The sequence below is a fragment of the Klebsiella sp. K-3 genome (assembly GCF_051207495.1).
In the GTDB taxonomy this organism is placed as follows: Bacteria; Pseudomonadota; Gammaproteobacteria; order Enterobacterales; family Enterobacteriaceae; genus Klebsiella; species Klebsiella aerogenes.
Genome location: NZ_JBPNXF010000008.1, coordinates 112,227 through 167,240 on the forward strand (window position 1 = coordinate 112,227; position 55,014 = coordinate 167,240).

Below are 55,014 nucleotides of genomic sequence, written 5' to 3' on the forward strand. Positions count from 1 at the left end.
TGCCCGCATGTTGTCGGCGCCGGTGTGGGAGATCCGTCCCGACGAGCTTAAATTTACCGACAACACGCTGGGTTTTGGCAAAAAGCTATACTGGCTGCGCGACTCAAGCGCCGAGCAGGCGTAGCGCCTCGCGATTGAACGCCGGCAGGTCGTCTGGCGTTCGGCTGGTGACTAACTGATCGTTATCAAGCACCACTTCCTGATCGTAAAACTCACCGCCGGCATTTTTCACGTCGACCACGATGGGTTTAACCGCTGTGAGTTTACGCCCGCGAATGACGCCTGCGCTGATAAGCAGCTGCGGGCCATGGCAGATGGCAAAGACCGGCTTACCGCTATTCACGAAGTCGCGAGTAAAAGTGACGAAGCGCTCATCCCCCCGCAACTGGTCCGGTGAATAGCCGCCTGGCAGCAACAACGCGTCAAACTGTGCCGGCGTCACGTCATCTATTGCTTTGTCGATCGCCACTTCAGCCTCGCCTTGTTTCCCTTTTACCGTTTTTCCTGCCTGTTTCTCAATCGTCACGACCTGATGCCCGGCAAGTTTAAAGGCCTCGGCAGGTGAGGTGAATTCAGAATCTTCGAAGTCGTCGGTGATTAGTACGGCAATCTTTTTACTCATTCTTCCTCCGATCTTTTGGCAGTGAATGAGGCATTTCCATGATGATGGTGGATACTTACCTCGTAAGCTATTAAGCCTGGAACATGTGGGGCAAAGTGCAAGGCAGACAATTCTGCAAAGGAGATTCGATGAGTCAGGTATTATTAACCGGCGCGACTGGTTTGGTTGGTGGGCACTTACTTCGTTTGCTGCAGAGTGAGCCGAGCATTAGCGCGATTACTGCGCCGACTCGCCGCCCACTCCCGCCCGCGGAAGGGGTCTTTAATCCTTACGATCCGCAGTTGACCGATGCACTGGCGCAGGTGGTTGATCCTGTCGATATCGTTTTCTGCTGCCTGGGCACCACGCGACGGGAAGCGGGGAGTAAAGAAGCGTTTGTGCATGCTGACTATACGCTGGTGGTGGATACGGCACTGGTCGGGAAGCGCCTTGGGGCGCAACATATGCTGGTGGTCAGCGCGATGGGCGCCAATGCGCATTCGCCCTTCTTCTATAACCGCGTGAAAGGGGAAATGGAAGAGGTGCTGATGGCGCAGGAGTGGCCGCGGCTGACCATTGCCCGTCCTTCAATGTTGCTGGGGGATCGGGAGCACAAACGCGCCAATGAAACGCTCTTTGCACCGCTATTTCGTTTTCTGCCTGGAGACTGGAAAGCTATTCAGGCTCGCGATGTAGCGACTGCCCTGCTCGCGGAGGCGCTGGCGCCGAGCCATGAAGGCGTCCAGATCCTTACCTCGTCTCAGCTACGGGAGCGCGCTGCCCGGCAGGCGGATTAACCATTTTCAAATTTGGACGGCAGGCGTAGTATTCACCTCCTTATTTGTTATCACTTCTCCCTGGGGAATGCTATGGCTGGTCAGTCTTCATCTCAGGCGGCATCACCATTTCAATGGTGGAAACCCGCGCTGTTCTTTCTCGTCGTTATCGTTGGTCTGTGGTACGTCAAATGGCAGCCGTATTACGGTAAAGCCTTTACGGCCGCGGAAACCCACAGTATCGGTAAATCTATTCTCGCGCAGTCTGATGTAAACCCGCTGCAGGCGGCATGGGATTACGCGATGGTTTACTTCCTCGCGGTCTGGAAAGCGGCGGTGCTCGGCGTGCTGCTCGGGTCGCTTATTCAGGTGCTGATCCCCCGCGACTGGCTGCTGCGCACGCTTGGGCAATCACGTTTTCAGGGCACGCTGCTGGGAGCGATTTTTTCGCTACCGGGGATGATGTGTACCTGCTGCGCCGCGCCGGTCGCCGCCGGTATGCGTAAACAGCAGGTGTCGATGGGCGGAGCGCTGGCATTCTGGATGGGCAACCCGCTGCTGAACCCGGCAACGCTGGTCTTTATGGGCTTCGTGCTAGGTTGGCAGTTTGCTCTGATCAGACTAGTGGCCGGGCTGGCGACAGTGCTAGTGGTGGCGACGCTCGTGCAAAAATGGGTAAAAGAGGCGGCGACGCAGCCGGTGGCGACAGAAGACATTAGCCAACTGCAGCGCGATGAGGGCAGTTTTATCAGCCGTTGGCTACGCGCGCTGTGGTCGCTGTTCTGGAGTACGATCCCGGTTTACATCCTCGCGGTGCTGGTACTGGGCGCGGCGCGGGTCTGGCTGTTCCCGCACGCTGAGGGCGCGGTCGATAACACGCTGTTCTGGGTGATCGCAATGGCGATAGCCGGTTGCCTGTTCGTTATCCCGACGGCGGCGGAAATCCCGATTGTGCAGACGATGATGCTGGCCGGAATGGGCACCGCGCCGGCGCTGGCGCTGCTGATTACCTTGCCGGCGGTGAGCGTGCCGTCGCTGATTATGTTGCGTAAGGCGTTCCCGGCTAAAGCGCTGTGGCTAACCGGCGGGCTGGTGGCGTTGTGCGGGGCGATCGTTGGCGCGCTGGCGCTGGTGTAATTTTCCGGGGCGGGGCTGTAGCCCCGGCGCCGGATTTTGTGCCGGGTGGCGGCTACGCCTTACCCGGCCTACAGCGTAGTGCTATTTGGTAGCCCGGCTTAGCGAAGCGCCAGCCGGGTTAGATAACGTTTATTTAATATAGGTAAAGGCGGTGGTGACGCGGCTCACGCCGCTTACCCGGCTGGCGATATCCGCCGCTGCGCGGCCTTCACGGTCGGTGACCAGGCCCATCAGGAACACTTCGCTATTTTCGGTCGTCACTTTCACATTCGAAGACTTCACCTGATCGCTACCCAGCAGCTGGGAACGAACTTTGGTGGTTATCCAGGTATCCGACGACGCGGTGCCTAAGCCAATCGGCTGGCCTTGACGTACTTCATTGAAGACTTCGGTAGTTCCTTCAACCCCCATCGCAATTTGTTTGGCGCGAGAGGAGAGATCGGCGGTCGGCGACTGGCCGGTCAGCAGGACTTTGCCCTGATAAGCGGTGACGTTAATACGCGCTTCTTTCTTAATCTGTTCATCTTTCCCTAAGGCGCTGTTAACGCGCAGCTCCAGGGTGCTGTCATCAACCTGCGTACCCACCGTACGCGGGTCCGTTGCCGCTTTAGTGCCGACGGCTGCCGTACCGACTACCGCTGCGGCGACGCAGCCCTGTAGCAGTAGCGCAGAAAGCAGGATGGCGAGGGGCGAGAGAGCCTTCATGTGTTCTCCTTATTCGTCCTGGTGTGGAAAAAGCGTGTTATCAATCAAATCGCACAGACAATTGACGGTAAGCATGTGCATTTCCTGGATCCGCGCGCTGCGGTGTGAAGGAATGCGGATTTCAACGTCCTGCTGACCTAACAGGCCAGCCAGTTCGCCGCCGTCGTAACCGGTTAGCGCCACGATAGTCATATCGCGGGTGACCGCCGCTTCCACGGCTTTCACGATATCCCGGCTATTGCCGCGCGTAGAAATCGCCAGCAGTACGTCGCCGGCGTGTCCCAGCGCGCGCACCTGCTTAGCATAGATTTCATCATGCAGGCGATCGTTGGCGATTGCGGTTAAGACCACATTATCGGTATTTAGTGCAATGGCGGGTAAACCAGGGCGCTCTGTTTCGAAACGATTGATCATGCTGGCAGCAAAATGCTGTGCGTTGGCGGCGGAGGTGCCATTACCACAACAGAGGATTTTGTTGCCGTTAAGCAGCGACTGAACGAGCGTCATTGCCGCGCGCGAGATGGCGTCCGGGAGCGCTTCCGCGGCGGCGATTTGGGTTTGAATGCTTTCGGTAAAGCAGGCTTTAATTCTGTCGAGCACGGGATCCCTTAAATCTGATAATACGCTATTCGCCAAAGGCGTTTTTCAGCCATTGGATGTCGTTGCCGGTGAAGGCTACCACATCGAAACGGCAATCCACAGTATCAAAACTCCCATTCTGTCGGGAGAGCCACAGACGAGCGGCCTTGAGAAGGCGTTGTTGCTTTTGCGGCGTGACGCTGGCGGCGGCATCGCCGTAGCTGGCGCTGCGCAGGTAGCGCACTTCGACGAACACGATAACCGCGCCGTCGCGCATAATAAGGTCGATCTCGCCGCCGCGCTCGCGGGCGTTGGCGGCAATAAAACGCAGTCCATGCCGTTCTAACCACCGACGCGCCTGGCTTTCCCAGGCGTCGCCGGTCTGTTTACTTAGTTGGCTGCGACGATTTGTCCCTGTTGGTACTTGAGCCATGATAACTTCCTGTTTATCACGCAGTCCGGCGTGGCCGTCAGATCGCCCGTATTGCCGTTCAGCTGGTAACCTGGGCTCTGGCGCATTTGCGCGAAATGATTCGCCAGCGACCAGGCATCGGCGCCCATTGCATATAGCCGCGCCAGCGAGTAGTCGTTACGCACGGTGGAGAGCGCCTGCTGCATCAGCGCCGGGTTACTGCCGGCCAGCATCGGGATTTCGCTATATTGCAGGCCTTCCATCTCCAGACGGAAATCCGGGCCAGAGGTGCCTTGCGCGCTACGGGAGCTGGCGTACAGGGTGACGTTGCTCTGGCTGCCGTTGCGCATCGCGATCAGCGGCTTGATATAGCCAATTTGTTCCGGGGTGGCGACGATATAGGCGGCATCGATGCTGCCGCCGCTGCTGACCGGAACGTCGCTTGGGCTGCCGAGCGAGCTATCTACAGATGACGGCAGCGTCGATACCGGGCTGCCGGTCAGTGAGATCCCGCCGCCGTTGACGCCGGATTTCAGCTCCGCCGTCGATCCCAGACGCTGCTGCAGCACCGTACCGCCGCCCAGCTTCAGCCACTCGTCGGCGAAAGCGCTGACCACGCGGTCGCCAAGCGCGCCGCGCGGCACCAGCAGTAACGGCGTTTGTTTGCCCTGATCGTGAATATGACGCGCCGCGTCGCGGGCTTCATCTTCCGGGGAGAGCGCGAAGTAGCACAGGTTCGGGCGGTTCTCGACTTTACCCGGCTGGTTAAGGGCCAGCACGTTCAGCGAGGTGTTGCTTTTCATCACCTCTTCGACGTTTTCTTTCAATAGCGGGCCGACAACGATGGTCGCGCCGTCCTGCTGTACCTGCGCCAGAAGCTGGCTCATCGGCTGGCTGGTGGTGTCGTAAATTTTCAGCTCAGCGGCAGGATTGGCGGTTGCCGCCACCGCGGGCTGCGGCTGCGCGGCTGGCGCGCTCACCGGTTGTGCTGCCGGCGTTGCGGCAATCGGGGCGGGTAGCGGAGCGGCTGCTGGTTTTGCGGCAGGCGCGGCCTGCGTTTCCGCTGGCGCCTGCACCGGTGCGGCCTGGCTGCCGGTGGCGGTGAGATCGCCGACTTCCGCCTGCGAAGGGCTCACCACATCATTATTGCCGGCAACATTCGCCGCCTGGGCGACCTGCGCCGGCACTGCGTTGCCCTGGACCGCTGGGGCGCCATTCTTCGCCGCTTCAAAACCCTGTTGGATAGTGCGGCCGAAAATCGCCGCCTGGCCGTTCAGAGGCAGCAGCAGGGCGATTTTATTGGTCGAGGCCGGTTTATAGTTTTGCATGTTCACCAGCGCGGTGGGCAGCATCTGCGCCCCCGGGTTCTGCGGATAACGGATTTGCCAGTCTTTGACGCCCGCTTTCAGCATCGCCGGATCGTTGCGGTTATCGAACCACATCCGCTGCAGATCCAGCCAGCCCTGCAGCACGTTTTCGTCGGCATTGATCACCAGCGCGTTGGCCTGCTGTGGGGTCATCGCCGTCAGCGCTTTCCACGTGGCGTCGATGTTTTGTTGTTTTTGTTTCGCCTGGCTTAGCAGGGGCTGCTGGGCAATCAGCGCGCGCAGCAGCGCCAGAGAGGGCTGCCCCTGGCTGGCGTCAATTTGCGCCTGCCAGTAGCGCGGCTGCTGATTTTTCTCAAAACTGAGAGGGTCGAGTTTGCTCAGTAATGCCTTCGCGCCCTGGTAATCGCCTTGCGCCAGTTTGACTTCCACCGCCAGCAGCGACTGTTCGCGGGCCTGCGTGCTGTTCAGGTTCGACGGCAGTTGGTTGTACAGGTCGATAGCCTGCTGCTTCTTACCTTCCTGCAGCAGTGCACGAATGGCGAGTAATTGCCAGTTGGTCTTGCTATCATTCGTGCTTTGCTGCATCTGCTGTAGGTAGAAACTGGAGTTGGCCTGCGACGTACCCTGCATAAACGCCGTGCTTTGATCCTGCGTGTGGGTGCCGCAGCCAGCAAAAAGAAGAGTAGCCAGCAATACGGGCAGACAGCGCGCGGGCTTAGAACGAAGAAATGTTGACGGTACCATATGTATCCAGTGATATTTTTTTGGCTCAATGCTCAATATTAAATCGGCAATACGGACGAGACAATGAAACAACACGAATCAGCGGATAATTCTCAGGGGCAACTGTATATTGTGCCCACTCCGATAGGGAATCTGTCTGATATCACGCAGCGCGCACTGGAAGTGTTGCAAGCTGTTGATTTAATTGCTGCGGAGGATACCCGCCACACCGGTTTGCTGCTGCAGCATTTTGCGATTAACGCCCGTTTATTTGCCCTTCACGACCATAACGAGCAGCAAAAGGCCGAAACACTTTTAGCGAAATTAAAAGAAGGACAAAACATCGCGCTGGTGTCCGATGCCGGCACGCCGCTGATTAACGATCCCGGCTACCATCTGGTGCGCACCTGCCGTGAAGCCAATATCCGCGTGGTGCCGCTGCCGGGCCCTTGTGCAGCGATTGCCGCTCTGAGCGCCGCCGGTTTGCCGTCCGATCGTTTCTGCTATGAAGGTTTTCTGCCGGCGAAATCGAAAGGCCGCCGCGATACCCTGAAGGCGCTGGAAGAAGAGCCGCGCACCATTATCTTCTATGAGTCAACGCACCGCCTGGTGGAGAGCCTGGAAGATATCTGCGCGGTTCTGGGCGAATCCCGTTACGTAGTGTTGGCGCGCGAGCTGACCAAAACCTGGGAGTCTATCCACGGCGCGCCGATTGGCGAGCTGGTGGCGTGGGTGAAGGAAGACGAAAATCGCCGCAAAGGCGAGATGGTGCTGATCGTCGAAGGTTTTAAGGCCCAGGAAGAGGCGCTGCCGGCAGCCGCGCTGCGGACTCTGGCGCTGCTACAGGCGGAACTGCCGTTGAAGAAAGCCGCCGCGCTGGCCGCGGAAATCCACGGCGTGAAGAAGAACGCGCTGTATAAATACGCGCTGGAGCAGCAGGGGGAGTAAGCCTGTCAGGTGTAGCTGAGGACAGCAAGGTGCCCTTCTGATGTTGAAGGGCACCTTGGATTTCATCCTACATGTCGGAATAAATGTCGGAATAAATGTCGGAATAAAATCGCCGATTTGCGCGCAATTACACGATATTCAATTCCACCTTTTTGCTATTTAACGCCGCGCGGTCGGCGTCACTGATGCCGTCGTCGGTAATCACGCAGTCAATTTTGTCCATCGGCAGGACCTGGTTAAAGCCCCGGCGATTGAATTTGCTGGCATCGAGCACGGCGATCACCTGATGCGCGGCGGCGGCCATCACGCTGCTGATCGAATAGCCTTCATTAAAGGTGGTGATGCCGTTGGTCGCGTCGATACCATCGGCGCCAACGAACATCAGGTCAGCGCAAATCCCCTGCAGCGAACGTTCAGCGATGGTTCCGTGCATTGAATGCGTTTTGTGCCGAACCGTACCGCCGCATACCACCAGCGTAATATCTTTATTTTCCGACAGCGTAAACGCGGCGGGTAGGCTATTGGTGATGACGGTGATATTGGTCATTCGTACCAGCGCCTCGGCTATCAGTAGCGTGGTGCTGCCGCTATCGAGGATCACCGTCATGCCTTCATGGATCATTGCCGCGGCGGCCTGGGCGATGCGCTTTTTCGGATCGCTGGCGAGCTGGTAACGATCTTCCAGTACCACTTCCAGGTTATCACTCTCGGTCAGATCGCTACCCGGGCGGGCGGCGCCGCCGTGAAAACGGGTCACCAGGCCTTTCTCTTCCAGCATACGGAGGTCGGCGCGAATGGTGACTTCAGAGATGCCAAAGAGATTCGAAAGGTCTAAAACCAATACGCTGCCCTGCGTATTCACCATATCGACGATTTTGTTCCTTCGTTCAAATGAGTTCATCTTGATATGCCTGATAATTAACTCAACTTAGTTTAATCGAAGGATAACGAAAGTTGAACGATAATTTTCGAAAGGTAATGTGAGCCAGCGCAGATTGCTGGCTCAAGCGATCAGGAAAGTTTAAGTAGGATTTTACCCTGCATCGGCGCGCCGTTTAGCGCCTGAACTTCGCGAGCAAAACTCTCGGCATCGCCGCGATGGGCTATCAACGGCGCCAACTGCAGGCGTTTTTCCGTCAGCAGGCGGGTTGCTGTTTGCCACTCTTCTCCCGGCCACGGGCCTGAGTAGTTCATCCAACTGCCGACGATATTCAGCTCTTTACGCAGAATTTGCCCGAAGGTGACGGCAGGCAGCGTTAGGTCGTGATGCAGGGTACCGACCAGCGCCAGCTGCGCCCGCGGCCCGGCGGCTTCAATTGCTAATGCGACGGTCTGCGGCGTACCGGCGGTCTCGAGGACAAGCTGATCGAACTGGATTTCCTCCAGCGCCTGTTGAATCGCCTGGCCGCTCATCTCGCGGCTGTTGAACACCCGGCTCGCGCCAAGGGTTTTGGCCAGCTCCAGCTTCTGTGGATTAATGTCGATAGCCGTGACGCTATTGGCTCCTAGCTCGCGGGCGCACTGCAGCGCCAGCAGGCCGATGGTGCCGGCGCCGATAATAATGACGTTTTTACCCTCGCAGCCCTGCGCCAGATGAAAAGCGTGCAGGCCAACGGTTATCGGCTCGATAAACGCGCCGTCATCAATGGGCATCTGATCCGGCAGGCGGAACAGGTTGGCGCGCTTCACCACCACGTATTCGGCGTTGCCGCCCTCGCTGCGGGAGCCGACGAACTGATACTGCTTACATAAAGAAAAATATTCGCGCTGGCACTGCGGACACTGGAAGCAGGGCAGCAGCGGCACGCAGGCAACAGCGTCACCGGGCTGTAGATCGGTCACCGCCGCGCCGTAGGACTCGACATAGCCGCTGAATTCATGCCCAAGCGTAATAGGGTAGTAGTGCGCGCCTTTGGCGAAAATGCGCGGGATATCGGAGCCGCACAGCCCGGAGCTGACCACTTTGACCAGGACATCGTCTTCCGTTTGCAGCGTGGGGATGGGACGTTCTTCAACGCAGACGTTCCCCTCAGCATGGATTACCACTGATTTCATACCATTCTCCAGAAATGTTCAGGGGAGCGGCGCTCCCCTAATGCTTAAGATGCGGTTGGATGCTGTTGCGCGGCGGCGCTTTTCTCTGCTTTCTCTACCGCCATGAAGCGGCGGGCGCGACGCCAGGTCAGCAGGACGCCAGCCAGATAGATGATGCCGATAATTGCGAAGCCGACCACGTTCTGCCAGGTGAAGAGCTGGATTAGCAGCCAGGTAATCGGCGAGCCGCCCTGGTCCATCGAAGCCACCATACCGCCCGCTTTTAACGCCCCGGCGTTTGCCGCCAGCTGCGTGTGTAAGCCGATGGTCTGGGTTGCGATCCATAGGGTGATACCCATAATGATGACCCCGGAAATCAGGGTGCGGAACAGGTTGCCCTGATGCACCGCTACCGCCATCGCCACGAAGAAACCAATGGTCGCCAGGTCGCCGAACGGCAGGACCTGGTTGCCTGGAACCACGACGGCGATCAGAATGCTCAGCGGGATGAAAATCAGGCTGGCGGATACCACCGAGGTATGGCCAAGCAGCAGCGCCGGGTCGAGACCAATCAGGAACTCCTGGCCGCCGAATTTAGCCTGCAGACGTTTACGCGCCTGTTTGGCTATCGGGTTGAGGCCATCCATAATGGGTTTGATCACCCGCGGCATCAGCAGCATCACCGCCGCGGTTTTCACCGCCAACTGCAGAATGCCTTTCAGGTCATAACCCGCCAGCGCGCCAATCACCAGCCCCATCACGAAGCCCACGGTGACCGGTTCGCCGAAGGGGCCGAAGCGTTTCTGGATATCATCGGCGCTAAAGTGTATCCGGTTAAGGCCGGGGACTTTTTCGATGATGGTATCGACGAGCACCGCAATCGGCCCTAAGTACGCCGAACTGCCGTGCGGTATCGCGATGCCATCAAGGCCGAAGAAATCGCGGGTATCCCTGGCAAACCAGTCACCCAGTTTGTAAACGAAGGCGGCATGAACCACGACGCCGAGAATCCCTATCCAGTAGGAACCGGTCGCGATATGCAGCATCGCGCCGGTAAAGGTCATATGCCAGATGTTCCAGATATCGACGTTCACCACGCGGGTCATGCGGGTGACCAGCATGACGATATTGACCACGATGGCGACCGGAATGGCTACCAGCGCGATTTGCGACGCCCAGGTCATCGGCGATGACCCCGGCCAGCCGATATCAATCACGTGAAGGTTAATCTGGAAATGCTCCGCCATCGCCTTTGCCGCCGGGCCGATGGAGTCGAGCATCAGGCCAATAACCAGGCCGATGCCGACAAAACCGATCCCGATGTGCAGACCGGATTTGAAACAGTCCCCGAGCTTCATCCCCAGCAGTTTGGAGAAGATAATGATCACGATCGGCAGCATCACCGTCGGACCAAGATCGAGGATATAACGCATGATTTCGCTGAACATGGCGTTTACTCCGCGAGGATGCCGAGGATTTTCTGCTGTAAGGCTTCAATGCCGACGCCGGAGACAAACGGCATGCCGTGAACCACTGGAATATCGCCGAAGGCGCGGTCCACGCGGGCGGTGGTGCAGATAAGGTCCGCGCCGTCCATGTAGGTTTCGATTTCATTGACCCGGCACTGCACCAGATCCAACTCAATGTTGTGGTCTGCGCACAGCTCTTTAATCTCTTCTGCGGCCATCGTGGAGGTGGCGACGGCGCCGCCGCAGGCGACGATTACTTTGCGTTTCATAGGGTACCCCTTTTATTATCAGTATGTTATGAAGCCTGGGCGCTAAGCTCGGGCTCAAGGATAAATTGCTGGAACAGCACCGGTAACTGCTCGTCGGAAGCGGAGAGCAGAACCTCCAGCGTGTTTGGATTTTGTAGCTCACTAAATAACCGGCGCAGCAGCTTCAGCTGTGCCGCCGGGTTTTCAACAATCAGCGCGATGATAAGCGAAACGTCGATATCGCCATCGTCATCAGCGCGCTGAAAAGGGACCGGCGCGTCCGGGCGAATCAGGTAAATCGCCGGTGACTTCGCGTGCATGGCTTCGCAATGGGGAATGGCCACGGCGTGTTGCTCCAGCGCGATGCCGGTCGGAAAAGTTGCTTCGCGTTCGAGCAGGGCTGCCGGATAGCTATCATGCACAACACCTCGCGCCAGCATCTCCGCGCCAATATGCTCCAGCGCCTGCTGGCTGGAGCTGAAATGAATGCCGGTACGAACAAACAATTGACTCATAGATCCTCTTTATTTCACGCGGTTTCAGAAGAACAGCCGTAGCGGTAGGCGCGCAGAACATCCTGGATTTTGTCGAGGATGAGCTCGTGCGGCACGGCGTTCAGTTCATTCAGCGACAGTCGTTCAAACTGCACCGGCATATATTGGCTGATAAGCCCCAGCGGCAGCTTAGCGTCGGTCAGGTTCGCGATAAGTTTCTCAACGCTCTGCCGAATACGCGGATGCGGCCAGTAGTAACGGATACGGTCGGAAAGGCTAAAGTGGATATCGACCATCGCCTGACTCCAGGTCGGGCGATAGTATTTTTTCCAGTAGCCCGGTTCGTTGAGCATCACTTCGTCGATCACTTCCATCACCCGGCTACGGGACTCGGGCGCGATGAGCTCATTTTCCATCTGTGCGAGAGCGAAAATGGCTTCGCGCAGGGCAAAGGTGAGCGCCGGGCCGACTTTCAGAATGGCGAAGTGGTCGCGGACCAGCGCGCGGTAGGCCTGGCGGGATTGGTAGTCGGTGGAGTGGGCTTCGTACACCATCGGGGTATTTTCGATCCACGCGGACAGCGCTTTCGCTTCCTGCGGTTGGTAATGGATGATTTGCGTGTGGTCGAACTCCACGCCCGGCTGCACGACGATGGCGATGACGCGCTTCAGCGCGGCGTCGAGCCCCAGCTTGCGGAACGCCGCTTCATGGGTTTCGAGGGTGGCGGCGGCATCCTGCGCCCGGGTGACATGTACGCTGCCGATGGTGCTGGCTTCGCCGCCGGGAACCGGTACTTCTGTTCCGATAACGTAGGTCAACTGGCGCTTTTGTTCATCGCTGGCGGTCTCTTCAGCAGCCTGACAGAGGCGGGCGGCGCGCTCTGCCACCACGCTTGGGTTCAACGGTATCGGGTCATCGGCGCAGGACATTGATGCATCCAGGTGGATCTTACTAAAACCTGCGGCGACATAGGCTTTGATAAGGTCGATGGATTTTTTCATCGCATCGGCAGAAGGTTCGTCTTGCCAGCAGTTTGGGCCCAAATGGTCGCCGCCAAGAATAATGCGTTCTGCCGGGAAACCGACGGTGTGGGCGATGTTGTAGACGAAGTCGCGGAAATCGGCCGGCTGCATACCGGTATAGCCGCCAAACTGGTTGACCTGGTTTGATGTTGCTTCAATCAGCACTTTGTTGTTGGTCGGCAGATCGAAACGTAACGCCGCTTCGATAACCAGCGGATGGGCTGAACAAACTGAGCAGATGCCGATGTGTTCGCCGGATTTATGGCGAGAGATAATATCTTTCATTTACAACCTCCGTTTTCTTTCGAATATATTCGTTATGTTTTGTTTTGGTCGCAAATGTCTTTGTTTTGAATTGTGATCTGTATCGATAAATTGCTGTGCAAGCGTTGAACAGGGTGTCTTACTGGCAAAAAAAACGCCCTGACCAACACGGCAGAGCGTTTTTAATTAATTGAAAATTAACTGAATAACCGGGACAGCCAGCTGCGTTTGCTTTTTTCTGCCGCCTGAGAGACCTGCTGCGGTTGGGCGGCGATCTCGCCGAGCCCGGCGTTAAAGGCGTCGCCAATTGCTTTCAGCGCCTGATGCGCATCGCTGCCGCTGGCCATAAAGTGCAGACGATGACCCTGTTTGGCGCCAAGCGATACGACGCGCATCAGATTTTTGGCATCGACAATTGACGATCGAGTATCCAGGTTTTCGACCTGGATTTGCGACTGCCACTGCTTGACGGCTTTCACCAGTACCGCGCTGGGCCGGGCATGCAGGCCGTGCGGATTGCGCAGCGTAAAGATTGCCTCTTCATCAAAGCGCGGCGGCGGTTCCGGTTCTTCGCCTTGCGCCGGCGCGATATCGCCGGCAAGTATCTCCAGCACCGCCTGCGGAGTATCGGCCCGTGACAGCGCGGCGGGCACCCGATCGTCGCCTAGCGCATGAGTGAGCTGGCGTAAGATATCGAGATGTTCGTTGTCCTGTGCGGCGATACCAACAATCAAATAGGCGGTTTGCCCTTCGCCCCAGTCCACCCCCTGCGGACAGGCTAGCACCTTCACGCCGGTTCTTAGCACCGCATCGCGGCTTTGCGGCGTGCCGTGAGGAATGGCGATGCCGTTGCCCAGATAGGTACTGATTTGCCCCTCGCGTTCGCGCATTCCCTCCAGATAGGCCATCTGTGTATGCCCGGCTGCGGTCAGGGAACCGACGACGCGCTGTAGCGCTTCATCTTTCGTTTTGACCTGATGGTCGAAATGAATGTCTGCGGAAGTCAGCTGCATAGTTCGCTCCTTATTTAATGGCGCCGGCAAGCGCCGTCGCTTCCTGAGTGCGTTTTTGCCACAACCGCCAGCATCCCAGCATGAGCGCGCCGCAGGCGGAGCCGGTAAGAATGCACAGCACCCACACCAGCGGTTTGCTGACCAGCGGTAGGATCAAGAAGCCGCCGTGCGGCGCCGGGACCTGAATATGTAGGCTGTAGCTGAGGACGGCCGAGATTGAAGAGGCGATCATCATCATCGGGATCACCCGTAGCGGATCCTTAGCGGCAAAGGGAATCGCGCCTTCGGTGATGTGCGTGCAGCCGAGGATATAGTTCACCATCCCGGCGGCGCGTTCTTCTTCGCTAAAGCCTTTCGGGAAGAACGTGGTTGCCAGCGCAATCACCAGCGGCGGGGTAATGCAGGCAGCGGAGACGCCGGCCATAAAGAAATAGTTTCCCTGTCCTAGCAAGAGCGTTCCGGTGACGTAGGCCGCTTTATTGACCGGGCCGCCGAAGTCGAATGAACACATTGCCCCGACCACAATCCCCAGCAGAATGGGATTGGCTTCTTGCAGAGAGCTAAGCCAGTTCATCATGCCGTTGTTGATCGCCGCCACCGGTTGGCCAAGTAGCACCATCATCACGCCAATGACCAGTACGCCAATCAGCGGCATAATAAAGATCGACTTTAGTCCTTCGTACTGACGCGGCAGGCCGTCGAGCAGGCGGCGGATAAGCAGCATAAAGTAACCGGCGGCGAAACCGGCGATGATCCCGCCGAGGAACCCGGCGCCGGTGGCGTTTGCCAGCAGGCCGCCGACAAACCCGGCGACCATCCCCGGACGGCCGGAAATGGACCAGGCAATGTAGGCCGTGAACACCGGTACCATGATCGAGAACGCCTGCTGGCCGACTTTCATCAGGGTGGCGGCAATCACGTTGTACTGCGCTGAATTTGGATCGGCGGAGTAGATACCCCACAGGAAAGAAATGGCGATTAAGATCCCGCCGGCCACCACGAAGGGCAGCATATTGGAAACACCGCTCATCAGATGTTTATAAATCTGTCGGCCGAATGATTCCTGCTCATATTTCTCCGCAGGATCCGCTGTGGCGGAGATCCCCTGACGGCGTTGCGCCTGGCCGCTGACGACTTTATTAATTAATTCTGCCGGATGATGAATGGCCTCTTTAACCGGCACTTCGATGACAGGCAAACCATTAAAACGTTCGGCATTAACATCTTTATCGGCAGCGATAATAACACCATAAATATCTTTCAGATCTTCCGGTGTAATGACATTCTCTACCCCGGAAGCGCCGTTGGTTTCAACTTTGATCTCAACGTTTAATTTTTTTGCTGCGGTCTTTAAGGCTTCTTCAGCCATAAATGTATGGGCAATACCTGTAGGGCAGCCGGTAACGGCAATAATCTTTTTCATAATCGGACCTTTATAATTGGACGATCTGAAGTTGTTGTAATAATTCTTGTGTACGGTTTAATTTGCCAAGCCCGGCGGAGGCGGCAACATCGGCGCCGGTGGCGCTGGCCAGCGCCAGAGCGGGAACGACATCATCTTCGTTAAGCCATTTACTCAGGAATGCTCCCAGCGCGGCATCGCCGGCGCAGGCCGAGCTAACCAGTTTGATTTTCGGCGCCGAGCAGAACCACAGTTGCTCGCCGTTTGAAAAGTAGAGCCCCTGCGCGCCCAGGGTGAGCAGCACGTTTCGGGCCCCGAGCTGGTGGAGCGTGCGCATTGCGTCATGTACCTGCTGCGGGCTGCCGACGTCGAGATCGAAGATCTCTTTGAGTTCGTCGTCATTGGGTTTAATCAATAGCGGGCGTAGCTCGAGCAACTGCCGCAGCGCCGGGTGGCTGATATCTAAAATAACTTCACAACCTTTTTGCTGACACAAGGCCATTATTTCGCTATAGAACCGGCTTTCAATTCCCGGCGGCAAACTGCCGCTGATTACCAAATAATCACCGGGTTCGACGCACTGTAAATGATGAATAATTTGCTCTTTGCCTTCATCATTAATACGAGAGCCGGGATTTACTAACTTATATTCTTCGTGTCCGTCATTAATAAAAACATTAATACGGGTGGGTTCGGCGACCCATGCCGGAGTCACTTTAATATGCTGTCTGCGCAGCTCTTCGACTATATAGCGGCCAGTAAAACCGCCAAATATACCCATGACGTGGGTGGGCTGTCGGTAATGATCTAATACCAGCGAAACGTTCACCCCTTTGCCATTTGGGCAATATTCCGTCTGCCGGGTGCGGTTGACGGCCGCAGGCCGAAGCGGATCGCAAAAGATATTCATATCGATCGCGGTATTCAGTGTCAGGGTATGGATCACGACATTGCTCCTTCGATCCGCGGATTATAGTTGCCCTTCGCAGCCACAAACGTGAATCACTTTGCGGACAACCTCTTTCATTGCCGCTTTCGCCGGCGTCATATAGTGACGCGGATCGTTGGCGCCCGGATTTTCCAGGAAGTAGGTTTTCAACGCATCAGAGAAGGCGATTTTCAGTTCGGTGGCGACGTTGACTTTGCAGACGCCCAGAGAAATGGCGCGGCGAATATCGCTATCCGGGAGGCCAGAAGCGCCGTGCAGTACCAGCGGAACGTCAACGCAGTCGCGGATGGCGGCCAGGCGGTCAAAATCAAGTTTCGGTTCGGCGGTGTAGAGCCCGTGCGCGGTGCCGATGGCGACGGCCAGCGAATCAATACCGGTACGGGCGACGAATTCACGGGCCTGTTCCGGGTTGGTATAGAGCGCATCTTTGGCATCAACCACCAGATCGTCTTCCACGCCCCCCAGTCGGCCCAGCTCGGCTTCCACGCTGGCATCGTAGCGATGACTTAATTCCACCACGCTTTTCACCAGCGCTACGTTTTCTTCGAACGGTGAATGAGATCCATCGATCATGACTGAGCGAATGCCCGCCTGAACTTTGTGCGTGATGTCGACCAGATCCTCGTGATGATCGAGGTGCAGGGCGAGCGGGAGATCCCATATTTTCGCCAGATCGCGGGCGATCGCCACCACATTGCCGGTGCCGGCATAGCTGTAGGTTCCCGGCGTGCCGGCAAGGATCAGCGGCGAGCGCAGCTCTGCTGCCGTTTCCACCACTACCTGCATGGTTTCAAGATTGTGGATATTGAAAGCGGGGACCGCGTAACCATGACGCTGGGCCTTTAACAGCATGTTTTTACTGGAAATGATGTACATTCTAAATCCTCTATTTTCAACTTGTAAGTTATATTTTTATTTTAACCTTCAATTTGAAAGTAATGTAACGATCGTTTCCGCGTTTAGGTGTGATCCATCGCACACAATGGAGAATTGATTTTTAAAATGAAAGTTAATAATCTTTTTTATGTTTCTTTTTTAAAATTCCAATGAAGCGATATCATGTTGTTATCTATTTGAATTTTATTATCTTTATTAATTTTTCTTCACGGGACTAACTGGCGTGGTTTGACATTAAGATGGGGAAATTTAAAAATGAAAGTTATTCCAGGAGAAAATAAAAAGGCATAACCCGTGGCAAAACCGTCAACCAGCCTGCTGAAAAGGCGCTTGGACATCGCGGAGATCGTTCGTAAGAACGGCGAGATTAAAGTCGACGATCTGGCTGAAATGCTGGCTGTTTCCGGAGTGACAATCCGTAACGATCTTAACTATCTGGAGCAGCAGGGGTATCTGAAGCGTTCATTCGGCGGGGCGATTTACACGGCTCAGGCCGGCACGCCGGTCGCTACGGTTCGCGACGCTCCACAGGTGACGGACAAAGCGCTGGAAACGGAAATGGCGCGTCAGGTGGCGGTGCAAATTGAAGATAGCGAAACGCTATTTTTAGGCCAGGGTTCCATTTTGCGTAAAGTGATCCCGTTTCTGGCTAACAGTGAGGAACTTTGCCTGCTGCTTAACGATCTGGCCCACGTTGCGCTGGCGCAGGAGTTCCTGAATGGGGAAACGGTGCTGCTCGGCGGCGTGCTTGGCGGCAACGGGCGGATAGTCGAAGGTGATTTGGCGCTGAAAGCGTTAGGCCATTATCGGCCATCACGCGCGCTGATTGCGGTTGATCACGTCGCTGAAGACGGCACCCTGAGCGTACGCAACGAAACTAGCGCTCGTCTGCTGAGCGAAGTCGTGGCGCAGAGCGAGCGGGTTATCGCGGTTGTTGCTTCCCGTCCGGTCTATGGTGAAAAACGCTATGCCATCGGCGAACTTCAGCAAATGAGTAGCGTGGTGACGCCGCAGGTTGTCGCCGCGGAATATCATGCCCGTTTCCTCGCCGCGGGTTTAACTAACAGCTACACCAACAATGAATGCCTGACATGGCTCAACACGGCTTTGCAGAAGACAAACCAGGAGCGGTGATGAACGTAACCATTTGCACCATCGGCGAGCTGCTGGTGGAATTTCTCGCCAAGGAAGAAAATCAGGGATTTTCCCGCCCCGGTGAATTTTGGGGCCCCTATCCCAGCGGCGCGCCGGCAATTTTCGCCGATCAGGTGGCGAAACTGGGTTTTGGCTCCGTGCTGTTTAGCTGTGTCGGTAGCGACGCATTTGGCGAAATGAATATTGCGCGGCTGGAGAAAGATGGCGTTAACGTTAACGGCATTGCCATGCTGCATAAAGCGACAACCGGCAGCGCGTTCGTCAGCTATCGTAGCCAGGCGCAGCGCGATTTTATTTTTAATATGCCTAACAGCGCCTGTGGTCTGCTGACTGCGGACCACATCGACGAGGGGCTGCTTAACCAGTGCCAGCACTTCCACATTATGGGGTCATCGCTGTTCTCATTTCGCATTATCGATGCGATGCGTAAAGCGATTGAAAACATTAAAGCGCGCAACGGCACGGTGTCGTTCGATCCTAATATTCGCAAAGAGATGCTGAATATTCCCGAGATGTCGCAGGCGTTTGAATACATTCTCGATTACACCGATATCTTTCTACCAAGCGACGGTGAACTGGACTACTTTGGCCTGAATCCGGGGCGAAATGAGCAGGTGCTGGTTGATAAGCTGCTGAAACGCGGTGTTAAACACGTGGTGATTAAACGCGGCCCGCGTGGCGCGAGCTACTTTAGCGCCGCTGAAACACACCACGTCGCCGGTTTTAACGTGCCGGTTGTCGATCCGACTGGCGCAGGCGACTGCTTCGGCGCGACCTTCGTTAGCCTGTTCCTCAGCGGCGCCTCGCCGCAGGAAGCGCTGAAATGGGCAAACGCCAGCGGTTCACTGGCGATCGGTCAGCGTGGCCCCATGGAAGGCACTTCGACGCAGGCGCAAATCAAAAACTTTTTGGCAGCGCAACACAACTAATAATAAGCCCGGATTTTCCGGGCTTATTATTATAGTTGGACGGGGGCATATCACGTCACCGGCGCCGGGTTAAACACCGCCAGCTGGTTATGCAGACCCCATTGATCGGAGAAGGTTTTCTTACGTCCGCTGGCGACGTCGAGAATGAACTCGAACAGTTTCAGCCCGACATCCTCAATCGTCTCTTCGCCGGTTGCGATGGTACCGGCATTGATGTCCATTAAGTCATACCAGCGGTTGGCAAGCTCGGTACGGGTCGCCATTTTAATCACCGGGACCGCCATCAGCCCGTAAGGGGTGCCGCGCCCGGTGGTGAACACCTGAACGGTAATGCCGGAAGCCACCTGTTGAGTGCCGCAGACAAAATCGCTGGCCGGCGTCGCCGCATAGATAAGCCCGCGTTTCGTCGGGCGCTGACCCGGCGAAAGGACTTCGACGATGGCGCTTTTGCCTGATTTGGCAATCGAACCCAATGCTTTTTCCACTACGTTCGCCAGACCGCCTTTCTTATTGCCCGGTGACGGGTTGGCGCTGCGGTCGGTTTTCCCCAGCTCCAGATAGTTATCATACCAGGCCATCTCTTCCAGCAGGCGCTTGCCAACTTCTTCGTTGATGGCTCGCGGGGTTAACAGATGAATAGCATCGCGTACCTCGGTCACTTCCGAGAACATCACCGTCGCGCCGCAGCGCACCAGCAGGTCGGAGGCATAGCCCACAGCCGGGTTGGCGGTCACGCCGGAGAAGGCGTCGCTGCCGCCGCACTGCATACCGACCACTAATTCCGAAGCCGGGCAGGTTTCACGCTGGCGGGCGTTCAGCTTCGCCAGGTGGCGCTCGGCAACCTGCAGAATATCATCGACCATCGATTTAAAACCGACATGTTGTTCATCCTGCAAGCGCACTACGCTTGCGCTATCGACGGCGATCGGCTGCACGTCTTCGGTTCCCTGCAGCAGACGTTCCGGCTGCAGCTTTTCACAGCCAAGACCAATCACCATTACCTCGCCGCCAAAGTTGGGGTTCAGCGCGATATTGTGGATGGTGCGAATCGGCACGATGGCCGCCGGGGCGTTAATCGCCACGCCGCAGCCGTAGAGGTGGTTTAATCCCACCACGCCATCGACATTGGGGTATTTCGGCAGCAGATCGCGTTCGATGATCTTGACCACATAATCCACCACACCGGCGACGCAGTGCACGCTGGTGCTGATCCCCAGCAAATTCTTGGTTCCCACGCTGCCATCGGCATTGCGATACCCTTCAAAGGTGTATCCTTCCAGCGGCGGCAGCGGCTCGGGGACTTTAGTCGCCAGCGGTAGGGTGTTCAGCGGTGGGGCGGTCGGCAGTTCGACCAACGACTCATCAATCCAGCTTCCCTTTGGTATATCGCGAACGGCGAAGCCAATCACTTCGCCATAGCGGATGATTTCACCATGGGCAGGAATATCGACAAGAGCGACTTTATGGCCTTGCGGGATATGTTCAACGAGGGTCAGGCCATCCGGAAAACGCGTTCCGGCGGTTAAACCGCGATCGTTAACAATAATTGCCACATTATCAGTAGGGTGTACTTTTATATAAAACGCCGTCGGCGACTGTTGTCGAATTTCAATGTCAGCCATTGTCCAGTGCTCTCCAAACCGGTGCTAATAATAAAATAAAACGCTAATTAAATTTCTGCTTAGCAGAATGATGAAATAAAGAATGTCAGGAGTTATCGCGTTAGGATGTGATCTACGTCACTCCTTGCCGCGCCGGCCATGACACATAGATGAGTAATCCTGAGAACTGTGGATTAGCGCCCATGGCCTATGGCATTTGCATAACTAAAATGATTATTTAGGCATTTATATTGTGATTATGCATAGTGTCTGGTGGCGGAGGGCTGATTATACTGAGCCATGTTTTTGAGGAATCTGATATGTGAATAGATAGCTTAAAATAAATAGCTCGCTGAAAATAATAAAAGGTGTTCTGTGTCAGATGAATATTTAAATGATTCTGCATTGGGCCACAGAAAAGGAGTACCAGCCCGCTATTTAACTCTGCTAATTATATTGGTGATTGGCGAGATGAAACGTATAGAGCAGCAGAAGTAAGCAACGATTAACCCAAGGTAAAAATCATGGATAACGCAATTTTCCCAAACAAGTTCAAAGCCGCGTTGGCGGCTCACCAGGTACAAATTGGCTGCTGGTGCGCCCTGGCGAATCCGATTAGCACCGAGGTATTAGGACTTGCTGGTTTCGACTGGCTGGTGCTTGACGCGGAGCATGCGCCGAATGATGTGACCACGCTTATCCCGCAACTGATGGCGTTGAAGGGCAGCCACAGCGCGCCGGTTGTGCGCGTGCCGACCAATGAACCGATTATCATCAAGCGCATGCTGGACATCGGTTTCTATAACTTCCTGGTGCCGTTTGTCGAAACCGCTGAACAGGCGGCGCAGGCGGTGGCATCAACCCGCTATCCGCCGGAAGGGATCCGCGGTGTTTCGGTTTCTCATCGCGGCAATATGTTCGGCACCGTGCCGGACTACTTCGCTCAGTCCAACAAGAATATCTCCATTCTGGTACAGATTGAGAGCCAGACCGGGGTGGATAACGTTGATGCTATCGCTGCGACCGATGGCGTTGATGGCCTGTTCGTCGGTCCGAGCGATCTTGCTGCGGCGTTGGGCCATCTGGGTAACGCCGCCCATCCTGAGGTTCAGCGTGCTATCCAGCATATTTTCTCCAGCGCGAAGAAACACGGTAAGCCGAGCGGCATTCTTGCACCGGTAGAAGCCGATGCGCGTCGCTATCTGGAGTGGGGCGCGACCTTCGTCGCCGTCGGTAGCGATTTAGGCGTCTTCCGTTCAGCAACCCAGAAACTTGCTGATTCTTTTAAAAAATAATCACCAGGATTAAGAGAGAATATTATGACAATCAAAGTGGGTTTTATTGGCCTTGGCATCATGGGCAAGCCGATGAGCAAAAATTTGCTGAAGGCGGGTTATTCGCTGGTGGTATCCGACCGTAACCCTGAAGCTATTGCTGACGTGATTGCCGCGGGCGCAGAGACCGCGAGCACGGCGAAGGCCATTGCTGAGCAGTGCGATGTCATTATTACCATGCTGCCAAACTCTCCGCACGTGAAAGACGTTGCGCTGGGTGAAAACGGCATTATCGAAGGCGCGAAACCAGGCACCGTGGTGATCGATATGAGCTCCATCGCGCCGCTGGCGAGCCGCGAAATCAGTGAAGCGCTGAAGGCCAAAGGCATCGATATGCTGGACGCGCCGGTAAGCGGCGGCGAACCCAAAGCGATCGACGGCACCCTGTCGGTGATGGTTGGCGGTGACAAGGCGATTTTCGATAAATACTACGACCTGATGAAAGCGATGGCGGGATCCGTGGTGCATACCGGCGATATTGGCGCAGGCAACGTCACCAAGTTGGCCAACCAGGTGATTGTGGCGCTGAACATCGCGGCAATGTCGGAAGCGTTAACCCTGGCCACCAAAGCCGGTGTTAACCCGGACCTGGTGTATCAGGCGATTCGCGGCGGCCTGGCGGGCAGCACAGTACTCGACGCTAAAGCGCCGATGGTGATGGATCGCAACTTCAAGCCGGGCTTCCGCATCGATCTACATATTAAAGATCTGGCCAATGCGCTGGATACTTCTCACGGCGTCGGCGCCCAGCTACCGCTGACGGCGGCGGTGATGGAGATGATGCAGGCGCTGCGGGCGGATGGCCTGGGCACCGCTGACCATAGCGCTCTGGCGTGTTACTACGAAAAACTGGCGAAAGTGGAAGTCACTCGCTAACAAGATGGGCGCGTGCCTGCGCCCTGTTATGCTTACTTTTCGCAGCGCCGTCAGGCTACATCACCACGAACATTTTCTTCGTCCCAGACTCTTATAAACAAAGCCTTTCTGCCGGCGAGGGAAGGGTAAAAGCCATGATTGCCGCGAGGCTGGCGAGCGGAATGCGCTGTGCGGGGTGACAAAGGCGCGCGAACCCTCTATACTTCGCGCCGAAGCTGACCAGACAGTCGCCGCTTCGTCGTCGTCCTCTTAGGGGGAGACGGGCGGAGGGGAGGAAAGTCCGGGCTCCATAGGGCAAGGTGCCAGGTAACGCCTGGGGGGTGTCACAGCCCACGACCAGTGCAACAGAGAGCAAACCGCCGATGGCCCGCGCAAGTGGGATCAGGTAAGGGTGAAAGGGTGCGGTAAGAGCGCACCGCGCGGCTGGTAACAGTCCGCGGCACGGTAAACTCCACCCGGAGCAAGGCCAAATAGGGGTTCATAAGGTACGGCCCGTACTGAACCCGGGTAGGCTGCTTGAGCCAGTGAGCGATTGCTGGCCTAGATGAATGACTGTCCACGACAGAACCCGGCTTATCGGTCAGTTTCACCTATTTAATGTAAAAACCCCGCTCCGGCGGGGTTTTTGCTATCCGGAGGGTGGAACAAAGATGAATGACTGTCCACGACGCTATACCAGAAAGAAAGCGGCTTATTGGTCAGTTTCACCTATTTAATGTAAAAACCCCGCTCCGGCGGGGTTTTTGCTATCTGAAACTCAATCCCATTACGTTTTTTTGATTTCAGCCCATTACAAACCTGTATTACTGGATATCCACTTTTAAACAGCTTTCTGGCTGCATTACAGGCCGCTCTCATTGATACTGTCACGCTTTGAAAATGTATCTTCTATTCATTAATCTCAATCCCTCATTTGCAGCGGTCATCATTCAGCTTAATGGATAGCAGGTTTTAGGTATTATCCAGACAGGGCGGTGGACGTGAAAAATGTAGTGTTATTCCCCCAAATCAAAGCGGCGCTCGCCTGGCTTGTCGGCCATGGCGATACAATTATGCAGTTTGCGTGGAATATCGCGGCGGCGCTAATCATTTTGTTTGTTGGTAAGCTGATTTCGAAATTACTCGGCAAAACTCTCGAGAAAATTCTGCTGCGACGCAACGTAGATGCGACAATCGTCCACTTCTTCGCCGCGCTGGTGCGCTATATCACCATGGCTTTTGCGATTATCGCCGCGTTAGGCCGGGTAGGGATTGAAACCTCATCCATTATCGCCGTCCTTGGCGCGGCAGGTCTGGCCATTGGCCTGGCGCTGCAGGGCTCGCTGTCAAATTTTGCCGCAGGCGTATTGCTGGTGACGTTACGCCCCTTCCGCGCGGGTAACTTTGTGCAGGTGGGGGCGGTATCCGGTCTGGTACAATCGGTACATGTTTTTTCCACCACACTGCTGACTGTGGATAATAAAGAAGTCATTATCCCGAACGGTAAAATTATTGCCGATAGCATCGTTAACTATTCCCGCCATCCCTATCGCCGCATCGATCTCACGCTTGGGGTGGCATGTCATAGCCAAATATCACACGTTAAACAGGTGATCCAGACGCTTATCGATAATGAAAAGCGCATCGATCGTTCTCGCGGTACCACGGTTCGCTTGATCGAGTTGGCTCCTGGTTCGCTTAATTTTACCATTCGCGTATGGGTAAAAAATGCGGAGTATTGGGATACCTATTTTGATTTTCTGGAAAATATCAAAAATGCGCTCGATGAAAATAAAATCATGCTGGCTGCGCCGCGCATGGATATTAATTTAACGTCGCCGGATTTAGTGCGTATTCAATAAGCAAGAAGAATTTTATATTTCAGATAATTCATTTGGTGAATGTATTATCTGAATATTTACACTGGTGAACATGCTTTTTTACACATCGTCATTATTGTTCAGGGAATAATAGAGCGTCTTATCACTACGTACTTATTCAGGATAACAAGATGAACAAACTTTCTCGGATGGTATTAATGACGGCTGCAGCCGCGGGATTCTCCATGGCGGCACAGGCTGCTGAGGTTAACGCCGCTCCGGCGCCGGCTCAGGATCCTATCGTTCAGCATTTAAAATTGAGCCAGGATCAGGTCGCTAAAATTAAGAGCCTGCATCAGGAAATGGAAAAGAACGTCCAGCAGGTTTCGCAGAAAGATATTAAAGATGGCGTTTTATTTGACGTGATCGATTCCGGTAAGTGGAATGAGAAAGCGGTGAAGGATCAGCTGGCGGCCTTTGGCAAGGTTGAACAGCAGGTGCGCTATTATCGCGTGAAGTACTATTTCGGTGTAAATCAGGTTCTGACGCCGGAACAGCGTACTCAGGTGAAAAAAGATCTCTCTCAGGCATTGAGCGAGTAATAAAGTCGGCCCCGTTATGGGGCCGATTTTCATCAGGCGGCGTTATCTTCGTCCTGCAACCGCGTTTGCGCATCTTCCACGATGGCTTCCAGTTCACTCAGCATCTCTTCATAGCCAAAGCCGATTGGGCTCATGGTTTCCACAGCGACTGGCTGGTCTAACGGTTGCGCCTTTTTGCTCTTTTTCTTGCTCACTCACAAACTCCCGGCTTCCTTGTTACACCGGTAAATCTATCAGCAAAGCGCGCAGCGGCGTATCGGCGACGAGGGTAATGTTAGCTTCGTCACGAATAAAAGCGCCATCACCGCAGGTTAATGCCTGTTTCTCTTCCTTTTTTGCCACGACATGTACCGTACCGTGAATCGACTGCAGATAGGCGCGCGGGCCGTGCAGTTGAACGCTAATCTCTTCACCCTTCGCCAGCTGCAGATGATGGATCCATACCTGTTGGCGCAGCTGTACACTGTCACCGCTGCCATCCGGTGAAGCCAGTAACTGGATTGACGAGTCGCTAACCGCGAGTTTCTGCACCAGCGGATTTTCGCGTTCCGGGCAGGCGTCGAGCCACAGCTGCATGCGCGTCAACGACTGCTCTTTACTGAGATTATGCTCACTGTAGCTGACCCCCGGTTGGGTGGAGAGCAGCAAGGCTTCACCAGCCTTTGCCTGTACGTGGTTGCCGTCGCTATCGCGGTATTCCGCTTCACCTTCCAGAATCAGATTCAGGATATCGACCTTTGGATAGGTACGCGGCTGAAATGACGCGCCCGGCGCCAGCACTTCTTGATTGAGTACGCGCAGCGAGGCGTAACCCAGCAATTTAGGGTCGAAGTAGTGGCCAAAGGAAAAGGTGTAGCGGGCCTGCAGCCAGCCGAAGTCTGCTTGACCGCATTGTTTGGCTGTTCGGGTTGTAATCATTTTCTTGACCTCTCTTTACACTAAATCAATGGTAAAGGTATGGACGCTGTATTGTTAGCCAGATATTCTGCCCGGTATGTTCAAAATTCCTGAATGAGAGCGAAATGGCGAAAGAGAGAGCATTAACGCTGGAAGCGTTACGCGTAATGGATGCGATAGACCGACGCGGGAGCTTTGCCGCTGCGGCTGACGAGCTGGGGCGCGTGCCTTCGGCCCTAAGCTATACCATGCAAAAACTGGAAGAAGAACTGGATGTGGTGCTGTTTGACCGTTCTGGCCATCGCACAAAATTTACGAACGTTGGCCGCATGCTGCTGGAACGCGGGCGCGTGCTGCTGGAAGCGGCGGACAAGCTGACCACCGACGCCGAAGCGCTGTCGCGCGGCTGGGAAACTCACCTGACCATCGTGACCGAAGCCTTGGTTCCGACTACCGATCTGTTTCCGCTGATTGAGAAGCTGGCGACCAAATCCAATACCCAGCTGTCGATTATTACCGAAGTGCTGGCCGGCGCCTGGGAGCGGCTGGAGCAAGGGCGTGCTGATATCGTCGTCGCGCCGGATATGCATTTTCGTTCATCGTCAGAAATTAACTCACGTAAGCTCTATTCGGTGTTAAGCGTTTACGTCGCCGCGCCGGATCACCCGATTCATCAAGAGCCAGAACCGCTTTCCGAGGTGACGCGGGTGAAATATCGTGGCGTCGCGGTGGCGGATACCGCGCGCGAGCGCCCGGTGCTGACGGTGCAACTGCTGGATAAACAGCCGCGTTTAACCGTCAGCACCATTGAAGATAAACGCCAGGCGCTGCTGGCGGGGCTAGGGGTTGCAACCATGCCTTATCCGTTGGTTGAGAAAGATATTGCCGAAGGGCGCCTGCGGGTTGTGAGTCCTGAATACACCAACGAAATTGATATTATTATGGCCTGGCGCCGTGACAGCATGGGCGAAGCCAAATCGTGGTGTCTACGGGAGATCCCGAAACTGTTTGCCGGCAGATAACGGTAAGATGCGCTCCTCCGCCGCGAGGAGCGCGTAAATCAGTAGGAGTAGGGTTTTGGATTTGGCCCAAAGCGATTGTCGCCGGGCGTGCCGTTCTGGCAATTGAAAATCAAAATCACCAGCCAGCCGATGACCGGGATCAGCAGCAGCAGTAGCCACCACGCCGAGCGGTCGGTGTCATGCAGGCGACGAAACTGCACCGCCCACCAGGGTAAAAAAACCAGCACGCCGTAAATGGTCGTCAGGATGCCTTCACCCCCAGCACGCTGCCAGCCGAGCATCTTATCAATGATGCTGAGCACTGCGGTGAGAATGATGTTGACCAGAATAAACATCCAGTACTCTTTGCGCCGGGCGCGACCGCCAAAGCCAATATAGTTTCGTAATACTTTTAGATACCAGTCCATTTTCTCACGCCTTAGTTAACCATTAATCACTTGTTTTTAAAGCGATCAAAATAATCATAGGCGTGAATATCAAACTGGTAAATATCCGTTATCTGAATAAAAGGCGCCTTTCGGCGCCTTATCGATCAGCGGGAAAAGCGATCCCGCCCGTGCGGTTCGTTGAGATCCTGCAGCGGGCCCACGGAGATGATCCCTGTCGGGTTGATGGTTTTGTGGCTGCGATAATAGTGATTGCGGATATGCGGGAAATTCACCGTTTCCGCAATCCCCGGCATCTGGTAGATATCGCGCAGGAAACCGTACAGGTTGAGATAGTCGCTGATGCGGCGCTTATCGCATTTAAAGTGGGTGACATACACCGGGTCGAAACGAACCAGCGTTGTCCACAGGCGGATATCCGCTTCCGTTAACTGGTTTCCGGTCAGATAGCGGTGCTGACCGAGGATCTGCTCAAGGCGTTCGAGCGAGGTAAACAGCGCGTCTACGGCTTCGTCATAGGCCTGCTGGCTGGTGGCGAAACCGGCTTTATACACCCCGTTGTTAACGTTGTCGTAGATCCAGCTATTCAGATCGTCGATCTTTTCTCGCAACGCCGGCGGATAATAGTCGCCCGCGCGCGCGCCCAGGCCATCAAACGCGGTATTGAACATGCGGATGATTTCAGCCGACTCATTGCTGACGATGGTCTGTTGTTTTTTATCCCACAGCACCGGAACGGTCACCCGGCCGGTGTAATGCGGATCGGCCTGCAGATAAAGCTGATAGAGGAACTGATGATGATAGAGCTGGTCGCCGGTCGCATCGGGGAAATCGTCGGCGAAGGTCCAGCCGTTTTCCAGCATCAGCGGATTCACCACTGAGACGGATATAAAGGGTTCTAATCCTTTCAACTTGCGCAGAATCAGGGTGCGATGCGCCCACGGGCAGGCCAGTGAAACGTACAGGTGATAGCGGTCTTTCTCTGCGGCGAAGCCACCTTCGCCCGCAGGGCCCGCGGCGCCATCGGCGGTGAGCCAGTTGCGGAAGGCTGAAACGGAACGCTTGAACCGTCCTCCGGTGGATTTGGTGTCATACCAGGTATCTTGCCAGACGCCGTCGACTAATTGTCCCATTACTTCCTCCTTCAGATAGCAAAAGCGAGGAGATAACCCCTCGCTTTTTTAGATTTTTACTCAGTATAGTGCGCTTACCACTTTTTATTCAGCACGCGGTCGATGCTGAATGCGCCCGGACCTGTCACGGCCAGCAGCAGATAACCACCAGCGATGGTCAGATTTTTCATGAACATCAGCGAGTTCACACCTTCAGCAAAGTTGCTGTGGAACAGGAACGCGGTCAGCAGGGTGAAGCCTGCGGTGAACAGCGCGGTAGTGCGAGTCAGGAAACCGAACAGAATCGCCAGACCGCCGCCAAACTCAAGCAGAATAGTCAGCGGCAGCAGCGCTCCCGGAACACCCATTGCTTCCATATACTGCTGCGTACCTGCATACCCGGTGATTTTTCCCCAACCAGCGGTAATGAACAGAATCGGCATCAGAATACGCGCTACCAATACACCAACATCTTCTAATTTTTTCATTTCTTACTCCAGGAAACCCAAAGGGCGGCGATTTCGTTTTTTAGTGCAATCCTGCGTGGTTACGCGGGCTTGCTGTCGATGGAGAGGATATTAGCGAGCTTGAGAGGGGATTGTTAGCAAGGAAAACTGTAGTTCTTTTTCAAAGTTTCTGAGCAATTGGTGCGATCGGTGAAAATATTTTCCGAGGCGCCTCGCAGCGTGCGTGGCTATTGATTGTTTTATCACCAGAGGCACCTTATCCTTGCCCGTTCCGGCCATTTGACCAGCCCTGGCAGATTTTTTCGTCAACTGGCGCAGGGAATGCCTGAACATAAGGAGCAGCTGATGACATTAGCAGAATGGTTTGAAGAGCGTGGGCGCACAAAGGGAAGAAAACAGGGTCGTGAAGAGGGGCGTGAAGAAGGTAGAGAAGAAGGCGAACGTCAGGCGACGCGTAAAATAGCTCTTGCGATGCTTCGTAACGGCGTTGATAGCGCGCTGGTCAGTAAAACCACCGGTTTAAGCGAACAAGAGCTCAGCGCGCTGGCGCACTGAGCGAGCAATTAACGCGATGCGGACTGGCGCAGAATCCCTTTGACCATCCGCCAGGTGCTCCAGATGCCGAGGCCGCGTTTGCCCCAGCGGATTAAAAAGCGCGGATGGCGTACTGACCAGATAGCCATCACCCCGCTGCCGACCATCGCCCATGAACGCAGGTGTTTCAGCGTTTGCCAGCCGCGATCGATAGGCGAGGTGGCTTCCAGCCAGTGACGATGGCTGGCGGCCAAATCCAGCCGCTGTTGCTGGATTTGGCGCAGCAGCAGCGCTTTTCGCTGGTCGCGTTCCTGTTGGCCGCTCATCGACGATCGTCCTCAAGCAGCGCGCGATCGTTCGCCAGCTCGTCGCGGGTATGGCGTAAAAACGTTGAGCGGCGAGCTTTCCTGAGGGTCCAAATTCCCCCTATCAATGAGGCGAGTAACAGGACGCTGGTGGTCGCGATCATCACGTGCAGGCGGTACTGTGGATCGACAGCCCAGATGATCAGCACCAGCAGGCTCATCAGCCCAAAAGCGGCGAATAACAGCGTTAGCCCGAGCATCAGCAACAGCTGGAAGAGGTTCGCTTTCTCCTCTTCCAGCTCCACGACGACCAGGCGCAAGCGCGTTTCCACCATTTCGACCAGCAGCGTGATAATCCGCTGGCCGATGCCGAATACGCTCTGTCCCGGGCCCTGCGTGTGTTGAGAGTTTGCCATAATTAACGGCGCGACAGCAGTACGCCGACAACCAGCCCGACGGCTGTGCCAATGCCCACTCCGGTCCACGGATTTTCGCGGACGTACTCATCGGCCCGAGCGGCGGTTTCACGCGTCTGCTTGACGATGGCATCGCTGGTGTCGCTGAGACGCACACGGCTGTCTTTCAGTACGCTTTCCGCTTTGCTACGCAGTTTGCCGAGTTCTTCTTTCGATTTATCGGTGGAGGAGTTCAGTACTTCTTCCAGCGTGTCAGCCAGATTTTTCAGCTCAGCGCGTAGATCTTCTGCAACGTTATCTTTAGCCATCTTGTTCTCCTGTAGCGTTTACCAATTAATAATCGCGTGACTCAAGCGCTTTCAGTTCCTGCTGCGCTTCATCCAGTTTGCGTTCCCGTTTGCTAATTTTGTCTGCATCGCCTTTCTGCTTCGCCTCGCTCAGATCGCGCTGACGTTCGGCAACTTCGGCCTTCTGTTTAGCGATTTTCTGCTGATGTTCAGCCCTGACTTTGCTGTCGCTGCAGTTAGCGCGAACTTCCTGCAGCGCTTTGTTCAGGCCGTCTATGCGATGCTGATTATGGTGTTTTTCGGCATAGCTGATCTCCCGTTGGATGCTTTGTTCTTTTTCCTGACAAGGAGAGGCTGCGAAGGCGCTGGCGCTAAGTGAGGTCAGAGCCAGTAATAGTGCGATGCGGTAATTCATGGATTCTACCTTCCATTGTGTGAGGGGATATCGGTGATATACCCAATCCAGTCAACATTACAAGCCAGGCGGTTCCCGCAGTGTTAATAATAGACACGAAAGCGAGACTTCACCAAACCGTGCGAAAAGATTCGGAATTTTTGACGCGTTATCCCAAACGGCGCGGAGCATCGCGCAGGCGGGATAACCAGGCGGTGGCCGAATTTTCTTCATCCACCAGAGCAATAATATAACCGTGAGGCAGAGCTCGGCCCAATACTTCTTTTGCCGCGGCGCCCTGAGCATTGGAGTCGAATTTGATCAGCAGGCCGTCTTTTTGCGGCGTGATGCTCTTAAAACGGATGCCGTTGGCGTCAAGATGATGCCAGACGGAAAAACCGTCCGGCATAGCGACGCCCTGGCTGACGGGACGGATGGCCAGGGTGGACTCGTGCTGACTGACGGTCAACCACAGCCAGACGATGGCGCAAAGCAGCAGTGAGCCGCCCAGCAGCCACCGCAGCTGGCGCCAGGAAGGACGTTTGATGACCATGCTCAGCTCCGACTGCTGTGTTTTTTCTTCCACAGTACAACCAGGGAGCCGATCAGACCAAAGACCAGCAGCGCAACCGGTAGCAGCATCAGACATGACATCAGCTGATCTTCATACTTCAGGAACACCGGAGTTTTACCCAGCAGATAGCCGAGAGAGGTAAGAATCAGCACCCACAGCAGGCCGCTCATCCAGTTAAAGAACTGAAAACGCGCATTATTCAGACCGGAGATACCGGCGATCGTTGGCAGAAGCGTACGCACGAAGGCGATAAAGCGGCCAATCAGCAGCGCCGACAACCCGTGTTTGTGGAACAGGTGATGCGCTCGCTGGTGATAATGCGAGGGTAAATGCGAGAGCCAGTTTTGCACGATCCGCGTATTGCCCAGCCAGCGTCCCTGAATGTAGCTCACCCAGCAGCCGAGGCTCGCCGCCGCCGTCAGAAGCAGCAAGGTTTCCGGGAAGCCCATCGCCCCTTTGGCGATCAAAACGCCGACCAGCACCAGCAGGCTATCGCCCGGTAAAAACGCCGCCGGCAGCAAACCGTTCTCAAGGAACAAAATCATAAATAAGACAAAATAGAGCATGCCAATCATGGAGGGATTAGCGAGCGTTTCGTAATCCTGGGCCCATAAGGCATTCAGTAATTGGGTTAGTAGTTCCATTCACGATTCCTGGTACATCGGTTAACGGTACGTCTTATACATAGCGACTAGATTATTTTTAGAGTATGGCCGCTGTTGAGACGTTCTGATCGGATCCTTGATTAAACAGTAAGTAAACACTTACCTACAGAACGGCAAAATGCATCTAATTGTAACAAACTAGCTGACTTTCCGTCAGAGAAATTGCAGTTTGTTGCTGATTGATTTTGCGGGTTGCGTGGACGAGTAGCGAGAGGATTTACACAGGCTGACACTATATATGCTTTGCTTACCCTGTCGGGTTTGCGGGCAGAAAAAGAGGTTCTGCCCGTGGAGGGGATAATACGTTATTTTGCTCCGTTCGCCGCGGTATCGAGATGAACCACCGGATTTTCGGCAAACAGATAGCGATCGGCATTGAATTCAAAGTCATCGCTGGTTTCGTTAAACAGCATCAGCTTGGTATTCTCCAGATGTTGCCACATCGCCAGCTTCGCCGCATGAGGGTCTTTACGAATTAGCGCTTTGAGGATTTGGTCATGATCGTCGCACCAGTTATCGACGGTGCGCAGATCGATGTGATCGTGTAGTTTTTTCCAGTATGGGTTATGCACACGCTGGGTCCACATCTTCTCAACGATGGCGGCAAGGGCGGTATTCTGGGTGGCCAGCGCGACCTGGACATGGAACTGCAGGTCCCATTCGGAATCACGGAAACACTTCTCGTTGCGGGCTTTCTCCTGAATTTCCATTAGCTTCATGATGTCCTGTTTGGTCACCTGAGTCGCGGCGAATTCAGCGATATTGCTCTCAATTAACTGACGGGCCTGGAGTAATTCAAACGGGCCATAGTTGGCGAATTCCAGCGATTCGTCCACCACCTGTTGGTATTTCGGGTGGTTGGAAATAACGTGGATGCCGGAGCCTTTGCGGACTTCAACATAGCCTTCGACTTCCAGCATGATGATGGCTTCGCGAACCACGGTGCGGCTGACGCTTTTTTCATCGGCGATGAAGCGCTCTGCGGGCAGCTTATCCCCTACAAGGTAGACGCCTTGTTCGATACGCGTCTTTAGCTCAGCGGCAAGCTGCTGATAGAGACGGCGCGGTTCACTGATTTCCATATTCGCTCCCGGAAGATGGCGACAATATTCGATTTGTTATACCACTTTTACGCGCTTTCCACCACTGGAAGCCACAAAAAAAGCCGCCTTAAAAGGCGGCTTAGTCGGTGCAAAATCATCTTGCAGTCTAGCTTTGCGTCACCGGTTTACTGGTATTGAGCGGCGTCGAGTCATCGTCGGCCGATTTGTTTTTCAGTACCGTCCAGATAACCAGCGCGCCGAGTAAGTCGAAGACCGCCAGCACCGCAAACAGTGGGCTGAAGCCGATGGTATCCGCCAGCGCGCCGACGACCAGCGCGAATAGGGTGCTGGCCAGCCATGCGGCCATCCCGGTCAGGCCGTTGGCGGTCGCCACTTCGTTACGACCAAAGACGTCGGAAGAGAGGGTGATCAGCGCACCGGACAAGGCCTGATGAGCAAAACCGCCGACGCACAGCAGCGCAATCGCCACATACGGGCTGGTGAACAGGCCAATCATGCCAGGACCAATCATCAGCAGGGCGCCCATCGTTACGACCATTTTACGTGAGACGATAAGATTCACGCCAAACCAGCGCTGGAACAGCGGAGGCAAATAGCCGCCGACGATGCAGCCGAGGTCGGCGAACAGCATCGGCATCCAGGCGAACATGGCGATCTCTTTCAGGTTAAAGCCGTAAACCTTAAACATGAACAGCGGGATCCAGGCGTTGAAAGTACCCCAGGCCGGTTCTGCGAGGAAGCGCGGCAGCGCAATACCCCAGAACTGACGGTTACGCAGGATCTGCCACGGCGACATTTTCTTCGCGTTGTTGGTCTGATGCTGAGATTCCTGGCCGCCGATGATGTAGTCACGTTCTTCATCGGTGAGTTTTTTCTGATCGCGCGGGTGTTTGTAGAAAATCAGCCAGGCCATCGCCCAGGCGAAGCTCAGAACCCCGGAAATAATAAATGCCATCTGCCAGCTATGCATGACAATCGCCCATACCACCAGCGGCGGAGCAATCATCGCGCCGATGGAAGAGCCGACGTTGAAGTAGCCGACGGCGATGGAACGCTCTTTCGCCGGGAACCATTCGGAGCTGGCTTTCAGACCGGCTGGAATCATCGCCGCTTCCGCTGCGCCGACCGCGCCGCGGGCCAGCGCCAGGCCGCCCCAGCTCCCTGCCAGCGCCGTTGAACCGCAGAATACCGCCCAGGCGATAGCAAAGAAGGCGTAGCCAATTTTGGTGCCAAGCACATCCAGCACATAGCCGGCAACCGGCTGCATAACGGTATATGCAGCGGAGTAGGCGGCGATGATATAAGAATATTGTTGGGTTGAAATGTGCAACTCTTCCATCAGCGTCGGTGCAGCCGCCGCTACGGTGTTACGAGTCAGGTAACCCAGCACGGTGCCCAGCGTCACCAGTGCGATCATATACCAACGTAACCCTTTAATTTTACGCATGTAAAACCTCATCGTTGTTGTCTCTCCGCAGCGTCTGCGGCCATCTTTCCCCTCGTTAAGAGGAGCTGGATGGGGAAACGGAGGGTTCAGGACGTGAACTGAACCTTGCCATCAGTGGTTAAAGTGAAACCGGCATCCCTACCGTTTAAGCCGATGTTATTCACACCGGTAATGCATTCCGTCGGTTTATATGTTGCGACGGCAGAAAGATAACTTGTCATACAACTTTAAAAGTTGAGTACTGTCACAAAAGTGGGAAAGTTTGTAGGGACATTAATCGCGTCAATTAAAGCCAGTACTGGCGCGGCTTGCAGCGATGTTTACTCCTTTGGTGGTGCTTTTTTTGTCGACGTTTATTGATCTAACTCACGAAAAATACTTCGGCCTGTAGAAATTGGTGTGATAACTTTGTCAGCATTAGAGTCAATCATCTGATGGGCTCCTTGATGGGGCGAAGAGGACACGACAATGACACCGTTTATGACCGAAGATTTTCTGCTTGATACCGAGTTTGCCCGCCGTCTGTACCACGATTACGCCAAAGATCAGCCGATTTTCGACTACCACTGCCACCTTCCGCCGCAGCAGGTTGCCGAAAATTATCGTTTTAAGAACCTGTATGACATCTGGCTGAAAGGCGACCATTACAAATGGCGCGCGATGCGTACCAACGGCGTGGCGGAGCGCCTGTGTACCGGCGATGCTTCCGATCGCGAGAAATTTGACGCCTGGGCGGCGACCGTTCCTCATACCATCGGTAACCCGCTATACCACTGGACGCATTTAGAGCTGCGCCGTCCTTTTGGTATTACAGGTAAGTTACTGTCGCCAGCCACGGCGGATGAAATCTGGAACCAGTGTAATGAGTTGCTGGCTCAGGAGTCGTTCTCCGCTCGTGGAATCATGAAGCAGATGAATGTGAAGATGGTGGGGACGACCGACGATCCGATTGATTCACTGGAGCATCATGCGGCGGTCGCTAAAGATAGTACTTTTGATATCAAGGTATTGCCGAGCTGGCGCCCGGATAAAGCGTTCAACATCGAGCAGGCCACTTTTAACGATTACATGAGCAAGCTTGGCGAAGTCTCCGATACCGAGATTCGCCGTTTTGCCGATCTGCAAAGCGCGCTGACTAAGCGTCTGGATCACTTTGCCGCTCACGGCTGTAAAGTTTCCGACCACGCGCTGGACGTGGTGCTGTTCGCTGAAGCCACTGATAGCGAACTGGATAGCATTCTGGCGCGCCGTCTGGCGGGCGAAACGCTCAGCGAGCATGAAGTCGCGCAGTTCAAAACGGCGGTGCTGGTGTTCCTCGGTGCGGAATACGCGCGCCGCGGCTGGGTACAGCAGTACCACATCGGCGCGCTGCGTAACAACAACCTGCGTCAGTTCAAACTGTTAGGGCCGGATGTTGGCTTCGACTCCATCAACGATCGTCCGATGGCTGAAGAGCTATCAAAGCTGCTGAGCAAGCAGAACGAAGAAAACCTGCTGCCGAAAACCATTCTGTACTGCCTGAACCCACGCGATAACGAAGTGCTGGGCACCATGGTCGGTAACTTCCAGGGCGAAGGCATGCCGGGCAAGATGCAGTTCGGTTCCGGCTGGTGGTTCAACGATCAGAAAGACGGCATGGAACGTCAGATGACCCAGCTGGCGCAGCTTGGTCTGCTGAGCCGCTTTGTCGGTATGCTGACCGACAGCCGCAGCTTCCTCTCCTACACCCGCCATGAATACTTCCGCCGTATTCTGTGCCAGATGATCGGCCGCTGGGTGGCTGCTGGCGAAGCACCTGCGGATATCGCGCTGCTGGGCGAGATGGTGCAAAACATCTGCTTTAACAATGCGCGTGATTACTTCGCCATTGAATTGAACTAAGGCCTGAGGTCGGTTGATATGCAATACATTAAAATCCATTCGCAGGATAACGTCGCGGTGGCGCTGGCGGATATGGCGTCAGGAACCGTGGTGACGATTGATAACGATACCGTCACCCTCCGCCAGGATGTTGTCCGCGGTCATAAGTTCGCGCTGCGGGCCATTGCGAAAGGTGAAAACGTCATTAAGTACGGGTTGCCGATTGGTCATGCGCTGGCGGATATCGCGCCGGGCGAGCATGTTCATGCGCACAATACGCGTACCAATCTGAGCGATCTCGACGCGTATCGCTATCAACCTGACCGGGTTGAACAACCGGCGCAGCCTGCGGATCGCGACGTTGAGATTTATCGTCGCGCCAGTGGTGAAGTCGGCGTGCGTAACGAGTTATGGATCCTGCCGACCGTGGGCTGCGTTAACGGTATCGCCCGGCAGATCCAGAACCGTTTCCTGAAAGAGACCAACGACGCAGAGGGCACCGACGGTGTCTTCCTTTTCAGCCACACCTACGGCTGCTCGCAGTTGGGAGATGACCACATCAACACCCGTACCATGCTGCAAAACATGGTCCGTCACCCGAATGCCGGGGCGGTGCTGGTGATTGGCCTCGGCTGCGAGAACAACCAGGTGGATGCCTTCCGTGAAACTCTGGGGGATTTTGACCCGGAACGCGTGCACTTCATGGTTTGCCAGCATCAGGAAGATGAAGTGGAAGCGGGAATTGAGCATCTTCACCAGCTCTATGAAGCGATGCGCCATGATAAACGCGAAGCGGGTAAGCTGAGCGAGCTCAAGTTTGGCCTTGAGTGCGGCGGCTCGGACGGCCTGTCCGGCATTACCGCTAACCCAATGCTGGGGCGTTTTTCTGACTATCTGATTGCGAACGGCGGCACCACGGTGTTGACCGAAGTGCCGGAAATGTTCGGCGCCGAGCAGCTGCTGATGAGCCACTGTCGCGACGAAGAGACCTTCGGCAAACTGGTCACTATGGTCAATGATTTTAAACAGTATTTTATCGCCCACGACCAGCCTATCTATGAGAATCCGTCGCCGGGTAACAAAGCGGGCGGTATCACGACGCTGGAAGATAAGTCGCTTGGCTGCACGCAGAAAGCCGGTTCCAGCCAGGTGGTTGACGTTCTGCGCTACGGCGAACGTTTGAAAGTCCACGGGTTGAATCTGTTGAGCGCGCCGGGTAACGACGCGGTGGCGACCAGCGCGCTGGCGGGCGCCGGCTGTCATATGGTGCTGTTTAGTACCGGTCGCGGCACCCCTTATGGTGGTTTCGTACCGACGGTAAAAATCGCTACCAACAGCGAGCTGGCGGCGAAGAAAAAGCACTGGATTGATTTCGATGCCGGGCAGTTGATTCACGGGAAAGCGATGCCGCAGGTGCTGGAGGAGTTTGTCGATCTGATCGTTGATATCGCCAACGGCAAGCAAACCTGCAACGAACGCAATGATTTCCGCGAACTGGCTATCTTTAAAAGCGGCGTCACGCTGTAACGGCAGTGACCACCGCGGTGTTTGCAAGGTCGGATAAGCGCAACGCCATCCGACAATATTGAACTCTCCCCGGTCGCGCTCACGCTTACCGGGGCTACCAGCCGAATACCGGACCGTAGGCCTGATAAGCGTAGCGCCATCAGGCAATGCTTTAACTACGCAGGGCGTTTTTCGCCAGCTGTTCGTCTTCGGCCATACAGGCCGCAGCGGTAAACAGCGCATCGGTTGATGAGTTGAGCGCCGTTTCGCAGGAGTCCTGCAGCACGCCGATAATAAAGCCGACGGCGACGACCTGCATGGCGACATCGTTCGGAATACCGAACATGTTACAGGCCAGCGGGATCAGCAGCAGTGAACCGCCCGCCACTCCGGAAGCGCCGCAGGCGCACAGTGAAGCCACAACGCTCAGCAGCAGCGCTGTCGGCAGGTCCACCGGAATATTCAACGTATGCACCGCCGCCAGCGTTAGCACGGTGATAGTAATCGCCGCGCCCGCCATATTGATGGTCGCCCCCAGTGGAATAGATACCGAATAGGTATCGCGATCCAGATTCAGCTTCTCGCACAGCGCCATATTCACCGGAATGTTGGCGGCGGAGCTGCGGGTAAAGAAGGCGTAGACGCCGCTTTCACGCAGGCAGGTCAGCACCAGCGGATACGGGTTACGGCGGATTTTCCAGAATACCAGCAGCGGGTTAATCACCAGCGCCACCAGCAGCATGCAGCCGACCAGCACCAGCAGCAGCTGGGCGTAGCCCCACAATGTGTCGAAACCGGTCGTCGCCAGCGTCGAGGCGACCAGGCCAAAAATACCCAGCGGCGCAAAACGGATGACCATCTTGACGATAAAAGTCACGGCGTGCGAGACGTCGTTAATCAGGTTTTTAGTGCTGTCGTTACCGTGGCGCAGCGCGAAGCCCAGGCCCACCGCCCACACCAGAATACCGATGTAGTTGGCGTTCAGCAGCGCGTCGATAGGATTAGCCACCATACTCATCAGCAGTCCGCGCAGCACCTCTACAATCCCCGACGGCGGTGTGATGCTGTCCGCCGCGCTGGTCAGATGCAGCGTAGAAGGGAAAACAAAGCTAAACAGCACCGCGGTGAGCGCCGCGCTGAAGGTGCCCAGCAGATAGAGAAACAGAATCGGGCGGATACTGGTTTTTTGTCCGTGCTGATGGTTAGCGATCGACGCCATCACCAGCATTAATACCAGTACCGGCGCGACTGCTTTTAGCGCGCCGACGAACAGCGTTCCCAGCAGCCCGACCGCGATAGCGGCCGGTTTCGAGACCAGCGCCAGTATCACGCCAAGTACCAGTCCCAACAGGATTTGTTTCACCAGACTGCCATGCGCCAGGCGCTGCAGCAGCCCCGACGGGCGGGTTTGTGTTGTCATAAATCATTCCTTCCAGTGATGTAGCAGTCCATCCCGGCGACGTATTATTTGTTACGTTTATGTCCGGATGTAAATGAATGTTTGCATGGTCGAGTATACGGAAAGAACGCGAGGGAGGAAGCGTAATCTACTGTTTCTTACGCGCCGATCTTGTTTTTTAACTATGTATTAACGTTTTTGTGACATAGATAAAGATTATGCGCGGGAAGCCTGAAGCAGTGATGCGTATCCCGGCCAGATACGCGATATCTGACCGGGAGCAGGGAGTTATTGCAGCTGTTTCTTCTTATCGTTCTGTTTGTTCACCCAGGCGTTAATCAGCAGCGTCGCCGCCAGAATGCCGCCCACCACGCCGAGGGAAACGGCAATCGGAATGTGGTAGAAATCGACGATCAGCATCTTGATACCGATAAACACCAGGATCACCGACAGGCCATACTTCAGCATCGAGAAGCGTTCGGCCACACCCGCCAGCAGGAAATACATCGCACGCAGACCGAGAATCGCAAATAGGTTAGAGGTCAGCACGATAAACGGGTCGGTGGTCACCGCGAAAATCGCCGGGATGCTATCAACGGCGAAAATCACGTCGCTCAGCTCAACCAGGATCAGCACCAGCAGCAGCGGCGTGGCGAACAGTACGCCGTTTTTACGGGTGAAGAAGCGCTCGCTCTCGATTTTATCCGTCATACGCAGATGGCTGCGGATCCAACGCACCAGTGGCTTATCGCCGATCCCGGAATCATCTTCTTTCGCCAGCGCCATTTTCACCCCGGTAAACAGCAGGAACGCGCCGAACACGTACAGTAGCCATTCGAACTGCGAAATCAGCCAGCTGCCGGTGAAGATCATAATGGTACGCAGGACAATCGCCCCGAGGACGCCATACACCAGTACCCGGCGCTGTAGCGCAGGCGGCACGGCAAAGTAGCTAAAGAGCATTAACCAGACGAAGACGTTATCGACCGCCAGTGATTTTTCAATCAGATAACCGGTGAGGAAGGCTAACGCCTGCGGATCGGCGACGGCGCGGCCCTGCGTTTGCACCAGGTACCACCAGAAAGCGGCGTTAAACAGCAGGGAGAGGGTGACCCACAGGATGGACCAACCGGCGGCCTGCTTCATGGTCATGGTATGCGCACCGCGCCTTCCCTGAAGCAGTAAATCGATCGCCAGCATGATGACCACGACTACAGCGAATCCGCCCCATAACAACGGCGTGCCGACACTATTCATTGCGTTATTCCTTACATAAAAACAAAACGGCTGTCGTCGGAAGACGGCAGCCGCTGCGCTTTTATGCATAGACCTCGCCTTCCGGCAAGGTCTCACTTACAACAAGACGGGAACTGGACCCTTGGTCTTGTTGCCCGGCGACCGGATGCGGTTTTGCACGCATCGTAATGACGATCGACCGGCCAGGAAGTTACTCCCCTTTGCACGTAACAAAGTATTACAAGTTATAAAGGGCGTCAATGGAGGTCGAGGGCCCATTTACACTGCTTTACGCGATATACCCGTCATACTTCAAGCTGCAGGTGCGTTGGCTGCGTGCGTTCACCCCAGTCACATAGTTATCTATGCTCCTGGGGATTCGCGCACTTGCCGCCTTCCTGCAACTTGAATTATTTAGGGTATAGGTTGAGTATCCGCCGGGAAGACCACGCCGGTCTGGCGACGTATTTCGCTAAGCAGTTTTGCCGTAATGCGGCTGACCTCAAGCCCGGGATGATCGACGTCGTTGGCTTCCACCAGCCGCGCGAACGCTTCCGCTTCATACAGCATAGTATTGATGTGCTGAGGCTGGGTGAGATCCTGCGCTTTGCCGCCGCGTGGAATAAAGGCCACCTTCTGGCATTCGGAGATTTTCTCAATCACCAGCGCGCCTTCTTCACCCTGGATTTCGCTAGGGATAGTGGAGTCGCTGACCTTCGAGTGGTGCAAGGTGACATCGAAATCGCCGTAGCTCAGCACCACCGTACCCTGGCCATCAACGCCGCTCGCCAGCAGGCTGGCGCTGGCATGGACCGCTTGCGGTTCGCCCCACAGCGCGACCGCCGAGGCGAGGCAGTAAAAACCGATATCCATAATCGAGCCATTGGAAAAAGCCGGGTTGAAAGTATTCGGGTTTTCGCCGTCGAGATAGCGCTGGTAGCGCGACGAGTACTGACAGTAGTTGATGAAGGCTTTGCGCAATTTGCCCACTTTATCGAGCGCTTCGCGCAGCAGCAGGAAGTTGGGCAGGCTGGCGGTTTTGAAGGCTTCAAACAGCACCACGTTGTTTTCTTTAGCCATGGCAATCGCCGCTTCGACTTCCTGCAGGTTTGATGCCAGCGGCTTTTCGCAAATCACGTGCTTTTTATGGCTCAGGAACAGGCGAGTTTGCGGGAAGTGCAGCGAGTTCGGACTGGCAATATAGACCGCGTCAACGTCAGGACTCTGCGCCAGTTCATCGAGCGAAGTAAACAGATGCTCGACCGGGTAGTCATTAGCGAAAGCTTGCGCCTGTTCAAGGCTGCGGGAATAAATCGCGGTGAGTTTAAATTTACCGGTTTCATGGGCGGCATCGACAAACTGCTTAGTAATCCAGTTTGTGCCAACAACTGCGAAACGTATCATAAACGTTGACGAACTCCGTTAAAGGGGACCTTTCGTCACTCTAGCACGCCATGATGACAAAACGAGTGCGCTATCACGCAGAACGGTTTAACGAAAGGTGCGTCAGCCACAGGCGGGTATCAAACTCTAGCTGGTGGTACTGCGGCTCCATATGACAGCACAACTGATAGAAGGCTTTGTTGTGATCCTTCTCTTTTAAATGCGCCAGTTCATGAACCACGATCATACGCAGAAACGCTTCCGGCGCGTCGCGAAACACCGTCGCTACGCGAATTTCCGCTTTAGCTTTTAGTTTGCCGCCCTGAACGCGGGAAATAGCGGTATGCAGACCAAGCGCGTTCTTCAGCACGTGGATTTTACTGTCGTACATCACCTTATTGATTGGCGCCGCCCCGCGCAGATAGCGGGCCTTCAGATCCTGGGTATATTGATATAACGCCTTATCGCTGTTGACATCATGCCCCTGCGGATAGCGCTTTTGCAGCACCTCGCCGAGGCGACCTTGCTCGATTAAAGTCGTCACCTGCGACAGCAGCGATTCGGGGTAACCCTGAAGGTAAGGTAGCGTGTTCATGGTGAAAAAAGTTTACTTCTCCGGAGAATTGAGCGATAACACGCGCGAATTTTAGCATTTCGGAGGGGCGATGAGCCAGGTAGAGTTAAACGGTGAGTTATTCACATTAGAGCGGTTCCCACCTAACGCTGAAGAAGAAGCGCTTCAGGCATGGGAAGCGGCGGATGAATATCTGCTGCAACAGGTGAATGACGTCGACGGCCTGACGCTCATCTTCAACGACGGCTTCGGCGCGCTCTCCTGCGCGCTGGCGGAGCGTAACCCGTTCAGCATCAACGACTCCTTTATTTCCGAGCTGGCGACTCGCCACAACCTGCGGATGAACGGTATCGATGAAGAGAGCGTGCGCTTTCAGGATAGCCTGAGCCCGCTGCCGGTCGCGCCGGCGCTGGTGCTGATTAAGGTGCCAAAACAGCTGGCGCTGCTGGAACAGCAGCTGCGCGCGCTGCGCGAAGTGGCGACGCCGGAAACCCGCATTATCGCCGCGGCGAAAGCCCGAGATGTGCACAACTCGACGTTGGCGCTGTTTGAAAAAATCCTCGGTACCACCACCACCTCGCTGGCGTGGAAAAAAGCGCGTCTGATCCACTGCGTTTTCACCGCCCCTAAGCTTGCCGAAGCGCCGCAAACCTACAGCTGGAAGCTGGACGGCACGCCGTGGACCATCCATAACCATGCCAACGTTTTTGCCCGCAGTGGCCTGGATATCGGCGCGCGTTTCTTCCTACAGCATTTACCGTCTGATTTAGAAGGCGAGATCGCCGATCTTGGCTGCGGCAATGGGGTGATTGGCCTGCAGGCGCTGGCGCAAAACCCAAACGCCAGCGTGATGTTCACCGATGAGTCGCACATGGCGGTGGCTTCCAGCCGTTTGAACGTCGAGCGCAACCTGCCGGACGATATCGAACGCTGTGAATTCATGGTCAACAATTCGCTTTCCGGCATTGAGCCTGACCGCTTTACGGCGATTCTGTGTAATCCGCCGTTCCATCAGCAGCACGCTATTACCGACCATATTGCCTGGCAGATGTTTAACGATGCCCGCCGCAGCCTGAAATACGGCGGCGAGCTGTACGTCGTCGGCAACCGCCACCTCGATTACTTCCGTAAGCTGAAGCGCGCTTTTGGTAATTGCACGACCATTGCGACGAACAATAAGTTTGTCATTTTGAAAGCAACGAAGGTGCGTAAGCAGCGCTGATGCATGTCGCTGCTTCCCCCGGCTTGCGGCTGTCGCCTTAGCCGGGCTACCGACTGTCGCTTTAGCCGGGCTACCGTTCGGGATTATCGTGGTAGCCCGGGGAAGACGCATCGAGCCGCCCCCGGGACACGGCTAAATCGCCAGCGCCAGTTTTGTGCCCTGGGCAATCGCCCGGCGCGCATCCAGCTCCGTCGCCACGTCGCAACCGCCGATTAAATGCACCGTTTTCCCCGCCGCGCGCAGCGGTTCCGCCAGCTCGCGGCGCGGTTCCTGACCGGCGCAGATAATTACCTGATCGACCGCCAACAGTTGGCGCTCGCCGCCGATAGTGACGTGTAATCCTTCATCATCGATCTTTTCATAGCTGACCGCCGGGATCATTTTCACGCCGCGCGCCAGCAGCGTCGCGCGGTGGATCCAACCGGTGGTTTTGCCGAGCCCTTCGCCCGGCTTGCTGGCTTTGCGCTGTAGCATCACAATCTGTCGCGGGCTTTTACTCAACTGCGGGCCTTCAGCACTCAGCCCTCCCGCCGTTTTCAGGCTGGTATCGATACCCCATTCGCGGCAGAACTCGCCGATATCCTGGCTGGTGGCCGCACCCGACTGGCTTAAATACATCGCGGTGTCGAAGCCGATGCCTCCGCAGCCGATAATCGCCACCTTCGCGCCAACCGGCGCTTTATCGCGCAAGACATCCAGGTAGCTCAGCACTTTGGGATGTTCGATCCCGTCGATCGCCGGCAGGCGCGGGGCGATACCGGTGGCGAGGATCGTCTCATCGAACGCCAGCAGATCGTCTGCCGTGACGCGGGTGTTCAGGCGTAGATCGACACCATGAAGATCGAGCATGGTGCGGTAGTAACGCAACGTCTCGTGAAACTCCTCTTTGCCGGGGATCTGTTTGGCGATATTAAACTGGCCGCCGATCTCAGAGAGCGCATCGAACAACGTGACGTGATGACCACGGGCGGCGGCGTTAACGGCGAAGGCCAGACCGGCAGGCCCGGCGCCGACGACCGCCAACCGTTTAGGCGCGTTGGCGGGCTGGACCGGCATCAGGGTTTCATGACAGGCGCGCGGGTTGACCAGACAGGAGGTGACTTTGCCGACGAAGATCCGATCGAGGCACGCCTGGTTGCAACCGATGCAGGTATTGATCTCCCCGGCGCGATCGCGCTGCGCTTTCGACATAAATTCAGCGTCGGCAAGGAAAGGGCGGGCCATCGATACCATATCGGCATCGCCGCGGGCGAGAATACCCTCCGCGACCTGCGGATCGTTGATGCGGTTGGTGGTGATCAACGGGATCGACACCGCGCCTTTCAGCTTGCGGGTGACCCAGCTGAAAGCTCCGCGCGGTACCGGCGTGGCGATGGTCGGAATGCGCGCTTCGTGCCAGCCAATCCCGGTGTTGATAATTGTCGCTCCCGCCGCTTCAATCGCTTTGGCCAGCGTGATGACTTCCGCCAGCGTGCTGCCGCCGTTGACCAGATCGAGCATCGACAGGCGGTAGATGATAATGAAATCGTGGCCGGCGCGCTGGCGCACCGCCTTAACCACCTCTACGGCGAAACGCATGCGCCTGACATAATCGCCGCCCCATTGGTCGTCGCGCTGGTTGGTGCGCGCGGCGAGAAATTCGTTAATCAGATAGCCCTCAGAGCCCATCACTTCGACGCCGTCATAGCCCGCTTCACGCGCCAGTTGGGCGCAATGGGCAAAATCATCGATCAGCGTCAGGATCTCATCGTGGCTCAGTTCATGGGGTGTAAAACGGTTAATCGGCGCCTGTAGCGCCGAAGGGGCCACTAGCGCGGGCTGGTAGCTGTAGCGCCCGGTATGCAGGATCTGCAGGGCGATTTTGCCGCCTTCCTGATGGACCGCGTCGGTAATATGGCGATGGTGCGCCAGATGGCTGGCATCGTTGAGTACCGCGCCGCCGGCCATGGTCACCCCGGAAGGCGCCGGAGCGATGCCGCCGGTGACGATCAGCGCCACGCCGTGACGGGCGCGTTCGGCGTAAAAGGCCGCCAGCCGCTGCGCGCCGTCCGGTAACTCTTCCAGGCCGGTGTGCATTGAGCCCATCAACACGCGGTTTTTGAGCGTTGTGAAGCCCAGCTCAAGCGGGGCGAAAAGCGACGGATAGCGGCTCATAGTGGCTTCCAATGTAAAATTATTGTTATGTGGTCGGATGAGTTACTAATTTAGCCGTCGCGGAGAAAAAGGGAAAAGGGGAGTGCGGTGATTGTGATGGGATTCAAAGAACGGAAATCGTTGTCCCTCACCCCGGCCCTCTCCCAAAGGGAGAGGGGGAAAGGCGGATCGGTACCGGTGGTTAGGGTGACGGGGAAGACGCTACGCGCTGGCGGCGCTCCAGGCCCGGTGCTTGCCACATCGATGTTGTCAGGCCGCTATCGACAAGGCCAAGCTGATCGGCGTACACCGTCTGCCACTTGCTCATCATCTCCTGATACAGCTCGCGATGCTGCGGATTTGGGGTGAACTCGCGGTGCCAGCTCACTAACCGTTCTCCTGTACTGGCCATATCGCCATACAGTCCGGCGCCGGTTCCGGCGGCGATGGCGCAGCCCAGAGCGGTGGCTTCGCGGACCACCGGCACCCGCACCGGCAGGCCGGTGACGTCGCTGAGGATTTGGCTCCACAGCGCGCCTTTAGAGCCGCCGCCGGCAAACACCAGGCTCTCGAATGTCACGCCGGAGAACTGTGAAATCTGCGCCAGGTTGCAGGCGGAGACAATCGCCGCGTTCTCCTCCAGCGCGCGGAACAGGGTCGCTTTGTTGCACTTCTCCGGATCGATGGAGAGGTTAATAAACGACGGCGCGGCGTGGTACCACTGCTTAAAGTGCATGGCGTCGGAAAAAATAGGCATCACGCCGTGGGAACCGGCGGGCACGCGGCTGGCCATCTCCTCCAGCAGCGAATAGGCATCGACGCCGAGCCGCTCGGCAATCAGTTTTTCTTCAGCGCAGAAGGCGTCGCGAAACCAGCGCATGGTCAGCCCGGTAAAGAAACTGATCGATTCCGCCTGCGCCATGCCGGGAATGACATGAGGATTGACGCGAATATTCATCTGCGGATCGGTACGCACCTGCGGCAGGTTGACCACCTGCTGCCAGAAAGTGCCGCCGAGTACCGCAGTTTGCCCGGCGCGCACCACCCCAAGGCCCAGGCAGCCGAGCTGGACGTCGCCGCCGCCCATCACCACCGGCGTCCCGGCGCGCAGGCCGCTCTGCTGTGCCGCCGCTTCGGTGACGGCGCCCAGCAGGGTCCCGGTCTCTTTGACCGGCGACAGCATATCGGCGCGCAGCCCGGCCATATCCAGCAGCGCCGGGCGCCAGTCGCGGCTGAACAGATCGAGCATGCCGGTGGTGCCGGCGTTTGACGGGTCGACCGCCAGCTCGCCGGAAAGTTTCGCCGCCAGCCAGTCGCTGATCATGGTGATGGTCGCCGCTTTGCGGTAGATATCGGGGCGGTGGTGCGCCAGCCACAGCAGGCGCGGCATGGCGCTTAGCGCCAGGGTTTGTCCCGAGACCTCGTACACCTCGGATTCAAAACGATAGTCGTGGATCTCCTTAAGCTCCGCCACTTCGCGGCTGGCGCGGGCATCGACGTTGGCGCAGGCCCAGATGGCCTCGCCGTTGCGGTCATAGAGGACGATCCCTTCGCGCATCGAACAGCAGGCGATGGATTGAATGTCGGCGGCGGAGAGCCGGGCGGCGTCGAGCGCCTGGCGAATGCACTGGCAGGCCAGCTGCCAGTTGGTGGTAAGGTCGAACTCCATCGAGCCGGGGACGTTATCAACGCTCAGGTGTTTCCATTCGGCCTGGCCTACCGCCAGCTGGCGGCCATTAAGATCGAAAATGACCGCCCGAATGCTGCCGGTCCCGGCATCTAACGCTAACAGGTAACTCATGACATGCGCCTCGCTGTTGTCGCGCGGCGCCAGGCCGTCAGGAGGCCAGTGCGAGCACCGCGCGTGCTGTTGTCTCTTCCGTTACCAGGCCATTAATGCGCTTGCCAATCAGAGCGGCATGAATCGCCTGCGCTTTTTGTTCGCCCCCGGCGACGCCGACGATGGTTGGCAGCTGCGCCAGTTCATCGAGGGTTACGCCGAGGAGTTCCCGATGGATCTCCAGTCCTTCTACCGGCCGGCCGTCAGCCTGCAGGAAATAACCTAAAATGTCGCCGACCGCGCCTTTGCGCGCGTACATCAGCTGTTCACCCTCGCTGATATATCCGGAGCGTAAAATGGTGGCGTCGCGCCGCTGCTCGATGGCGCCAATGCCAACCACCGCCGCGTCCGCCGCCGTTGCCGCCAGCATCACGTCGCGCACGCTCGACTCGCGGCGCAGGATCTCGGCGACCTCCGCCGAAGAGACCCGCAGCGGCGCCGGAATAATGCTGACGCTGCAGGCGGCATCAAGCTGGCCGATGCCGGTCATATAGGGGCCGACGCCGCCGGAGAGGGTCACCAGCCGCACCTGCTGCGAGCCGATAAAGCCGCTGAGATGCTGCAGGCAGCTCATGGTGGCTTCGCCGAAGCCGACTGCCAATAATTGCCCCGGTTGCAGAATGCCCATCAGCGACTGCGCCGCGCCGATCCCCAGCCGGGTATTCATCGGTGGAGTGTTGAGCGCTGGCAGTACGCGGGCAAGCTTGAGGCCAAAGCGTTGCTGGAGTTCACTTTCCAGCGCCAGACAGCCCTCATAGCGCGAGTTGATCTGCACGCGGATCACCCCGGACTGACGGCCTTTCTCCAGCAGGCGAGAAATCTTCAGTCGCGGCAACCCTAAACGCTCGCCGATGTCATTTTGCGTCAGGCCGTCGTGGTAGTAGCACCACGCCACCCGCGCCACCAGCTCTTCCTCGGCTAACGCCAGCCCGGCGTAGCGGTTCTCTTCCGTAATGCGTTTTTCGCTCATAAATTGAACTCTTATAAAAATTTAGATCATATGTTCGCTATTGCGCGGTCGGAAAGTGTGAGCCGACTGGCAAAACGGATCTTTCATCGCTGGCGCCTTTTTTCCTGACGATCTAAAGCGCCAAACTGTGATCTTCGCACGGTTGTAAATATAGTTCACGGTCTACGCTTTTGAACATTATTAAATCTAAAAATCATTTGTTCAATCGAGGCGCGACGATGAAGCCACTGCTTGAAGCTCGCCAGATTTGCAAACAGTTCTCCGGCGTTGCGGTGCTGAAAGGCATCGATTTCACGCTAGGCGCGGGACAGGTGCATGCGCTGATGGGGGGGAACGGCGCGGGTAAATCGACGCTGATGAAGATCATCGCCGGTGTTGAAACGCCGGACAGCGGTGAACTGACGATCGGCGACCGCGCGTTTGCGCGCCTCAGCCCGGCGCTGGCGCACCAGCTTGGCATCTATCTGGTGCCGCAGGAGCCGATGCTGTTTCCCAACCTCAGCGTGCGCGAGAACATTCTCTTCCGCCTGCCGAAGCGGGCGGATACCGCCGCGCGGTTGCAGGACAAACTGCAGCAGCTGAACTGCCAGATCAACCTCGATGCCAGCGCCAGCACGCTCGAGGTGGCCGATCAACAGATGGTCGAGATCCTGCGCGGGCTTATGCGCGAAGCCAGGATCCTGATCCTTGATGAACCCACCGCCTCTTTAACGCCGGGTGAAACCGAGAGACTGTTTAGCCAGATCCGCGCGTTACAGGCGCTGGACGTTGGGATCGTCTTTATCTCACACAAATTGCCCGAAATCCGCCAGCTTGCCAGCCATATTTCGGTGATGCGCGACGGCGCGGTGGTGCTGAGCGGCGAGACCGCGGCATACCGCGATGAGCAACTGATTAACGCGATGACGCCGGTCAGCCGCGACCATACGCTGAGCGACACGCAAAAGCTGTGGCTGTCGCTACCGGGTAACCGCCGTACGCAACCGCAGGACTTTCCCGTGCTGCGGGTGGAAGATCTCACCGGAGAAGGTTTTATCGATCTCAATCTGGAGATCCGCGCCGGAGAGATCGTCGGTCTGGCCGGGCTGGTGGGATCCGGGCGCACCGAATTTGCCGAAACCCTATACGGCCTGCGCCCACCGCGCGCCGGGCGGATCTGGCTGGAGAACCGCGAGATTAGCCGCGACAGCACCCGCGCCAGGTTGGCCAGCGGGCTGGTTTATCTGCCGGAAGACCGTCAGGTCTCGGGGCTGTTTCTTGATGCGCCGGTGCGCTGGAACACAGTGATGTTCAATCAGCCGTCATGGTGGCAGCAGGGGAAACGGGAGGCGGCGGTGGTTGAGCGCTATCACCGGGCGCTGGGGATCAAGCTGGCCGATGACGATCAGCCGGTGCGCACGCTCTCTGGCGGCAACCAGCAAAAAGTGCTGCTGGCGCGCTGTCTGGAAGCTAATCCGTTGCTGCTGATTGTCGATGAGCCGACGCGCGGCGTGGATGTCTCAGCCCGCGCCGATATCTATCAACTGCTAAAAAGCGTTGCCGCGCAAAACGTGGCGGTGCTGATGATCTCCTCCGATCTGGATGAGTTCGTCGGCCTTGCCGACCGGGTGCTGGTGATGCATCAGGGCCGCTACAGCGGCGAGCTGGCGCGGCAGGCGGTGACCGTCGATCGCATGATGACCCTGGCCTTCGGAGGGCAGGCATGAAAACGTTACTGAAGAATCGCGAACTGAGCGCCTTCTTTGCCATCGTGGCGCTCTTTATCGTGCTGGTGGCGCTCAATCCAGCCTATTTCAGCCTGCAGACCCTGGCGATGATTTTCGCCAGCTCGCAGATCCTCTGCCTGCTGGCATTGGGCGCGACGCTGGTGATGCTGACCCGCAATATTGATGTGTCGGTAGGCTCGACCGTTGGGCTGTGCGCCATCGCCGTCGGCGTGGCGCTGAACAACGGTTACGGGCTGGCGACGGCTATCGCCTTCGCGCTGGCGATTGGCGCGCTGGCCGGAGCTTTTAACGGCCTGCTGGTCGTGGGGCTGCGCATTCCGGCGATCGTCGCGACGCTCGGTACGCTGGGGTTGTATCGCGGAGTGATGTTGCTGTGGACCGGCGGGAAATGGATCGAGGGCTTGCCCGACAGCCTGAAATCGCTCTCGGAGCCCGCGTTTATTGGCGTGTCGCCGCTGGGCTGGCTGGTGCTGGCGCTGCTGCTGGCGGGCGGCTGGCTGCTGTCGCGCACCGCCTTTGGTCGTGATTTTTACGCCGTTGGCGATAATCTCGCCGCCGCGCGTCAGCTGGGCGTGGCGGTCAACCGCACGCGGATGCTGGCCTTTACCCTCAACGGCATGCTGGCGGCCTGCGCTGGGATCGTCTTCGCCGCGCAAATTGGTTTTGTGCCTAATCAGACCGGCAGCGGGCTGGAGATGAAAGCCATCGCCGCCTGCGTACTGGGCGGGATCTCGCTGCTCGGCGGCACCGGTACGCTGCTCGGCGCGTTTCTCGGCGCCTTTTTCCTCACCCAAATCGACACCGTGCTGGTGCTGTTCCGCCTTCCCGCCTGGTGGAATGACTTTATCGCCGGCCTGGTGCTGCTCGGCGTGCTGGTGCTCGATGGCCGCCTGCGTCAGGCGCTGGCCCGCCATCAGCGGGCGCTGAAGTACAGCCGTTTTCAGCCCGGTAACAAAGGAAGCAAACAGGTTGCCCGCTTTCCCGAACGCAAAAGCAAAGAGGTGGCTTAAATGAAGCTGAAGCTTAACTGGGAAAGCGCGCTGCTGGCGTTACTGATCGCGGAAATCCTGCTATTCGGCGCTTTGAATCCGCGCATGCTGGATCTCAATATGCTGCTCTTTAGCACCAGCGACTTTATCTGCATCGGCATCGTCGCGCTGCCGCTGACGCTGGTGATCATCAGCGGCGGGATCGATATTTCGCTGGGCTCGACCATCGGCCTGTGCGCCATCGCCCTCGGGGTGATGGCCCAGGCGGGCTGGCCGCTGTGGCTGGCGGTATCGCTGACGTTGCTATTGGGGCTGCTGTGCGGGTTACTCAACGCCGCGCTGATTCACTACACCGGCATCAGCCCGCTGGTGATCACCCTCGGGACGCTGTATCTGTACGGCGGCGGCGCGCTGCTGCTTTCCGGCATGGCCGGCGCGACCGGTTACGAGGGGATTGGCGGCTTCCCCGATAGCTTCACCGCCTTCGCCAATTTAACTTTCGCCGGACTGCCGCTGCCGCTGGTGCTATTCGCGATTATCACCTTTTTCTTCTGGCTACTGGCCCATCGCGGGCGCTTTGGCCGCCACCTCTTTTTACTCGGGCAAAACCCGCGCGCCGCGCGCTATGCCGCGCTGTCGGTGAACGGCATCCCGTACGTGCTGTATGGCCTGGTTGGCGTCGCCTCGGCGGCCGCGGCGCTGGTGATGGTCTCCTATTTCGGCTCGGCGCGTTCGGATTTAGGCCGCGACCTGCTGATGCCGGCGTTGACCGCGGCGGTGCTCGGCGGGGCCAATATTTACGGCGGCTCGGGATCGATACTGGGTACCGCGCTGGCGGCATTGCTGGTGGGGTATCTGCAACAGGGTTTACAGATGGTCGGCATCCCCAACCAGGTGTCGAGCGCGCTGTCAGGGGCGCTGTTGGTTGTGGTGGTGATGGGGCGCTCGCTGAGCCTGCACCGTGAATGGGTGCGCGCGACCTGGCGGCGTCTTTTCTCGCATAAAACAATCGGAGCATAAAATGAAATTAAAACTGATCGTGCTGGCGTTGGCGATGAGCGTAGTCACCGCCCAGGCGGCGGACCGCATCGCCTTTATTCCTAAGCTGGTCGGCGTTGGCTTCTTTACCAGCGGCGGCAACGGTGCGAAAGAGGCGGGGAAAGCGCTGGGCGTGGATGTCACCTATGACGGCCCAACCGAGCCCAGCGTCTCCGGCCAAGTGCAGCTTATCAACAACTTCGTCAACCAGGGCTACAACGCCATTATCGTTTCCGCCGTCTCGCCGGACGGCCTGTGCCCAGCGCTGAAGCGGGCGATGCAGCGCGGGGTGAAGGTCCTGACCTGGGATTCCGATACCAAGCCGGAGTGCCGCAGTATCTATATCAATCAGGGCACGCCGCAGCAGCTCGGCGGCCTGCTGGTCGAGATGGCGGAAAAGCAGGTCAGCAAACCTGCCGCCAAAGTCGCGTTTTTCTACTCCAGCCCAACGGTGACCGACCAGAACCAGTGGGTGAAGGAAGCCAAAGCCAAAATCGAAAAAGAGCATCCGCAGTGGCAAATCGTCACCACCCAGTTCGGCTATAACGATGCCACCAAATCGCTGCAAACTGCCGAGGGGATCTTAAAAGCGTATCCGGATCTCGATGCCATTATCGCGCCGGATGCCAATGCGCTGCCGGCGGCGGCGCAGGCGGCGGAGAACCTCAAGCGTCAGGGCGTGGCGATCGTCGGCTTTAGTACACCGAACGTGATGCGCCCGTACGTTGAGCGCGGCACGGTGAAAGCCTTTGGTCTGTGGGATGTGGTTCAGCAGGGCAAAATTGCGGTTAACGTCGCCGATCGATTGCTGAAAAAGGGCGATCTTAACGTAGGCGACAGCGTTGAGGTGAAAGATATCGGCCCGCTTAAGGTCGAGCCGAACAGCGTACAGGGTTACCAGTATGAGGCGAAGGGCAACGGTATCGTGCTGCTGCCGGAACGCGTGGTGTTCAGCAAAGAGAACATCAACAATTACGACTTCTGACGGAGGATGAGATGGCTGATTTAGACGACATCAAAGAGGGTAAGGACTTCGGTATCGACCGCCCGCAGCAGAACACGCTGTATACCCTGAAAGGCTGCGGCTCGCTAGATTGGGGCATGCAGTCGCGGCTGGCGCGCATCTTTAATCCGCACAGCAATCGCACGGTGATGCTGGCCTTCGATCACGGCTACTTCCAGGGGCCAACGACCGGGCTTGAGCGTATCGACCTGTCGATTGCGCCGCTGTTTGCCGACACCGACGTGCTGATGTGCACCCGCGGCGTATTGCGCAGCCAGGTACCGGCGGCCACCAATAAGCCGGTGGTGCTGCGCGCCTCCGGCGGCAATTCGATTTTGAGCGAACTCTCCAACGAATGCGTGGCGGTGGCGATGGAAGACGCGCTGCGTCTCAACGTTTGCGCGGTGGCGGCGCAGGTCTATATCGGCAGCGAATACGAACATCAGTCGATCAATAACATCATCAAACTGGTGGATGCCGGCAATCGCTACGGTATGCCGGTCCTGGCGGTTACCGGCGTCGGCAAAGAGATGACCCGCGACGCGCGCTACTTCTCGCTGGCCAGCCGGATTGCCGCCGAAATGGGGGCGCAGTTTGTGAAGACCTATTTCGTTGAGGAAGGCTTTGAAAAAGTGACCGCCAGCTGTCCGGTGCCGATCGTTATCGCCGGCGGTAAAAAACTGCCGGAGCATGAAGCGCTGGAGATGTGCTGGCGGGCGATCGACCAGGGGGCGTCCGGGGTGGATATGGGGCGCAATATCTTCCAGTCCAGCGCCCCGCGCGCGATGCTGAAGGCGGTGAAAAAGGTGGTGCATGAGAATCTGAACGCCCGCGAAGCGTATCAGTTCTGGCAGGAAGAGAAACAGGGAGAGCTGAAATGAACGTGACGCTGGTGGAGATCAATATTAAACCCGAGCGGGTGGATGAATTTCTCGAGGTGTTTCGCGCCAACCACGAAGGCGCGCTGCGGGAACCGGGCAACCTGCGCTTTGATGTCCTGCAGGATCCAGAGGTGAAAACTCGCTTTTTTATCTACGAAGCCTATAAAGACGATGAGGCGGTGCTGGCGCATAAGAAGACGCCGCACTATTTAGCCTGCGTCGAAAAGCTGGAGGAGATGATGTCGCAGCCGCGGCAGAAGCGCAGCTTTATCGGCCTGTTACCGGCGGTGTGAGGTTCCCTCTCCCTGTGGGAGAGGGTTAGGGTGAGGGGAAAATGCTACGGCTTACGGAAAAACTCGTTATACAACATATATAAATGCGCCGCG

General features: G+C 56.5%; 57 protein-coding genes, 1 other RNA gene and 1 pseudogene (2 of these 59 running past the window's edge). 22 read left to right on the forward strand and 37 right to left on the reverse strand.

The features are described from left to right. On the forward strand, positions 1 to 124 hold the end of the coding sequence (locus ACSEMK_RS14640) for a YhbP family protein (RefSeq protein WP_087859919.1). 320 nt of this gene lie to the left of the window's left edge; 124 of the gene's 444 nt are visible here — the last part of the coding sequence; the start codon falls outside the window, past its left edge; it ends in the stop codon at positions 122 to 124. Here the strand turns inward: ACSEMK_RS14640 and ACSEMK_RS14645 are convergent. After that, positions 104 to 622 carry a type 1 glutamine amidotransferase domain-containing protein gene (locus ACSEMK_RS14645; RefSeq protein WP_020077844.1) on the reverse strand — a complete coding sequence of 173 codons (519 nt, stop codon included), beginning with the start codon at positions 620 to 622 and terminating at the stop codon, positions 104 to 106. The genes ACSEMK_RS14640 and ACSEMK_RS14645 overlap by 21 nt on opposite strands. 128 nt (positions 623 to 750) lie before the next feature. Here ACSEMK_RS14645 and ACSEMK_RS14650 point away from each other — a divergent pair, with 128 nt between their 5' ends. Continuing rightward, the gene (locus tag ACSEMK_RS14650; protein ID WP_430915034.1) at positions 751 to 1,398 is read left to right on the forward strand and encodes an NAD(P)H-binding protein; all 648 of its coding nucleotides are present in this window, start codon (positions 751 to 753) and stop codon (positions 1,396 to 1,398) included. Between the two features lie 72 nt (positions 1,399 to 1,470). Beyond that, positions 1,471 to 2,514 (forward strand): permease, encoded by a 1,044-nt coding sequence (locus ACSEMK_RS14655; protein ID WP_113373131.1) that lies wholly within the window; start codon positions 1,471 to 1,473, stop codon positions 2,512 to 2,514. A 129-nt stretch (positions 2,515 to 2,643) separates the two neighbouring features. On the opposite strand, the gene dolP is transcribed toward ACSEMK_RS14655, so the two are convergent. The 4 genes from dolP to ACSEMK_RS14675 are packed head-to-tail and all read right to left on the reverse strand — an operon-like array spanning position 2,644 to position 6,282. Continuing rightward, positions 2,644 to 3,219 carry a division/outer membrane stress-associated lipid-binding lipoprotein gene (gene dolP / locus ACSEMK_RS14660; RefSeq protein WP_015369543.1) on the reverse strand — a complete coding sequence of 192 codons (576 nt, stop codon included), beginning with the start codon at positions 3,217 to 3,219 and terminating at the stop codon, positions 2,644 to 2,646. A 9-nt stretch (positions 3,220 to 3,228) separates the two neighbouring features. Continuing rightward, entirely contained in the window at positions 3,229 to 3,819 is a 591-nt protein-coding gene (gene diaA, locus ACSEMK_RS14665) for a DnaA initiator-associating protein DiaA (protein ID WP_015369544.1), read from the reverse strand. 25 nt (positions 3,820 to 3,844) lie between these two features. Beyond that, complete coding sequence (locus ACSEMK_RS14670) at positions 3,845 to 4,231, reverse strand: YraN family protein (protein WP_430915037.1); 387 nt, start codon at positions 4,229 to 4,231, stop codon at positions 3,845 to 3,847. Next, positions 4,189 to 6,282 (reverse strand): penicillin-binding protein activator, encoded by a 2,094-nt coding sequence (locus tag ACSEMK_RS14675; protein WP_430915038.1) that lies wholly within the window; start codon positions 6,280 to 6,282, stop codon positions 4,189 to 4,191. Before ACSEMK_RS14675 ends, ACSEMK_RS14670 begins: the two co-directional genes overlap by 43 nt. A gap of 63 nt (positions 6,283 to 6,345) precedes the next feature. Here ACSEMK_RS14675 and rsmI point away from each other — a divergent pair, with 63 nt between their 5' ends. Continuing rightward, positions 6,346 to 7,209 (forward strand): 16S rRNA (cytidine(1402)-2'-O)-methyltransferase, encoded by an 864-nt coding sequence (rsmI, locus tag ACSEMK_RS14680; protein ID WP_047044743.1) that lies wholly within the window; start codon positions 6,346 to 6,348, stop codon positions 7,207 to 7,209. Positions 7,210 to 7,336: 127 nt separating this feature from the next. Here the strand turns inward: rsmI and ACSEMK_RS14685 are convergent, their stop codons facing one another. The 10 genes from ACSEMK_RS14685 to ACSEMK_RS14730 all read right to left on the reverse strand — a co-directional run bounded on the left by ACSEMK_RS14685 (position 7,337) and on the right by ACSEMK_RS14730 (position 16,980). Beyond that, complete coding sequence (locus ACSEMK_RS14685) at positions 7,337 to 8,110, reverse strand: DeoR/GlpR family DNA-binding transcription regulator (RefSeq protein ID WP_430915040.1); 774 nt, start codon at positions 8,108 to 8,110, stop codon at positions 7,337 to 7,339. Between the two features lie 110 nt (positions 8,111 to 8,220). Further along, on the reverse strand, positions 8,221 to 9,264 hold the full coding sequence (gatD, locus tag ACSEMK_RS14690) for a galactitol-1-phosphate 5-dehydrogenase (RefSeq protein ID WP_087859912.1): 1,044 nt from the start codon (positions 9,262 to 9,264) through the stop codon (positions 8,221 to 8,223). A 44-nt stretch (positions 9,265 to 9,308) separates the two neighbouring features. Further along, positions 9,309 to 10,691, reverse strand: coding sequence for a PTS galactitol transporter subunit IIC (locus tag ACSEMK_RS14695; protein WP_113373128.1), 1,383 nt, complete (start codon positions 10,689 to 10,691; stop codon positions 9,309 to 9,311). Positions 10,692 to 10,696: 5 nt separating this feature from the next. Beyond that, positions 10,697 to 10,981 (reverse strand): PTS galactitol transporter subunit IIB, encoded by a 285-nt coding sequence (gatB, locus tag ACSEMK_RS14700; RefSeq protein WP_020077852.1) that lies wholly within the window; start codon positions 10,979 to 10,981, stop codon positions 10,697 to 10,699. A 26-nt stretch (positions 10,982 to 11,007) separates the two neighbouring features. Then, entirely contained in the window at positions 11,008 to 11,475 is a 468-nt protein-coding gene (gene gatA, locus ACSEMK_RS14705; RefSeq protein WP_087859910.1) for a PTS galactitol transporter subunit IIA, read from the reverse strand. 14 nt (positions 11,476 to 11,489) lie between these two features. Next, positions 11,490 to 12,761: a tagatose-bisphosphate aldolase subunit GatZ gene (gatZ, locus tag ACSEMK_RS14710; protein WP_430915041.1), complete on the reverse strand. Its 1,272-nt coding sequence runs from the start codon at positions 12,759 to 12,761 to the stop codon at positions 11,490 to 11,492. Positions 12,762 to 12,937: 176 nt separating this feature from the next. Beyond that, positions 12,938 to 13,753, reverse strand: coding sequence for an HPr family phosphocarrier protein (locus tag ACSEMK_RS14715; protein ID WP_087859908.1), 816 nt, complete (start codon positions 13,751 to 13,753; stop codon positions 12,938 to 12,940). A gap of 10 nt (positions 13,754 to 13,763) precedes the next feature. Next, a complete protein-coding gene (locus ACSEMK_RS14720) occupies positions 13,764 to 15,176 on the reverse strand; it encodes a PTS fructose transporter subunit IIC (protein WP_087859907.1) in 1,413 nt (470 codons plus the stop codon). A gap of 10 nt (positions 15,177 to 15,186) precedes the next feature. Beyond that, positions 15,187 to 16,101, reverse strand: coding sequence for a 1-phosphofructokinase (gene pfkB / locus ACSEMK_RS14725; RefSeq protein WP_430915043.1), 915 nt, complete (start codon positions 16,099 to 16,101; stop codon positions 15,187 to 15,189). 24 nt (positions 16,102 to 16,125) lie between these two features. Further along, positions 16,126 to 16,980 carry a tagatose bisphosphate family class II aldolase gene (locus ACSEMK_RS14730; protein ID WP_087859905.1) on the reverse strand — a complete coding sequence of 285 codons (855 nt, stop codon included), beginning with the start codon at positions 16,978 to 16,980 and terminating at the stop codon, positions 16,126 to 16,128. 351 nt (positions 16,981 to 17,331) lie between these two features. Here ACSEMK_RS14730 and ACSEMK_RS14735 point away from each other — a divergent pair, with 351 nt between their 5' ends. Both ACSEMK_RS14735 and ACSEMK_RS14740 read left to right on the forward strand, forming a co-directional pair. Continuing rightward, positions 17,332 to 18,135: a DeoR/GlpR family DNA-binding transcription regulator gene (locus ACSEMK_RS14735; RefSeq protein ID WP_213793705.1), complete on the forward strand. Its 804-nt coding sequence runs from the start codon at positions 17,332 to 17,334 to the stop codon at positions 18,133 to 18,135. Then, positions 18,135 to 19,085: a sugar kinase gene (locus ACSEMK_RS14740; protein WP_087859903.1), complete on the forward strand. Its 951-nt coding sequence runs from the start codon at positions 18,135 to 18,137 to the stop codon at positions 19,083 to 19,085. The genes ACSEMK_RS14735 and ACSEMK_RS14740 overlap by 1 nt, the downstream gene beginning before the upstream one ends. A 50-nt stretch (positions 19,086 to 19,135) precedes the next feature. Here ACSEMK_RS14740 and garD read toward each other — a convergent pair whose 3' ends face one another. Further along, a complete protein-coding gene (gene garD, locus ACSEMK_RS14745; RefSeq protein WP_271032071.1) occupies positions 19,136 to 20,707 on the reverse strand; it encodes a galactarate dehydratase in 1,572 nt (523 codons plus the stop codon). A gap of 503 nt (positions 20,708 to 21,210) precedes the next feature. Here garD and garL point away from each other — a divergent pair. The 5 genes and pseudogenes from garL (at position 21,211) to ACSEMK_RS14770 (ending at position 25,297) form a co-directional block, all read left to right on the forward strand. After that, positions 21,211 to 22,106 (forward strand): annotated as a pseudogene (garL, locus tag ACSEMK_RS14750) (2-dehydro-3-deoxyglucarate aldolase). Next, positions 22,006 to 22,896 carry a 2-hydroxy-3-oxopropionate reductase gene (gene garR / locus ACSEMK_RS14755; protein WP_045394913.1) on the forward strand — a complete coding sequence of 297 codons (891 nt, stop codon included), beginning with the start codon at positions 22,006 to 22,008 and terminating at the stop codon, positions 22,894 to 22,896. Before garL ends, garR begins: the two are co-directional and overlap by 101 nt. A gap of 211 nt (positions 22,897 to 23,107) precedes the next feature. Next, positions 23,108 to 23,488, forward strand: an RNA gene (rnpB, locus tag ACSEMK_RS14760) — RNase P RNA component class A. Between the two features lie 388 nt (positions 23,489 to 23,876). Then, positions 23,877 to 24,737 (forward strand): mechanosensitive ion channel domain-containing protein, encoded by an 861-nt coding sequence (locus ACSEMK_RS14765; RefSeq protein WP_087859948.1) that lies wholly within the window; start codon positions 23,877 to 23,879, stop codon positions 24,735 to 24,737. Positions 24,738 to 24,886: 149 nt separating this feature from the next. Then, entirely contained in the window at positions 24,887 to 25,297 is a 411-nt protein-coding gene (locus tag ACSEMK_RS14770; RefSeq protein ID WP_087859898.1) for a Spy/CpxP family protein refolding chaperone, read from the forward strand. Between the two features lie 32 nt (positions 25,298 to 25,329). On the opposite strand, the gene ACSEMK_RS14775 is transcribed toward ACSEMK_RS14770, so the two are convergent. After that, positions 25,330 to 25,491, reverse strand: a complete 162-nt coding sequence (locus ACSEMK_RS14775) for a hypothetical protein (protein WP_087859897.1) — start codon at positions 25,489 to 25,491, stop codon at positions 25,330 to 25,332. Between the two features lie 22 nt (positions 25,492 to 25,513). Beyond that, positions 25,514 to 26,215 carry a pirin family protein gene (locus ACSEMK_RS14780; protein ID WP_430915044.1) on the reverse strand — a complete coding sequence of 234 codons (702 nt, stop codon included), beginning with the start codon at positions 26,213 to 26,215 and terminating at the stop codon, positions 25,514 to 25,516. 104 nt (positions 26,216 to 26,319) lie between these two features. On the opposite strand from ACSEMK_RS14780, the gene ACSEMK_RS14785 reads away from it, so the two are divergent. Further along, the gene (locus tag ACSEMK_RS14785) at positions 26,320 to 27,216 is read left to right on the forward strand and encodes a LysR family transcriptional regulator (protein WP_045377888.1); all 897 of its coding nucleotides are present in this window, start codon (positions 26,320 to 26,322) and stop codon (positions 27,214 to 27,216) included. A 38-nt stretch (positions 27,217 to 27,254) separates the two neighbouring features. On the opposite strand, the gene ACSEMK_RS14790 is transcribed toward ACSEMK_RS14785, so the two are convergent. From ACSEMK_RS14790 to ACSEMK_RS14800, 3 genes are all read right to left on the reverse strand, one after another. After that, positions 27,255 to 27,623: a DUF805 domain-containing protein gene (locus tag ACSEMK_RS14790; RefSeq protein ID WP_087859895.1), complete on the reverse strand. Its 369-nt coding sequence runs from the start codon at positions 27,621 to 27,623 to the stop codon at positions 27,255 to 27,257. Between the two features lie 125 nt (positions 27,624 to 27,748). Further along, positions 27,749 to 28,735: a glutathione S-transferase family protein gene (locus ACSEMK_RS14795; RefSeq protein ID WP_271032073.1), complete on the reverse strand. Its 987-nt coding sequence runs from the start codon at positions 28,733 to 28,735 to the stop codon at positions 27,749 to 27,751. A gap of 74 nt (positions 28,736 to 28,809) precedes the next feature. Beyond that, positions 28,810 to 29,202 (reverse strand): DoxX family protein, encoded by a 393-nt coding sequence (locus ACSEMK_RS14800; protein WP_015703571.1) that lies wholly within the window; start codon positions 29,200 to 29,202, stop codon positions 28,810 to 28,812. Between the two features lie 324 nt (positions 29,203 to 29,526). Between ACSEMK_RS14800 and ACSEMK_RS14805 the strand changes: the two genes are divergently transcribed. Beyond that, the gene (locus ACSEMK_RS14805) at positions 29,527 to 29,736 is read left to right on the forward strand and encodes a hypothetical protein (RefSeq protein WP_032715873.1); all 210 of its coding nucleotides are present in this window, start codon (positions 29,527 to 29,529) and stop codon (positions 29,734 to 29,736) included. An 8-nt stretch (positions 29,737 to 29,744) separates the two neighbouring features. Here ACSEMK_RS14805 and ACSEMK_RS14810 read toward each other — a convergent pair whose 3' ends face one another. The 8 genes from ACSEMK_RS14810 to exuT all read right to left on the reverse strand — a co-directional run bounded on the left by ACSEMK_RS14810 (position 29,745) and on the right by exuT (position 34,867). Beyond that, positions 29,745 to 30,041: a YqjK-like family protein gene (locus ACSEMK_RS14810; protein WP_015703570.1), complete on the reverse strand. Its 297-nt coding sequence runs from the start codon at positions 30,039 to 30,041 to the stop codon at positions 29,745 to 29,747. Then, positions 30,038 to 30,436 carry a phage holin family protein gene (locus ACSEMK_RS14815; RefSeq protein WP_015369572.1) on the reverse strand — a complete coding sequence of 133 codons (399 nt, stop codon included), beginning with the start codon at positions 30,434 to 30,436 and terminating at the stop codon, positions 30,038 to 30,040. The genes ACSEMK_RS14810 and ACSEMK_RS14815 overlap by 4 nt, the downstream gene beginning before the upstream one ends. Positions 30,437 to 30,438: 2 nt before the next feature. Further along, entirely contained in the window at positions 30,439 to 30,744 is a 306-nt protein-coding gene (locus ACSEMK_RS14820) for a DUF883 family protein (protein WP_435336599.1), read from the reverse strand. Between the two features lie 25 nt (positions 30,745 to 30,769). After that, the gene (locus tag ACSEMK_RS14825) at positions 30,770 to 31,138 is read right to left on the reverse strand and encodes a DUF1090 domain-containing protein (protein ID WP_047044796.1); all 369 of its coding nucleotides are present in this window, start codon (positions 31,136 to 31,138) and stop codon (positions 30,770 to 30,772) included. Positions 31,139 to 31,286: 148 nt separating this feature from the next. Continuing rightward, positions 31,287 to 31,664, reverse strand: a complete 378-nt coding sequence (mzrA, locus tag ACSEMK_RS14830; RefSeq protein ID WP_162750128.1) for an EnvZ/OmpR regulon moderator MzrA — start codon at positions 31,662 to 31,664, stop codon at positions 31,287 to 31,289. Between the two features lie 8 nt (positions 31,665 to 31,672). Further along, positions 31,673 to 32,335 carry a DedA family general envelope maintenance protein YqjA gene (yqjA, locus tag ACSEMK_RS14835; protein WP_015369576.1) on the reverse strand — a complete coding sequence of 221 codons (663 nt, stop codon included), beginning with the start codon at positions 32,333 to 32,335 and terminating at the stop codon, positions 31,673 to 31,675. Between the two features lie 326 nt (positions 32,336 to 32,661). Further along, entirely contained in the window at positions 32,662 to 33,438 is a 777-nt protein-coding gene (gene exuR, locus ACSEMK_RS14840; protein WP_015369577.1) for a transcriptional regulator ExuR, read from the reverse strand. A 127-nt stretch (positions 33,439 to 33,565) separates the two neighbouring features. Further along, positions 33,566 to 34,867: a hexuronate transporter ExuT gene (gene exuT, locus ACSEMK_RS14845; RefSeq protein ID WP_015703568.1), complete on the reverse strand. Its 1,302-nt coding sequence runs from the start codon at positions 34,865 to 34,867 to the stop codon at positions 33,566 to 33,568. A 468-nt stretch (positions 34,868 to 35,335) separates the two neighbouring features. On the opposite strand from exuT, the gene uxaC reads away from it, so the two are divergent. After that, on the forward strand, positions 35,336 to 36,748 hold the full coding sequence (gene uxaC / locus ACSEMK_RS14850; RefSeq protein WP_430915046.1) for a glucuronate isomerase: 1,413 nt from the start codon (positions 35,336 to 35,338) through the stop codon (positions 36,746 to 36,748). 18 nt (positions 36,749 to 36,766) lie between these two features. Beyond that, positions 36,767 to 38,254 (forward strand): UxaA family hydrolase, encoded by a 1,488-nt coding sequence (locus tag ACSEMK_RS14855; protein ID WP_430915047.1) that lies wholly within the window; start codon positions 36,767 to 36,769, stop codon positions 38,252 to 38,254. Between the two features lie 151 nt (positions 38,255 to 38,405). Here ACSEMK_RS14855 and sstT read toward each other — a convergent pair whose 3' ends face one another. The 4 genes from sstT to ACSEMK_RS14875 all read right to left on the reverse strand — a co-directional run bounded on the left by sstT (position 38,406) and on the right by ACSEMK_RS14875 (position 42,846). Beyond that, a complete protein-coding gene (gene sstT / locus ACSEMK_RS14860) occupies positions 38,406 to 39,653 on the reverse strand; it encodes a serine/threonine transporter SstT (protein WP_087859887.1) in 1,248 nt (415 codons plus the stop codon). 267 nt (positions 39,654 to 39,920) lie between these two features. After that, entirely contained in the window at positions 39,921 to 40,889 is a 969-nt protein-coding gene (locus ACSEMK_RS14865) for a TerC family protein (RefSeq protein ID WP_020077873.1), read from the reverse strand. 393 nt (positions 40,890 to 41,282) lie between these two features. Next, the gene (locus ACSEMK_RS14870) at positions 41,283 to 42,272 is read right to left on the reverse strand and encodes a Gfo/Idh/MocA family protein (protein WP_411325551.1); all 990 of its coding nucleotides are present in this window, start codon (positions 42,270 to 42,272) and stop codon (positions 41,283 to 41,285) included. Between the two features lie 73 nt (positions 42,273 to 42,345). Continuing rightward, positions 42,346 to 42,846, reverse strand: a complete 501-nt coding sequence (locus ACSEMK_RS14875) for a M48 metallopeptidase family protein (RefSeq protein ID WP_045394898.1) — start codon at positions 42,844 to 42,846, stop codon at positions 42,346 to 42,348. A gap of 70 nt (positions 42,847 to 42,916) precedes the next feature. On the opposite strand from ACSEMK_RS14875, the gene rlmG reads away from it, so the two are divergent. Next, positions 42,917 to 44,047 carry a 23S rRNA (guanine(1835)-N(2))-methyltransferase RlmG gene (gene rlmG / locus ACSEMK_RS14880; RefSeq protein ID WP_430915049.1) on the forward strand — a complete coding sequence of 377 codons (1,131 nt, stop codon included), beginning with the start codon at positions 42,917 to 42,919 and terminating at the stop codon, positions 44,045 to 44,047. Between the two features lie 132 nt (positions 44,048 to 44,179). Here rlmG and ACSEMK_RS14885 read toward each other — a convergent pair whose 3' ends face one another. The 3 genes from ACSEMK_RS14885 to lsrR all read right to left on the reverse strand — a co-directional run bounded on the left by ACSEMK_RS14885 (position 44,180) and on the right by lsrR (position 48,990). After that, on the reverse strand, positions 44,180 to 46,201 hold the full coding sequence (locus ACSEMK_RS14885; protein WP_430915050.1) for an FAD-dependent oxidoreductase: 2,022 nt from the start codon (positions 46,199 to 46,201) through the stop codon (positions 44,180 to 44,182). 181 nt (positions 46,202 to 46,382) lie between these two features. Beyond that, entirely contained in the window at positions 46,383 to 47,981 is a 1,599-nt protein-coding gene (lsrK, locus tag ACSEMK_RS14890; RefSeq protein ID WP_087859882.1) for an autoinducer-2 kinase, read from the reverse strand. A 37-nt stretch (positions 47,982 to 48,018) separates the two neighbouring features. Beyond that, the gene (lsrR, locus tag ACSEMK_RS14895) at positions 48,019 to 48,990 is read right to left on the reverse strand and encodes a transcriptional regulator LsrR (protein WP_430915051.1); all 972 of its coding nucleotides are present in this window, start codon (positions 48,988 to 48,990) and stop codon (positions 48,019 to 48,021) included. Between the two features lie 218 nt (positions 48,991 to 49,208). On the opposite strand from lsrR, the gene lsrA reads away from it, so the two are divergent. The 6 genes from lsrA to lsrG are packed head-to-tail and all read left to right on the forward strand — an operon-like array spanning position 49,209 to position 54,921. Next, positions 49,209 to 50,696 (forward strand): autoinducer 2 ABC transporter ATP-binding protein LsrA, encoded by a 1,488-nt coding sequence (gene lsrA / locus ACSEMK_RS14900; protein WP_348854083.1) that lies wholly within the window; start codon positions 49,209 to 49,211, stop codon positions 50,694 to 50,696. Next, positions 50,693 to 51,727, forward strand: a complete 1,035-nt coding sequence (gene lsrC / locus ACSEMK_RS14905) for an autoinducer 2 ABC transporter permease LsrC (protein ID WP_430915052.1) — start codon at positions 50,693 to 50,695, stop codon at positions 51,725 to 51,727. Before lsrA ends, lsrC begins: the two co-directional genes overlap by 4 nt. Further along, the gene (gene lsrD, locus ACSEMK_RS14910) at positions 51,728 to 52,726 is read left to right on the forward strand and encodes an autoinducer 2 ABC transporter permease LsrD (protein WP_430915053.1); all 999 of its coding nucleotides are present in this window, start codon (positions 51,728 to 51,730) and stop codon (positions 52,724 to 52,726) included. It abuts the gene before it with no gap. A 1-nt stretch (position 52,727) separates the two neighbouring features. Continuing rightward, positions 52,728 to 53,729, forward strand: a complete 1,002-nt coding sequence (gene lsrB / locus ACSEMK_RS14915) for an autoinducer 2 ABC transporter substrate-binding protein LsrB (protein WP_113373114.1) — start codon at positions 52,728 to 52,730, stop codon at positions 53,727 to 53,729. A gap of 11 nt (positions 53,730 to 53,740) precedes the next feature. After that, a complete protein-coding gene (gene lsrF / locus ACSEMK_RS14920) occupies positions 53,741 to 54,628 on the forward strand; it encodes a 3-hydroxy-5-phosphonooxypentane-2,4-dione thiolase (protein WP_002917724.1) in 888 nt (295 codons plus the stop codon). Continuing rightward, on the forward strand, positions 54,625 to 54,921 hold the full coding sequence (gene lsrG / locus ACSEMK_RS14925) for a (4S)-4-hydroxy-5-phosphonooxypentane-2,3-dione isomerase (protein WP_045392277.1): 297 nt from the start codon (positions 54,625 to 54,627) through the stop codon (positions 54,919 to 54,921). The genes lsrF and lsrG overlap by 4 nt, the downstream gene beginning before the upstream one ends. Before the next feature lie 44 nt (positions 54,922 to 54,965). Here lsrG and ygjK read toward each other — a convergent pair whose 3' ends face one another. Beyond that, positions 54,966 to 55,014 carry the 3' end of an alpha-glucosidase gene (gene ygjK / locus ACSEMK_RS14930; RefSeq protein WP_430915054.1) on the reverse strand. It continues 2,303 nt past the right edge of the window, so only the last 49 of its 2,352 coding nucleotides appear in the window; its start codon lies off the right edge, out of view; it ends in the stop codon at positions 54,966 to 54,968.

What these genes read in the sequence shown, in the direction of transcription:
- ACSEMK_RS14645 (WP_020077844.1), bottom strand. Translation starts at nt 622, where the DNA reads ATGAGTAAAAAGATTGCCGTACTAATCACCGACGACTTCGAAGATTCT.
- ACSEMK_RS14650 (WP_430915034.1), top strand. Translation starts at nt 751, where the DNA reads ATGAGTCAGGTATTATTAACCGGCGCGACTGGTTTGGTTGGTGGGCAC.
- ACSEMK_RS14655 (WP_113373131.1), top strand. Translation starts at nt 1,471, where the DNA reads ATGGCTGGTCAGTCTTCATCTCAGGCGGCATCACCATTTCAATGGTGG.
- dolP (WP_015369543.1), bottom strand. Translation starts at nt 3,219, where the DNA reads ATGAAGGCTCTCTCGCCCCTCGCCATCCTGCTTTCTGCGCTACTGCTA.
- ACSEMK_RS14670 (WP_430915037.1), bottom strand. Translation starts at nt 4,231, where the DNA reads ATGGCTCAAGTACCAACAGGGACAAATCGTCGCAGCCAACTAAGTAAA.
- ACSEMK_RS14675 (WP_430915038.1), bottom strand. Translation starts at nt 6,282, where the DNA reads ATGGTACCGTCAACATTTCTTCGTTCTAAGCCCGCGCGCTGTCTGCCC.
- rsmI (WP_047044743.1), top strand. Translation starts at nt 6,346, where the DNA reads ATGAAACAACACGAATCAGCGGATAATTCTCAGGGGCAACTGTATATT.
- ACSEMK_RS14685 (WP_430915040.1), bottom strand. Translation starts at nt 8,110, where the DNA reads ATGAACTCATTTGAACGAAGGAACAAAATCGTCGATATGGTGAATACG.
- gatD (WP_087859912.1), bottom strand. Translation starts at nt 9,264, where the DNA reads ATGAAATCAGTGGTAATCCATGCTGAGGGGAACGTCTGCGTTGAAGAA.
- ACSEMK_RS14695 (WP_113373128.1), bottom strand. Translation starts at nt 10,691, where the DNA reads ATGTTCAGCGAAATCATGCGTTATATCCTCGATCTTGGTCCGACGGTG.
- gatB (WP_020077852.1), bottom strand. Translation starts at nt 10,981, where the DNA reads ATGAAACGCAAAGTAATCGTCGCCTGCGGCGGCGCCGTCGCCACCTCC.
- gatA (WP_087859910.1), bottom strand. Translation starts at nt 11,475, where the DNA reads ATGAGTCAATTGTTTGTTCGTACCGGCATTCATTTCAGCTCCAGCCAG.
- gatZ (WP_430915041.1), bottom strand. Translation starts at nt 12,761, where the DNA reads ATGAAAGATATTATCTCTCGCCATAAATCCGGCGAACACATCGGCATC.
- ACSEMK_RS14715 (WP_087859908.1), bottom strand. Translation starts at nt 13,753, where the DNA reads ATGCAGCTGACTTCCGCAGACATTCATTTCGACCATCAGGTCAAAACG.
- ACSEMK_RS14720 (WP_087859907.1), bottom strand. Translation starts at nt 15,176, where the DNA reads ATGAAAAAGATTATTGCCGTTACCGGCTGCCCTACAGGTATTGCCCAT.
- ACSEMK_RS14730 (WP_087859905.1), bottom strand. Translation starts at nt 16,980, where the DNA reads ATGTACATCATTTCCAGTAAAAACATGCTGTTAAAGGCCCAGCGTCAT.
- ACSEMK_RS14740 (WP_087859903.1), top strand. Translation starts at nt 18,135, where the DNA reads ATGAACGTAACCATTTGCACCATCGGCGAGCTGCTGGTGGAATTTCTC.
- garD (WP_271032071.1), bottom strand. Translation starts at nt 20,707, where the DNA reads ATGGCTGACATTGAAATTCGACAACAGTCGCCGACGGCGTTTTATATA.
- garR (WP_045394913.1), top strand. Translation starts at nt 22,006, where the DNA reads ATGACAATCAAAGTGGGTTTTATTGGCCTTGGCATCATGGGCAAGCCG.
- ACSEMK_RS14770 (WP_087859898.1), top strand. Translation starts at nt 24,887, where the DNA reads ATGAACAAACTTTCTCGGATGGTATTAATGACGGCTGCAGCCGCGGGA.
- ACSEMK_RS14780 (WP_430915044.1), bottom strand. Translation starts at nt 26,215, where the DNA reads ATGATTACAACCCGAACAGCCAAACAATGCGGTCAAGCAGACTTCGGC.
- ACSEMK_RS14785 (WP_045377888.1), top strand. Translation starts at nt 26,320, where the DNA reads ATGGCGAAAGAGAGAGCATTAACGCTGGAAGCGTTACGCGTAATGGAT.
- ACSEMK_RS14790 (WP_087859895.1), bottom strand. Translation starts at nt 27,623, where the DNA reads ATGGACTGGTATCTAAAAGTATTACGAAACTATATTGGCTTTGGCGGT.
- ACSEMK_RS14795 (WP_271032073.1), bottom strand. Translation starts at nt 28,735, where the DNA reads ATGGGACAATTAGTCGACGGCGTCTGGCAAGATACCTGGTATGACACC.
- ACSEMK_RS14800 (WP_015703571.1), bottom strand. Translation starts at nt 29,202, where the DNA reads ATGAAAAAATTAGAAGATGTTGGTGTATTGGTAGCGCGTATTCTGATG.
- ACSEMK_RS14805 (WP_032715873.1), top strand. Translation starts at nt 29,527, where the DNA reads ATGACATTAGCAGAATGGTTTGAAGAGCGTGGGCGCACAAAGGGAAGA.
- ACSEMK_RS14810 (WP_015703570.1), bottom strand. Translation starts at nt 30,041, where the DNA reads ATGAGCGGCCAACAGGAACGCGACCAGCGAAAAGCGCTGCTGCTGCGC.
- ACSEMK_RS14815 (WP_015369572.1), bottom strand. Translation starts at nt 30,436, where the DNA reads ATGGCAAACTCTCAACACACGCAGGGCCCGGGACAGAGCGTATTCGGC.
- ACSEMK_RS14820 (WP_435336599.1), bottom strand. Translation starts at nt 30,744, where the DNA reads ATGGCTAAAGATAACGTTGCAGAAGATCTACGCGCTGAGCTGAAAAAT.
- ACSEMK_RS14825 (WP_047044796.1), bottom strand. Translation starts at nt 31,138, where the DNA reads ATGAATTACCGCATCGCACTATTACTGGCTCTGACCTCACTTAGCGCC.
- yqjA (WP_015369576.1), bottom strand. Translation starts at nt 32,335, where the DNA reads ATGGAACTACTAACCCAATTACTGAATGCCTTATGGGCCCAGGATTAC.
- exuR (WP_015369577.1), bottom strand. Translation starts at nt 33,438, where the DNA reads ATGGAAATCAGTGAACCGCGCCGTCTCTATCAGCAGCTTGCCGCTGAG.
- exuT (WP_015703568.1), bottom strand. Translation starts at nt 34,867, where the DNA reads ATGCGTAAAATTAAAGGGTTACGTTGGTATATGATCGCACTGGTGACG.
- uxaC (WP_430915046.1), top strand. Translation starts at nt 35,336, where the DNA reads ATGACACCGTTTATGACCGAAGATTTTCTGCTTGATACCGAGTTTGCC.
- ACSEMK_RS14855 (WP_430915047.1), top strand. Translation starts at nt 36,767, where the DNA reads ATGCAATACATTAAAATCCATTCGCAGGATAACGTCGCGGTGGCGCTG.
- sstT (WP_087859887.1), bottom strand. Translation starts at nt 39,653, where the DNA reads ATGACAACACAAACCCGCCCGTCGGGGCTGCTGCAGCGCCTGGCGCAT.
- ACSEMK_RS14865 (WP_020077873.1), bottom strand. Translation starts at nt 40,889, where the DNA reads ATGAATAGTGTCGGCACGCCGTTGTTATGGGGCGGATTCGCTGTAGTC.
- ACSEMK_RS14870 (WP_411325551.1), bottom strand. Translation starts at nt 42,272, where the DNA reads ATGATACGTTTCGCAGTTGTTGGCACAAACTGGATTACTAAGCAGTTT.
- ACSEMK_RS14875 (WP_045394898.1), bottom strand. Translation starts at nt 42,846, where the DNA reads ATGAACACGCTACCTTACCTTCAGGGTTACCCCGAATCGCTGCTGTCG.
- rlmG (WP_430915049.1), top strand. Translation starts at nt 42,917, where the DNA reads ATGAGCCAGGTAGAGTTAAACGGTGAGTTATTCACATTAGAGCGGTTC.
- ACSEMK_RS14885 (WP_430915050.1), bottom strand. Translation starts at nt 46,201, where the DNA reads ATGAGCCGCTATCCGTCGCTTTTCGCCCCGCTTGAGCTGGGCTTCACA.
- lsrK (WP_087859882.1), bottom strand. Translation starts at nt 47,981, where the DNA reads ATGAGTTACCTGTTAGCGTTAGATGCCGGGACCGGCAGCATTCGGGCG.
- lsrR (WP_430915051.1), bottom strand. Translation starts at nt 48,990, where the DNA reads ATGAGCGAAAAACGCATTACGGAAGAGAACCGCTACGCCGGGCTGGCG.
- lsrA (WP_348854083.1), top strand. Translation starts at nt 49,209, where the DNA reads ATGAAGCCACTGCTTGAAGCTCGCCAGATTTGCAAACAGTTCTCCGGC.
- lsrC (WP_430915052.1), top strand. Translation starts at nt 50,693, where the DNA reads ATGAAAACGTTACTGAAGAATCGCGAACTGAGCGCCTTCTTTGCCATC.
- lsrD (WP_430915053.1), top strand. Translation starts at nt 51,728, where the DNA reads ATGAAGCTGAAGCTTAACTGGGAAAGCGCGCTGCTGGCGTTACTGATC.
- lsrB (WP_113373114.1), top strand. Translation starts at nt 52,728, where the DNA reads ATGAAATTAAAACTGATCGTGCTGGCGTTGGCGATGAGCGTAGTCACC.
- lsrF (WP_002917724.1), top strand. Translation starts at nt 53,741, where the DNA reads ATGGCTGATTTAGACGACATCAAAGAGGGTAAGGACTTCGGTATCGAC.
- lsrG (WP_045392277.1), top strand. Translation starts at nt 54,625, where the DNA reads ATGAACGTGACGCTGGTGGAGATCAATATTAAACCCGAGCGGGTGGAT.